The organism is Bosea sp. ANAM02 (genome assembly GCF_011764485.1).
GTDB lineage: Bacteria > Pseudomonadota > Alphaproteobacteria > Rhizobiales > Beijerinckiaceae > Allobosea.
Genome location: NZ_AP022849.1, coordinates 223,573 through 280,182, shown reverse-complemented (window position 1 = coordinate 280,182; position 56,610 = coordinate 223,573). Strand labels below are relative to the sequence as shown.

Sequence of the window (56,610 nt, the reverse complement as noted above, 5' to 3'; positions counted from 1 at the left end):
CATTGCTTCCGCCGCGGCCACATCGCGCTCGGCCTGGGCGCGAGATTGCTCACGAACGAAGTCGATAGCTGCCTCTTCTGTGGAAAAGCTGCGCTGGCCCGCGGAGACCAACCGATCAGAGCCGAGCAACTCGACGATCGGCTCGCGCCAATCACCGCTGTGCACATAGGTTGCGCCAAGCGCACGGATTGCCTGTGTCCGGGAGAGCGAGGCCTCAAGGGTCGGCACGAGTGCTGTTCCTTCATGATATCGGTCGCCACGCATACACGCGACGAGATCAGATGATCGGGAAGGATAGCTCGATAGAAGCGGCCGGCCCGAACGCTGAATGCCGATGAGGACCAGAAATCCGGGGATGAGGTCACATGCGAAGCGCGGGCGCTTCGTCATCCAAGAATGAGAGCGGGCGGATGTCGTTGTCGTCGGACTCGATCGAGCCGAGTGCCGGACGCACGAGCTCTTCGAAAGCGTCCTCGAAGCCCATGGGGACGATCAGCGGCGCAAACTTGGCCATGCGGGCGAGCGCGTTCCCGTGGGATGCGAGCCGAGCAACGTTCTCCGCGACTTCCTGCTGGAAATGGCGCTCAAGCGCGGCCTTGGTATGGGGGCCTGCCGTCTCCAGGTCGATAAAGGTGTCCTTGTCGCTCGCATTGAGGGCACCGGCCAGTATTGCCTCGTTGCCGCGCGGCGCATGGATCAGCGCCACGGAGGCAGCATGCTTCAGCAGATCGTCTGTGGTCAGGAGATCGGGTGAACTAGCCGCTGACACCGCGGCGCGGATCGCCGACCAGGTCTGGGGCGGGCAGGAGCCTTCTTTATTCCAGCGCGCAGCGCCGGCCTCCCGAAACGCGGCGAAGCGGAGAGCTGCAGCCGGGTCGCCGCCCGAGCGAAGAAATGCCGTCGTGGCGGCCGCGTCGGCGAAGCACTCCTCGAGGTGCCGTGCCACCTCCGAGTTTCGAGAGACCGTTCCGAGATAGCGAGCCGCGAAGCTCAGCGAGATCTCGCGGAACGAGGAGAGCCTGCGTGCATCATCAGAGGAGATAGCCGGGAAGGCGTACTCGGAATGCCAGGCGCCACCGATGCGCGCGCAAAACGTCGCACCCGTCAGGAACGGTGAGTAGGGGATGACGAAGTCCACGGACGGCGTCTTCGCTCCGCGGCCGAGCCCCAGGAGCGTCCGCCGGCATGCCGGCTGGAAGGCGTCTGCCATGAGGGCCTTGAGATCCGAGAGCGCACCGCGCTCGCCGGATGCATCGGCTGGCAGAACAGCGTCGACCAGGTCGCGGTCCGTCCAGGCTGCCGCAGCGAGAGCGAGCGGATCCACGACGTTGAGGGCAAGGCCGAGCCGAGCCGCTTCCGGCTCAAGGATGCTCAGAGCCCATCGGAGGTCGGGATCCTTGATGATCGGAGTGCGTTCGATGATCCCGCCGACACCAGGTCGGATGAGAGCAGGGCCCGTCCCGTCAAGGAGGTAGGCGAGCATCCGTGCTGTGACGTCTGGCCGACCGAACGGAATGATCTTGGTGCGCTTGCCCTTGAGCATGCGCTTGGCAACGTCGGGGACGAGCTCGATGCGATTTTCGCCTGAGCTATCGTCGAGGATGCCAATGACGTCAGCGCCGATGCGCGGCATCACTTCACCCTCGAACTGGACGCGCAGCACGCTTCCATCGGTCAAGGCCACCGTATGCCTTTGACCGCCGATGCGTCCGCGAACCGTTCCGAGAATGAGGCGCTGCGCCATGCTCAGAAGCCCGGACTCGGCGCGAAATCCCCGATGAAGCTGACCGGATACTCGCGCGAGGTGAGCGTCTCGAAGCTCATCTCCTTGAGAACTACAGCGTCGGGAGAAAGCTCAATGGCGAGTTCCAGCATGTCCGCGTCGACCGCAGTCAGTCTCCGGATACCATCAGTGCCTTCGAGGTAGGCGCCTTCCTTGTCACGACCGACCTCAAGGTACACGCCCTCAGAATCGCGGCCGATGCCCGTGTAGAGCGGAGGGCCGTCCTGTTGGACCTCGTCGACGCATACAACGAGCACGGAGCCCTGAAGGTCGGGGTCAAGAATGAGGGCTGCTGCGTCGCGGATGGAGGTGTCGAGTTCGGTCGTCATTGGCTCGCCAATCGATGTCATCACGACAGGTTGCTGCGCGAGCTTGAAAGTCACCAGATCGCCTTCAAGCGATCGCATCGAAGAATGAGAGCTGCGCCGGCGCCGGCGCTTTTCTCTTCCTTGGCTTGGTCACCTCCGGTTCAGTCCGCCACGGCTTCAGAGGAGCGAAGGTCATCCGGTGCTGAGGGCTGGGACCGAGGCGGGATAGCGCCTCAAGATGCGCGTCCGTTCCGTAGCCGTCATGGGTTGCGAACCCATAGCCAGGCAGGGCCTGATCAAGCCGCTTCATCAGCCGGGAGCGAGACTCCTTTGCCACGATACTGGCTGCGGCGATTGTGAGGCTTCGCCGGTCTCCGCCGACATACGCAGAGGCGAGACACGGCAGTTCCTGCGGAATGATGTTTCCATCGATGCAAGCGTATCCCGGCCGCATCGGCAGCTCGTGAATAGCCAATCGCATGGCCTTCATCGTCGCGATCAGGATGTTCGTGCTATCGATCTCTGACGCTTCAACGAAGGCGACGCCCACCCCGAGAGCCTTCTCCATGATGAGATCGTAGAGCTCGCTTCGGCGCGCCGCCGAGAGCTTCTTCGAGTCATCCACACCATCGGGCAGGTCATTCGGATTCAGGATCACGGACGCAGCCGTGACTGCTCCAGCGAGACAGCCGCGCCCAGCCTCGTCAACTCCGCAAATTAACCGGTGGCCGGCCACGATGAGGCCGCTCTCGATCGAAAAATCCGGCATGGGTTCCCGATCCTTGAGACCTCAGGGCGTTGGAGCTGGAGCCAGAAATTCAGACGCCCGCAGCCCGTAGAACGCCTTCTCCTCGCGAGCTTCGAAAGTGGTGAAGGAAATATGCACACCGAGCTCGATCAGGCGCGCAGAAAATGCCTCGTCGCATGCGGCGGGGTAGGCGCGCTTCGGGGGTGGAAGAAGTTTGGCGGGAAGCTCGACGCCCGAGACCAGGATTGAATCCGTGCTGGAAGACAGCTCCGACCTCGTGATCTCGCTCGCGTCGACGATGCGGATTTCGCCGGCGGGTTTCGGGCCACCGTAGACGAAGAGATTGAGCTGGCCGTCTTCGCTATAGACGTGCCAGGTCCTGTTCTGACCCCAGTCGATCGCCGCGCTCCAGCCATAAAGCAGAGTGCGATCCGGACCGTCGTCGACGGAAATGCGTGGCTCAGCGTCCACCGGAGTCAGGTTCTTGATACGGGCGAAGGCTTCTTCGTTCATGTCGATTCTCGCTCAGGCCTGATGCGTCATCCTCGCACCGTCTCCTGAAATCGACGAAGACGAAGGTGCAGGTGCGATTTCAAGCGCGCCGAACAGGTAGCAGTTCCAGTTCTCCGTCGCCCGTATCCAGTCTGCGCGCGCCTGATCCTCATCGTCGTAGACGAGATCTCCGACATCGGCGTCTTCGAAACGCAGCAGGAACTGCCGCTGGCGCTGATCGCTGGGTTGGCACCATTGGGCGCCAACGACGACGGATGGCGCGGGCAGCGGAAGGCGTGGCTCGGGAGTGATCGGTTGAGCGAGCGAAATCGGATCGCTGGCTTCCCAGAGCGCGCGTTTGATTTCCGCTTTCGCGAGGACCATGCCTGCGTCGCCGCTCTCGAAAGAGGGGACCGCGTCACAGTTGACAGGAAGCCCCTCGAACAGATCGCTCCCCAAAGTGCGTCCGACGGCGCGGCTGTCCTCCAGCGTCTGTCCTGTGAGCTGCCCGCGCCATGCGAAGCCCAGATCGAAAGCCGAGACGATCCGGTTCCGGAGATCGGCGATGAAGTCGTCACGGCGCTCGATCACCTGAACGAGGATCTCGTCGACAGGCAGGTCCACCTGGCCGCGCGCTCGCAACACTGCAAGCGCGGCGGTAATCACCTGGAGGGCTTCTATCTCGGTCGGATCGCGGCGCAATTCCGAGCTGGCCTCGGCAGGTCTGTAGGAGAGACCGTCGACCGGATCGACATAGAAGAAACCTGTCAGCGCAGCGGGATCGGAAACAGCAGGCACAGGCTGCATCACGCTGCTACGCATTCCGAACCGGGGCGGGCGAAAAGCCCTTCGAGTGCGATCTGAACCGACGATACCCAGGCAGTAAACCTCCGTAATTGGAAGCGCTCCGTCGTGGGATCGAGGTTGGCTTCACGCCGAATTTCACCGAGGACGCCATCCTTGTTCCTGAGAAAATCGACGACCGTGTAGCCTCTCGCACGGGCATAGGCGAAGAGCATGCAGTCGCAGTAGGGGATACGGATCACCTTCACCCCCCAGCCGCGGGCATCGTCGAGGAGCGCGGGGAGATCGCGGCCGTTCTCGTAGGGCAGGTAACCCTGCTCGCCGCCCGCAGTGTCGTTGAGAACCAGGAAGAGCTCTCCACCCAAAGCATCGCGAGCGTCTCTCAACGCCGCGTGAGCGGAGCGGATCGCGAGGTCATCGGGCGTCGCCACGGCGACAAAGCGGAAGGCTATGCCGTCCTCGCGGGCGAACTCGCGAACCGTGTTGTGACGTGCCCAATCCATCAGGCTCGTTGTCGTGTTGGCGCCCAAATCGGTGATGGAATCGCCCGACGCCCAGACGGAATAGGCGCTGTTGTAGCGCGACTCATTGAGCCACCTGTTGGCCGAGCTCTCCGCGATGGAGGCCGACGCCGGCAGGGATACCGACATCCGGTCTTCCCCCAAAAGGCCGCTCAGCCGACGCTGGTGGTCGACTTCGACAACGTTGACGCGCGGAACGTCTGGGGCGTCGGCGCGAGCAATGTCGTGCGCCTGAACCAGGAGGTTCGCCAGCAAAGATTTGCCCACGCCCCCCTTGTCGCTACCGATGATTGTGCATGCACGAAGGTTCATAATCGTCCCCAGGCGGGAGGCTTATAGCAGGTCTGGACCGAAACAATCCTTTCTGCGACGCTCTCGTCAAGGACGGAGCAATCAATCCATACGATTCACGGTGGATGGGGCTTTGCGAGGTTAGAATGGCCAGCTTCCACGATCACGGCACGGTCCGCATTTACGAAACTGCCGACGGCTTCGAGGTCTTTTCGCCGCGCTTCGACCTGGCGACCCGTGAGGTCCTGCGTAGCCTGAAGGCCTATTTCGACGGGGCCAGGCGCTCCTGGCGGGTGGTGCCGCGGTACACCCGCTCGAAGCCCGAGGACGTGCTGGAAAAGCTGCAGAAGGGCCTGGAAGGCGCGGCGCCAGACGGCTGGCTCGCGAAGGTTGCGGCCATGTCCAAGATGCGCACGACGACGCGCCGGTTCTCCATGAGCATCGGTCTCGGCGGAATCCGCGTCGAGGTTCCTCCGGGTCACAAGCACGAATGGACGCTCAAGAACCTCGACAAGCAGAAAATGGCCGAACGAGACGGCGTCTCGTACCTCGTGCCGGCCGCCTATTGCACGAACGCCACCGTCGTCGAGGTCCTGAAGACCATTGCAGAGGATGATCGCTCAGCACTGGCCACCGCCGTCGATTATTTGGAGGAATTCACCCTCCGCGGAGAGCTCTCTCTCGCTCCCGAAGAAGTCGAAATGTTCGGACTTGACCAGCCCGCGAACAGTATCGTGTTCGCGGAACCGTCGTTCGTCAGGGCTGCGGACGGGTCAATCCCCTCGGAGCCAATCGACGCTTACCCATTGCGGTTGCTGATGTTCAAGCCCGCAGAAGGCGGCGGAGAGGCGAAGTTCGCATTCATCACTGGTATCGAAGCCTGGAAAATCATCCGGCAGCGCAACGCCGGCGACATGCCTGGAAAAGCTCTGGCATCGCGCCAGTGCAAAGGGCACTGGGCTCGGCGCCGCGGTTGAAACGGGGGCGCTATTCACGGATTTCTTCTCACTCTGGAAGAATCTGTTTTGTGGCTTTCAGGAACGACCTCAACAATCCTTAACAAGGATTAATTGTGAGGAACTCCCATGCAGCCGGCTCGTAGCCAGGATCGCCGCAAGCCCAATTCCAAGCAGCCACGCTCTCCGAGCGCTCGGCAGGCGTCACCCGCGCGCACCCGGCCGATCCAGGATTTCGAGACCGAGATCCTGCCGAACCTCGAAGCTGCCCGAGCCGAATGGCTCGCAAAGGCTCGACTCGTCGCCCTTGAGCTCGTCAAGGAACGCGGCCAGATCACCTCCGACGACGTTCGCGAGAAGTGCCCGATCCCTGCCGGCGTCGATCCACGCTGCATCGGCCCGCTGTTCCGTGATCCGATGTGGGAGCTCGTCGGCTATGTTCGTTCGAAGCGGAAGATCTGCCATCATCACCCGATCGGCCTTTGGCAGCTGAAGAACGACCAGCGCGCGAAGGCTGCCTAGGCGAAAGCGTTCCTGGCTTGCATCGGGCCGATCTAGGCTTCGTCGAACATCACCGAACCCCGGAATGACGATGCCCAAGATCGGCAACTACCACTACTCCGACGGCAACATTGCCAGGCTGACATTCGGCATCGATCGAGCCATCACCATCGTTCAGTACGATGCATTCGAGGCGATGGGCCTGATTGGATCAGAGGTCAACGGCATCGCCGTCCTTGACGACGACAACGTCTCCGTCGTCATCGATCGTCACATGATCGCTGCGCGAAAATCCGCGCAGATCGAGGAGTTCGAGCGAATCAAGGCGATGCCCTGGTCGCAGCTTTCGCTGTTTCTGAGGACCCACCCCCGTCTTTTCCCGGGCACGGCAGACGATCTGCTGACTGGCCGCGAGCCGGCTCGGGGAGATCTGATCAATCAGGCGCGAACCCACCGCGATGTCACCTTCGCGCCTGCTGCCGATATCCGAACGCAGGCGATGCTGGATGAGAACGCAAAGCCTGATCGAGCCTATGCCTGGCCCGCTAGCGGCCGATCTGAGGTGATCTCTTTCCTTTGCAAGCACGGCTCGCACAGCACAAACGGCGCCTTCGGCTACGCCCTCGGATGGGACATCAAGGCCACGGATTTCGACGGGACCGGCACGACGCACGAATTCACGCCCGATCCGGCGTTTTCCACGCTCTGGAAGGCGCTGATCGAGAAGGACGAACATCTCTTCTGGGATATCTGTGCCGAGGCGGTGTCGCCTTACGTCGACGGCCAGGCGCAATCATGGCCTGGTGATGACGAAGGCGATTGGTCCTTCAGGACCGAGGGTCGCAGCGGCGGGTGGCTTGTGCTGTCCAAGTGGCGCGACCACCGGATGGAGTTCAGCTCAGCCCAGGGCCTCCGCTCCTTCCTCGACGATCTTCCTGACGCCGAGCTCGTCGACCTCTACAAGGGCATCGTCTGCTTCGACAGCGACCTCGCGAACCCTGCCGATACCGTCGCATGGGGCTATTCACAGCGCCGTGCCAATCGGGAAGAGGCCTGGAAGGAGGATCCTGCCAGTGCGCTGACGCTCGCCGTGCAGTATGGCCTCCCCAAGGACGAACTCGCCGGTATCGCGAAAGCGACGAACATGACCGCGGACCAGATCGTCAGCGTGCTCGATGACGTTCAGATCGACGAGGACGCCGTGCTTGATATCGTCGAGGTCTTTGGCGGCGAGACCGAGCGCGAGCGGGTCAGCGAGCTCATCGCAGAGCGCGGCTACCGCTACGCGCCGGCATTCTGATGCGTTCTCCGGTCGCTGCAGACACGATCCCGTCCCGTGGACGGGTCTTCGAGGGGCCGTGCACGGACGGGCGGTCGGAATTCGCTCGCGACCGGCAGCGAATTATCCACTCCGCCGCTTTCCGCCGTCTGAGCCTGAAGACCCAGGTCTTCTCGCTCCCGAGCGATCATGTGAGGACGCGGCTGACGCATACGCTGGAGGTCGCGCAGATCGCCAGAGGCATCGCAGCGAGCCTCAATCTCGATCCAGAACTGTCGGAGAATGTAGCTCTTGGGCATGACTTAGGCCATCCGCCCCTCGGACATCGCGGGGAGCACTACCTGGACGAGGTTCTCGCTGCCCGAGGCGGGTTCGATCACAACGCCCAGGCGGTAGCCATCGTAGAGCGGCTGGAGCGGCGATACGCTGCATTTGATGGCTTGGACCTGACCTTCGAGGCTCTCGAAGGCATCATCGCTCACAACGGTCCTCTGGTCGGGGCTGACGGGCTTCAGATCGGGAAGCACGCCGGTAAGCCAGTCCCTGAGGACATTCGAAGGGCAGCCCGCCTCCGAGGCATTGACCTCTCGAAGCATGCCTCCGCCGAGGCACAAATTGCTGCCCTGGCCGACGACTGTGCCTACCTCGCGGCAGATCTCGAAGACGGAGTGCGCAGCGGCGTCATCGACCTGCGCCGGGTTCGCGAAGTTGAGCTGGTCGACCACGTTTGGCGCGCGTCCGGTCTGGATGCCGTCAGCGACCAGGAGCGAAAAGCTCATGAGATCTCCCGCGGCCTGATCGGAAGGATGGCCGCGGACATCGCTCAAACCTCCGCACAGCTATTGGAAGGCCTGACTCACCCGGACCAGGTTCGTGACCGCCGAGAGGCGTCAATCAGCCTGTCAGAGCCAATGGCGGCCCTGCAGAGCGAGCTGAAGTCCTGGCTGTACGCGAACCTCTATTGGAGCGACGCCGTGAAGGATGAGGCCGACGAAGCCGCCCGGAACGTCGGAGAGCTCGCAACCTGGTTCCTGGAAGAGCCGTCGTTGATGCCAGGCGAATGGAGCGAGGGGCTCGATGGAGCAGACCCTCAGGTGATCGCAGATCGTGTTCGAGATTATGTCTCGGGAATGACCGATCGATATGCAATGGCGCAGCACCGGGCGATCGCATCGGGACGATTGCTCACCCCGAGGATCTGATCAGGGCGCCGGCGCGCGCACGCCCAGATCGTCCTGCAGAGCCAAGAGCAAGTCCCCCGCATCGGAGTCAAGGCGCGGTGGGGTGACCTCCAGCCCCAGCCGCCGGGCCCGCTCATATGCCACGATCTGCCGCAATGACGACAGGCATGCCTCAAGATCTTCGTTGACCAGGAGGTAGTCGTAATCCGCTGCGTGGGAGACGTCTTCCGCCGCGGCGGCGAGCCGGCGCGCAATGACATCGTCGGAATCCTCGGCACGTCGAACCAAACGCGATCGAAGCGCGTCTGCTGAGGGAGGCAGGATGAAAACACGAACACTGTTGAGCTGATAGGCGTCCGCGATCTGTCCCGCGCCTTGCCAGTCGATATCGAAGAGGACGTCCCGGCCGCTGCGGAGTGCTGCCTCCACCGGAGCCTTCGGCGTGCCATACAGGTTTCCGTAGACCTCGGCCCATTCAATCAAGCCGCCGGCGGCCACCTCGCGCCCGAACTGAGCACGATCGACGAAGTGATAGTCGATCCCGTGTCCTTCGCTCCGGCGCCGGCCGCGCGTCGTCATCGAGACCGAAGGAACGAAGCGAGGGTCAACCTTCAGGAGAGCACGGGCAAGCGTCGACTTCCCCGCCCCGCTTGGGGAGGAAAGGGAGAGCAGCAGTCCTTGGTTCGGAAGCGACACGCGGAGAAACCCGATTGCAGTTCATCATCTCTCGGGTCGCAGGAGGAAAGGCACAATCCTTGTGAATAGCGTGAATCAGAGGACTGAATGTTTGATACTCACGTCCTCATGGATTATTCCTTAAGGCTCAGAATTCAACGGCTGACCGAGGTCGTCTCATGCGCGCGTTCTATCTCCTGATCGTCCTGGCTGCAGCGTCTCCGGCCCTCGCCGACGAAGCTTCGATCGCATCGCACCGTGCGACTTATTCGATGACCGACGAGTCGGGATCGCCGACGGGTCGCATGGAGGTGGAGTTGCTCGGCGACGCCTGCCGTGGCTACGCGATGCTCCGGCGCCTGGAGATCGACAATGATTTCGGCAAGGTCGTTCGCACGTCCGCGACCTGGGAATCCGCCGACGGCAAATCCTATTCCTTCAACGACACGCTCGAACAGGACGGGACCGAGATCAAAAGCTTCCGAGGCCAGGCCGAACGGGAGAACGACGCAACGGTCGTCCGCATCGTGGCTCCCGAGGAGCAGAGGGCGGAGCTTCCAGCCAATGTGCTTTTCCCGATCAGCCGCACGAAGGCACTGCGTTCCGCGATCGACATCAGCGGGCCCGGCGCGATCATGAAGAGCATGCCTGCCTACCTGGGCGCCCCCGGTTTCGGAACGAAGGCGGCACAGGTGTCCACCATCGTTCAGCCGAGGCGGCCGGATCCCGGCGATCTCGGCGCGCTCCAGGGACTGAAATCCTGGCATACCCGCGAGGCCTTCTTCGTCGGCGAGGCGTTCCAGGACGCCGGCCCTTCGTTCGAGATGAAGGCGACTGAGTTCGAGAACGGCGTCGTTGCTGGCTTCGAGGTCATCGAGGGCGAGCGTATTAGCCGCGGCCGCATCGAGAAGCTCGAACTCATCCCTGCCCAGCCCTGCCGCTGACCAGTAGCCTGTGAACGACGGCCGGGATCCACTTCAATCGGACTCGGCACAGTCCTAGAATCTGACGGCCGCTTCGAGGAATTTTGATGCTCGACTATGTCTTTGGTCTCGCTGGGGCCCTCATCCCGTTCTTGATCGCATTCTCGATCCTCGTGTTCTCCCACGAGTATGGGCACTATTTCGCAGCGAAATCACTCGGAATCGAGCCAACGACTTTCTCGGTGGGACTTGGCAAAGTGCTGTGGTCACGCCGGGATAGAGACGGCTGCGAATGGCAGCTGCGGGCCATCCCGATCGGCGGTTTCGTTCGCTTCCTAGGAGACCGTGACGGCATTGGGATGGTCTCCACAAGCGACCTCGATGGCAACGGAAAGCCTGATCCGAAATCCCCCTATCTCCTCCGGCGTCCGCCTCTGCATCGCGCCATCGTTTTGGCGGCAGGACCGGGCGCGAACCTGCTTCTCGGCTTTCTCGTCATCGCATCGCTGTATGTCGGATTCGGCCGACCGGTCGTTCCACCGGTCGTGCGCGAGGTTGTCGTTGGCGGCGCCGCAGAACAGGCTGGCATCCGGCCAGGTGACCGCTTTCTGAGCGTGAACGGGGTTCGCACCCACAGCTTTGGCGATATTTTCTCCGAGATCTCGCTCCGACTGAACGAGCCCGCGGTTGCACGCATAGCTCGGGGGACCGAAGAGCTCACGATCAAGGTTCAGCCCCGGGTCGAGCGCATCACGGGCATTGGGGGAACCCAGTCGATCGGCCGGATTGGCATCGTGTCGGGTGATCCCGTCCACGAGACGGTTGGTCCGATGGACGCTCTCGTCTATGGCGCCGGCGACGTCTGGAAGCAGACGCGGGCCTTCGTGATTGCGGTGAAGCAGCTCTTCATCGGCACAAGGCCGATCTCGGAGGTCGGCGGGCCGATCAAGATGGCGGAGGTGACGTCCCAGGCGATCAGCGATGGCATTGCCAACTTCGTCTTCATCCTCGCCGCCTTCTCCATCAACTTGGCGGTCGTGAATCTTGTGCCGCTGCCGGTGCTCGACGGTGGGCAGCTTCTGATCTGCGCGATCGAGGGTATCGTCAGGCGTCCTCTGAATGCCAGGTTGCTGGTCGGCATTCAGGCTGTCGGGGTTGTCCTGCTGCTTGCGCTGATGACGACCCTGACGATCAATGACCTTTGGGCTTTGTTCAGCAAGGCTTAGTGCCCCAATCCTGGCCAAAAGGCGATATCTATGGACGACGCTCTCGCTACGCAGATCCTCGACCTCGCGCGACGTGGTAGGGAAGGCCTGCGCGTGAATCCGCGAGGCTGGGATGCATCCTGGAATGTGACGGTCTTTGTGGATCGGATCGAGGAAGATACGGAATTCGCGATTTGGGCGATCAATGCCGAAATCGACCCCTACAAGCATTACATCGTAGCGGAGCGATTAAGCTTGGCCGATTGCGTCGACCCATTTATGCGTCAAATGACCGGACTGGGGGGCGTCGGCGTGGGTTTCGATATCCCAGCTGCCGAATCCGAATTGTTGGAGTTCTTCGCGTCCGCCCATCAGACCGCTCTTTACGCGGAAGCGGTCGCCGTCACATGCAGACAGATCGAAGAGCATTTGGCGGCATAACGCCAGGAAACTCGCCCCTGGACCGAAACGTCCAGAGATAACCAATCAGCCAGGGAAGTTGAGCGAGACCTCCAGGGGAGTGTCTCGCTATAAATCAAGCAGGATTGAGCCTGCTCAGCGGCGCCAGGCAGCCCGCGAGCGATCGTAGCGAGCGTTGCCCTTGAGATCACGGCTGCTGCGATAGCGGCGGCCGCTCTCCACGGATGCCTCACCGGTGCGATAGTGCTTCACGTTGGCGAAGCTGTTCTCCACCGGCGGAATGTAAGCCCCGACCGGGATACGCTCCTTCGGCGGCGCGCTCAGCGGATAGCGACCATCGATCATCCGAGGAAAGCCGGCCTCGAACTGCTCGGTGGTGGTCGCGTAGCGACCGTATTCTCCGGCCTGTGCCATTGACGGAATGGCGCTCAGCGTCGCGAGGGCCAGGAGGGTGATGATGCGCTTCATGAATCGCTCCGCGGAAAACTTCAGAAAGTGTCCGCGAGAAACCGTGGACGGTCAAGAAACGCGGTAACGGTTCTTGGTTGACGGGGCCAAGAAGCTCTTCCTACCTTCGCTGTGAGGCGATCAAAGGAAGAATCCTTATCGCTCCGGAGTTTTGCCATGACTGAAGAAAGCGACATCTCCCTCGCGATCGAGCGCGATGAATTGATGAGAGCTCGCCAGATCCGCAACATCCAGGCCTCTCTTGCGGTTGAGCCCGGACTGGGCGAGCAGCGCGATTGCGCGATCTGCGGCGACGAGATCCCAGCCGCCCGTATCAAGGCCCTACCGAGCGCAACCCGTTGCGTGAATTGCCAGCAGCTGGCCGAACGTCGGTGACGGTCACGCTTCAGAGCAAAACCGCGAGCAACGCCCGCGGCCTGCGCGGCGCCGCGGAGCACCTGCATTTCGCCGAGCTCGTCGACCATGCACAGGCCTTCGTGCTCGATGACGCCACCGTCGTGGAGCTGCAGGCCTGCGTCGATTCCCAGACAGCTTCGATTGAGCGGAACATCGACCTCATCTCAATTCCGGAAAGCGGTTACTGGATCGAGTTTCGGGACGCGCCGCGTCGGGAGGACGGGAGCGAAGCGCTCTATGGCGCCGCCCACCCAGAGCGCGTCGGGGTTCTCGTTTGCCCCGACCCCTCGGAGGCCGACAAGCTCGTCATGATGACAGCCTGGGAGTTTGCTGACGGATCATGCCGCCACTCATATGCAGCCGTCGCCCTTAAACCGAGCCAGCTGCGAGTCCATGCTCTTTTGGCGCGGAAGGTCTACGGACGCGGCTGGACTGAATGCCTCGCGCGGATCACCAACCTGGCAACCGTCTACTTCCCCCCGCAGCTGCTTGACGAGCTAAAGGCAATGGCCGAGCTGGAAGACGCGAGTGAAGCGGACATCGCGGCGGCAATGCAGACAGCCCAGCGTGACGTGGTGATGGAGCTGCCGTTTACCCTTGCCGCCCTCTTGATGCTCACCGTTGCCGAAGCGCCAGCCGCTCACGACCGTGGGGGCGCCCCAGGCTGGCGAACGAGGTTGGCCTCCCTCTTTCGAGGGAAGGGCTTTATCCGATCTGGCGTGGAGCGTCCGCGGCTTGTCTATCGTCCTGCAGCTGTCAGACGCGCAGAGCCGGCGAATAGCTCGGAGCCAACGCCTGAACGATATCAGCCATCTCAGGCAGCTTCCTGAACTCCTCGAGGCTGAGTTTACGCAGTCGTTTACCCATCAAGGGCTCCCAGGCACGCAGAGCGCTTTCGACGATCTCCAGGTCCTTTCGGTCGTAGCCGCAACGGATCTCGATTTCGTCGGTGGGACGGGTGCGGTTGGACAGGTAGCTCATGATGCCGCCATGGTTGAGCGGAATGCGTCCGGCCTCGACCTCGCCCTTGAACCACGCGAATGCGGCGACGGCTTTCTTCGGCGGCGTGCCGTTGCCCTGACCCTGGTGCTGACGCACGGAAAGTTCGGTGACGCCCTCGTTGACGCGCCCGATCTCGACGGTTGAGAGCGAGACAGGGTCAAAGCCATCTCCTTGCTCACGCATAGACAGGATGTGGCAGTCGCCGGCCTTCGCGCGCGTGTCGTAACCGCCGACGCAGTGCCCCAGTCGGCTACCTTCCTGGCGAAGCTCACGCTTGTCCGTGAGAGGGACGATCTGGACCCCGTTCGGCGCGATCCAGACGTCGCAGAGCGGTGCCCAGCCATCAGCCGCGACGGCCTTGATCTCGCCACGCGCGATTTCCGGCTCTTCATCGGTTCCGATGGCCGCGAGAATCGTCGTTACCCGCGAATGCCAGTCCCGCTGCAGCTCGAACGCGGCCGGCAGCGCCTTTTTGGCGAGAAGAAGACGAATGGCTGCGTCAGTCGCGAGCCTGAGGCTCTCCGGGCCGAGATACGCTTCATCCTCCGTAGAGCGGGACATCGCGATCGGAAGGACAACCTGGTCACGGAAGGAGCGGACCATGTCGATGACGCCGTTCGCTGCGCGCTGAAGCCCTTCCTGGCTCTCGTCGGGCACCGGCTGCCAGGATGCCTTCTGGTCTTCCGTGAGGTCCAGGGGCGGCTGCGTCGGAGCAGCCGATTTCGCGGCGCGAGCGCGCAGATCAGCCCACTGCCCCTTGGCTCCTTCCAGCAGCGATGAGATGCCGTCGGGCATTTCGACGTAAAGTGGCCGAAGAGCGCCCTCGACGATATCGAGCAGGGCGTCGAATTCCTCGCGCTTAGTCGGGAACCAGTCGGGCGGCGCGGCCGAGAGCATCTCGACCAGGACCTTCGGCGCGGTGCCGCGATCATTCCAGTCGAGCTTGTCGAGTCGGCGCAGGAGACTACGCGAGAGCTTCGGCACGCCGATATCTGTCTCGCCATAGGCCCGCATCAGCGCGTCATTCAGCGACTTCTTCATGTCTATGGCGAGCTTCAGCGTCGGCTTGATCGCGAGATCCTGCGCCAGGAGTGGGTAGGCCTCTGCCGCCTGCAGGCGAACCTCCGCGCGCGCCGGGTTGGCGTAGAACGCGTAAGTCGGCTGGTGGAACACCGTCACAGCACGCAAGGCGTGGAGGACACGGGAATCGAGTTTGGTCGCGACGGTCTCGATATGCGCAGCATTGAGTTGGGCAGCTCCAACCGCAAGGATCGTGTCTTCCGGAATATTCGCCTCGGGGAAGCGCACCGTGAAGCTTGCGAGAAGCTGCTTGGCGTAGCCGGAGACGCCACCGCGAAGGCCAAACCAGTCAAGGGCCTCCGATAGTGGGATCTCCCGCTCGGGAGAGGCGGACGCACCCTCAAAGGAGGAAAAGGGGTCGGGGCTGAGAACGCGCACGGTGCGGCGAACTGCGAGCAGTTCACCGGCGCCGGTCACACGGAGATAGTTGACAGCTCCGGGAACGCCTGTCGCGTCCAACGATGCAGCCTCGACCCCACCGTCGGCGGTGGGGCGTGTCGCGATAGGCATCTGACCGAGCAGATTGATGAGTTCCTGGCGCATTGCCTTGCTCTGGCTCGTCATCTCGACCTCACCGCATCATCGCCGGAGCAGGAGCAGCCTTCTTGCTCTTGCTCATTCTCTGCATGCGCTCCTGCGCCCATTTGCGGTTCGTTCCGTTGGCGAAGAGCGACGCGCCAGCGCGATAGAGCGCGTCGACCACCTCAGCGACCTCATCGGCCTGGATCAGGACGTTGGCCGATCCGTTCTTTTCCAGGCTCGGATCGCGACGCGCGAAGTCGTTGATCGTGGGCACGTCATAGACGAAACCGTATTTCCGCGAGTTGCGCGGCGGCAGACGGAGCCTGACGCCCGTTCCCTCAGGCGTCAGCGCGATCAGCTTGTCCGAGAGGGACGGTGACCCGACGAGCTCGATGCCATCCGCGACAGCCTCCTGGGCCATCTTGCTGTCGGTCATGCCCACCGGGAAGTTCAGGTCGCGGTGGTTCTTGTTCGTCACCAGGATGCCGCGGTGAAACGAGCCAGAGGAGTCCTTGTACGTGACCAGTCGACCCAGGTTGTGCTCGGTGTTGTAGCGCATGCCGCGGTACAGGTTGTTGGTCAGGAGCGTCACAGGATGGAGGTTGAGCGCCTCGGCATCCTCGAACGCCTTCAGCAGCTTCTCATAATCGTTCGACTCCAGACCTGGCTTCACCGCGAACCTGGGATCGTTGAGAAGTGTGCCGAGACGCATCGAGCGCGGGCGCTGATCGCCCGGCACAACGAATTCGACGCCGTAGGTGCTCGCGACGTGCTCGTAGCCGCGCGGCGGATACTCGATCCGGGTGACGACGCCCGTGACGGCGATCTCGTCGACGCTGTAGGTGACCTGAACGCCGGGCTTGATCTTCTCCAGACCGGTAATCAGGCGATCGATGGCATCCTTGCGGCGCGAGACCTCCTTGTGGCCACGAGCCAGCGCATCGGCGACTGTCATGTTTGCCGGCAGGTAGGGACGCAAGATCTCTTCGAGGTCGTTCTGAAGGCGCTCGATGCAGGCGAAAGCCCGGCCAGATGCCATTTCGCCGATCTGGATGCGCTCCAGGAGGCCGTCGGTCTTGATCGGCGTACCGATCCGTTCCAGCGCGCCGGTCACCGCGTAGAGGGGCTCATGGAAGAGCGAGTCGACGTCCTCCGACTCGACGCCGTCGAAGCTCTTCGTCTCCTTGACGTGGACGATGCCAGGAAGCTCGTGGGTCTTCAGCGGCGTCTGCCCGCGAGCCTCAAGCTCCTCGATCGCAGCATGGAACTCTGCGGTCAGTTCGTTGCAGACGCGCTCCTGCAGCGAGACCGGGAGCATGATCAGGCGGGCCAGGATCTCGTTTGCCGTGCGCTTGTTGTCGGAGACCTCCGTCTCCTCGCCACGAACCGACTTCTCGACCTTGAGGCGAGTGCGCTGCTTGAGGCTGGAGCGAAGCTTGTCGGAAGACTGCGTCTCGATCGCCAGGTTGCCCTGCGCGCCGAGCTGGATCTCGTCGACCTTGAAGCCGAGGCGGCGCATGAGCTCCGGACGGGCTTCCGCATAGCGCGAGCAGACGATATCGCCGACCGGGTTGATGAGGTCAGGGATATCGCGAACGAGGATCGCGGCGTCACGATTAGAGGTGGTGTTCGCCGACAGGCGGCGGAGCTTGGCGTTCTCCATGGCGGCGAGCCGCATTTCGATCGGCAGGCCGGACAGGTACGAGGTTATCTCCGGATCCTCGACCTGGTCGTACCGATTGACGCGACCATGGCCCTGGATCTTCCGCAGGATGTCGGCCGGCGCCTGCAGTTCGAGCAGCACGCGCTGACGCTGGTCCTCGAAGCGAGAGCCTGCATGGAGGTCGATGCCGGTCGCGCCGGCGCTGTTGATGATCACCGCATCGAGATCACCCGAATTGAACGAGTTCTTGACCACCGTCGGATTGGACGCGGGGCGACGCATAACGCGCCCGCCGCGGATTTCCAGCGTGCGGCCGGTGATCTCGTCACAGGTGAAGCCGGTCTCGTTGATGCGGCGCTTGACCTCGTCGACGGCGCTGGCCGGGATATCCGGCAGCTGCTCGATCAGGCGACGAATGCGATCGCTGATAGCCTTGAGCTCGGGATAGTCGGCCGTGAGGTCGCGCACCGCGCCGTTCTGCGTGTTGAGCGTCCGCTGGCCCATCTTCCGCAGGATGCGGTGGAACAGAGCACGGAAGTCGGCGACGACGGCGCCATCGACCTCGATGTCCTGTTCGGCCAGCTCTTCGAGTAGGCTCTGGACCGTGTTCTCGACGACGATGACCGGCTTGCGGTTGTTCTGCAGCGCGTGGATCGCATCTTCCACGACGACGTCGATCTTCAGGGCTGCCACGAAGAGCCGCGAGATCGTGTAGAGCGGGCTGCCGTAACCAGAACGGAACGCTTGGTGAACCGGGCCGGCTTCGCCGTCCGGGGCATTCGCACGAGCATTGCGCTCGTCCTGAACCGTCTGGTCGCAGGAGGCGGCAAACTTGACGAATTCGGCCAGGATGGGCGCCACCGCGTCCATGTAAGCGCGGTTCCGATCGAAGCGCTGGGTGTCGACGACGGTGCGATACGTGACGCGCGAGAGGTCGAACTCCCGGCGGATCATGACGCCATCCTGAACCAGCATTGCCGACAGGATTTCCTGGAACGTCTCGCCACCGCGTTGCATCATCAGCGCCATCTCGCCATCGAGAAGCCCCTCCGGGAGGAGCTTCCAATAGAGGTCCATGTGCTCGGCCGTCTTCGCGAAGGTCGCGGATGAGAACACGACACCGCCGCACTTATCGACGGCAGCCTTGATGTTCTTGCCGACATTCGACGTCGAGGCAGCTGCGTTGTGGCACTCGTCGAGAACGAGCTTGGTGTCAGTGTCGATCACCCCGCGAAGCCAGGCGGACTTGCGCTTCGTGAGGTCGCCCTCGGTGGTGCTCTGACCCGCGACGACTTCGCGGTTGAACTGGCTGTAGGTTCCGAGGATCAAGTTGACGCCGGCCGGCCAGGCGCCGGAATCGAGCATCGCGTCGACATCCTCGCGCGCCGCGCCGCGCATGACGACCTTCTTGGTCGCCTCGTCGATGATCGAGACGGAGTCGTTCAGCACCATCGGCAGGAAGTGAGCGGCCGACTCGGTGTGAACGATATCGCGCCAGATGTCGGAGAGGTTCTGCTGGCGCTCGGTCAGGAACATCACCCGCTCGTTACGCATCGCCGCCCGACGCAGGATCGCAGCAAGGGTACGGCCCTTGCCGACGCCGGTCTGGTCAGCGATCAGGAACCCGCGCTCGCGTTCGTCCGCGTGGAGGTAAAGCGCCAGGGCGTCGATCTGCTCCGGCGAAAAGATCCGGGCCAGATCCTCCTTCGAGTAGCCGAACTCGCTGGCCACAAAGGAGTCGACGTCGCCGTGCTGGCGAACGACACGGGCGAGCGCCTCGCGGGTCGCCGCTTCCAGGTTGCGAGGAACCATCGTCGACGGATTTCCGACGCGCGACGCGCTCGCATACGGAACCTGGAACGAGTTGATCGACTTGGGATCCGCGTCACCCTTCAGCTCGACATTTGCCGAAGCCGCGAGGCGCGAGCGATCCGCTTCACGGGCGCGGTTCGAGACGATCTCGGCTGTCCAGGTCCAGAGCGAGGTCCAGTCATGGATCGGGCGCGGGGAGGGCGGCAGAGCGTCTTCTGACGGCTCAGAGCGGCGACCTGCAATGGCGAGCATGATCCGACCCGAAAGGTCGGGATGACCGCCCCAGAGGCCGCCGTCGATGGTGGATTCGGCTTCGAAGCGCCATTCGCGAGCGATCTGATCGCGGATGGCAGCGAGCTTTGCTTCTTCCTGATCGTTCTTCGGAGCGTCGAGGACGATCACGCCGACGCCGTCGGTCGCGATCTTGCCGAGCTGGGGGATGATCGCGGAGTGGTTGCTACCGACATCGGCAAAGAGGCCGCGCGCATCGGAGGACTGGAGCCCGCCTTTACGGAACTCGATATCCTTCAGGCCACGGACAGCGGCCACGGCCCGCAGCGCCGCGGCATGCTTTTCGGAGTCAGCTCGGATTTCGAACTTGGCGCCCTTCGGCATATGCGACAGCAGATAGCCCGGACCGGCGTCGTCGATTGCAATCGTCCGGTCGGTCAGCGCGGGGTCGAGACCCAGGATGCGCTGGGAAGCCACGGCCATCGGGCCCGCGACAAAGGCCCCGTTCGTGTCGTGGAGGCAGGGCAGGGCCTCATGCATCTTCGACGCGGCGATGAAGGCGTCTCCGAGCGTGCTGCCGCCCCGCTTGGCGAGGTGCCGGCCGAGCGCCGCGGTCACCGCGTCGGTAAATTCAGCCACCGGCCCCTGGTGCCCGATCGTGGAAATGAAGCGTTGCAGATCTGCGGCGTGCTGGACCCGCCCACGAGCAGCCTGCTCAACGAAAGCCTCCGCGCAGATGGCGAGGGACTCGGCATCCGGCGCGCGCAGAAAGAGACCCGGCGTCGTCCCGTCTCGCTCGGAGACGGCCATGCCGCGAGTGTCCTTGATATAGCGCTCACCATTGAGCTCGTAGACTTCCTGAACGAAGCGATTGAAGCCCAGCGGATGACCGCCGGACAGAACGCGCGCCGAAACGCCCTTCGTGGCCGCTGCATCTTGTGGGCGATCGACGGGCTTGTCTGCAGCATGGCTCGCTGCGAGGTCGACATAGTGCCGTTCGAGCTCGTAGGTATCCGCCTTCGCCTTCGGGAAGAAGGGACGGAACGCATCCACCGAAATCTTCTCGGTCAGGGCGCCATTGTCGTCGAACTTGGCTACCTTGAAGAGCAGCTTCTTGTTCGTCTGGTGGGGCTTGAAACCGAGCTTGTTCGCCGGAGTGTGCAGATCGCGAACGATATTGGATTCCCCGAGCAACACGAGGTTCGAGACGCCGCTGAACGAGCGGACCAGCTTGAGCTGGAGGCCGTACTCAGAGAGATCTACCCAGGGCTGATTGGTCATGGATTCAGGCTCGAAGATTCGTGTCGCACCAAGGAATTGACACCGTCATTCTCGGAATGATCCTCGAAACCCACAAACCCGAAAGCGTCATGACTCACGCAAATTTTGCTCCTGAGGCGAAAGTCCGCAAGCTCCACCCGGATGCAAAACTTCCCGCCTATAAAACCGAAGGCGCCATCGGGGCGGACATATACCTGTTCGATCCAGAGGGCTCGATCTCCGAGATCGGGCACACTGTGGTCCGTCTGCCTACCGGAATCGCTCTGACGCCACCTGCAGGGTTCTACGCCCATGTAGCCCCTCGCTCCGGCCTGGGCAACGAAGGGCTTCATCTCGTCGCCGAGATCGTCGATCCGGACTATACCGGAGAGGTGATGGTTGCTGCGATCGTTGCGCCAGGGCACCCGCCGATCAAGATCAAATCCGGCGACCGAATTGCGCAGTTGGTTTTCCTGCGCTCGAACCAGGTGGCCTTCGCCGAAGTCGCGAACCTGGATGAAACCGACCGCGGGGCCGGCGGATTTGGATCCACCGGCCGATCAGCCTGATTTCAGGGCGCAGGCGCAGCCGCCGGCTCGGCCGCTGCGAGGGCCCCCGGCCAGTCCAGTTTTAGGAGAGCCGCGACGGCAGCCACGTCCTCCACGCCCAAAGACTTCCGCATCTCGACAAGCTGCTCGCGCTCCGACTCGTCGGGCGCCTGGCCGATCGCGGCGAGCTGCTTGGACTTCACCGCAAGCTCTTCGATGCGCAGGTCCAGCACCTTCAGTGCACGGCTGTAGTCCTCGAAGGCCTGATCGGTGAGGGCTGACTCGGGATCGACCGCGTAGATCCGGTTGCGATGCTCGTCCTCGTAGCTCGCGTCGAAGCCCTCGATGCCGAAAAGCACGAAGGTTGCTTCCTCATCGCAGCGATCGTCGAACGTCCAGTCGGCGTTCGCCATGACACGGACCTCATGGCCCGTCTCACGGGCAATCGCAGCTGCGATGCGCTGGTAATCCGGGAACGCCCCGTAGTCGCCGATGCGGGTGAATGCGACGACGCCGGGCACAGTCGACTCCAGGATGTCGGCGCTGTGGCCATAGCGTTCGAGGATGGATGAAATGGTATCCTCGACGCCAAGGCGATCGAAATTCGCTTTGGCTTCGATGACGTCGAAGGTCTGGATATCGGTCATAGCGCGGCTCTCATGGTTGGTTAGAAGCGGGGACCCGGGACGCCGGGAGCGGAAGGCTCGGTTGGGTGCTGAGACGGCATCTTCTTGGTGAGCGCGGCCTCAAGCGCCTGAAGGACGACCTTCATTTCCGGCTGGCGCATCAGCCAGGCGTGCGCTGACGGCGCTCCTTCGCGATCGGCACGGTCACGGATACGAAGATAAAGGCCGTTTGCACGTCCCGTCGTGCGCGCAAGCGGCACGGCGCGCCAGTTGACGACAATCTCGTCGCCTTCACGTTCAACCCGGCCGGATGGACCAACGAGCAATCGTGTTGGATCCGAACGGGCGACGCGAGAGAGCTGCTCGAACCACTCACTGATCTCTCGATCGAGGGCCGCGTGCTCCTTCTCGAAGTGGCGTTCCCGCGAAGCCGCCGCGTCCTCGATGATTTTTGCCGAAGCATCCAGCCATTTGATGACGGTCTCCAGCAGCCGCGGGTTGCCATATCGTCCGACTTGAAGCTCGGAGTTCGATGATTGGAGTTCGGCCGGCGCGAGAGCCGTGAAATAGATCTCGGCTGGTTCATTGAGACGTCCAGACGCCCGGACGAGCGTTGCTGGGTCGAGCTCGATATGACGCTTGTCGATGCCGAGAGCGTAGAAAAACGGTGTCAGAATCCGGTTGTCGACTCGATTGAGCAACCGAATGCTTCGCGGTGAGAGCTCGCGGATGTCCACGGGCATCGTGATACCGTTCACCTTCAAAACGACGATGGGCGCGCTTCGCGACTGCATCGATTCCTCGCTTTCCGAGGGTATGAAGGGATCCTTTCAGGAAAGCCACAAGCCGCGGTGGATGAGCAAAAACTTCGCGATGCGAATGTCGTCGTCGGCGGGCATAATCTCGCCGATCAAGAATTGAGGATTCTCTCCTTTGCGAATTTGGGGCGCAGCCGCTCTGCTTGCGATTGCCATGCTATCTGCGCCGGACGTCCGGGCGGAAGGCTGGACCTTGCTTTGCACCGACAAGGGGCGCACCGTTCACCTGGAACGCTACCCTGGGGATGTTCCTGCAGGCGCATCTGAGACAGCTCTTCATCGCAATCCAGGCGCAACGTGCATCACCCTTGCTCCCACCGATGCGAATGCGCCGAACGCCCTGATCCCGCCCGATCCGGGCTTGGCCGTCAGCACAGGCGTCTCGACCGATCCGCAAATTGGGCTCGGCGCGGCGCTGCGCGTTCTTCGTGGGGAAGCGATCGGGACGGCCGAGAGCGTCACCGAAGCGCGTCCGACGTCCTCAGACCCGAAATCGATGCGACCGAAATCGGCGAATTGGGTTCGACTCGCAATCTACCGTTCGAAGGATCCGATGGATGCGTTGGCGGACTGGCAGCGCATCCTGATCGCCGAGCCGCATCTGGCCTATCTCGTCCCCTCGGTGACCCAAACCAACGACGGATGGCTGATGCTGAGTGCCGGCCCGATCACCGACACAATAGAACGGGATGGGCTATGCCTCGCGGCCGGGCACCTTGATCTCGACTGCATCCGCGGTGAAGACGAGGCGGTGAGTGTCCCGCATGAGGCGAAGGCGGCCGCGATCGCCCTGGCGAAGACCTGGCCTGCTCTGGTGAAGAGCTGGACCCCGCCGGCTGAGTGTCAGCTCGTCCCCGGGATCGAGCGCGAGGCGGAGATCTATCAGCCGGGGCGCAGGCAAGGGCTAAGCTGCTGGCGCACGCCATTCGACCCACCGGAGGCGGTGGTCGACATCGCTGCTCTCGGCCCCGCGACGCCGGCCGCTCCAGCGGTGAAGCCATCCGTCGCGAAGGCACAAATCGCAAAGTCGGCGACGCCTAAGCGCAGGCCCAAGGTCGTGACGTCACCTGCGCAACCCCTGCAGATCCAGCCGCCCAAATCCGCCGCGGCAGCGCCAGTTCGGGTAGCGAACTAGGCCGATCGCTTCTTGCGCTTCTTCTTTCTGGGTCCACCTAGGACCCAGCTCAGCGGGTCAACCTTCGCCTTCAACCGAGGCAGCTCTCGCTCCGCCCAGGCCTGAAGTCCTCCTGCTGATGCGACCTCGGCCTGCAGAATGGTTGGGATCTCCAGGGCGGGAAGCTCGGGCTCGGAGGCACGGCTGATGAGCACCTTTAGGAACGATCGCCGCTGACGGGAATAGGCCGAGGTCGCGGAAGGCCTGTTGGCGCCTGCAAACGTCGCTGGCTTGGTCGGCTTGGCCGTCGACCATCCGGTCAGCGGAGCCCCGTTGAGGTGACCGGACGCCTTCTTGAACATACCGTAGATTGCCTTGCGTCGCTGGCGGCGTCAAAAGCGAATGCCGTTCGATGGATGAGGGGTGTTCGACTCGACATCGAGCCTACCCAAGTCCAGCCTGGCCCGGAAACCGCTGGAGCCCATAATGCCTTTCAACATTGACCCAACCCCACGTAACCGGAAGGAAACGGGATTGGCGGTCCTCCAAATTCAGGTCGAGCACGCCGGCGGAATCCTGGAGTTCAATCCGACGAGCTCGCTGATGACGGGGATCCAAACTCCCGAGGCCATCCTCGATCTGAAGCCTATCCCCGGCCTCAAAAGTCTCATCACCGGCGCCCCAGCGATCATCTATCGGAGCGACGACCTGGAGATCCCGCTGACCCAGGAAGAAGCGCTTCGTCTGATGCTCACCGCGCTGCGTCAGAAGGAGTACGAGGCCGTAGCAACCCACTTTGGCGACGCCTACGAGTGGCACGACGACTTTTACGACCCTGCTACAGGAGAGGCGCTCCAGTCCCGAGAAATCTACATGCAGCAGACGAAACTCCAACGGGAGCTCGGCGACAGCGCAGACGTCCAGATCGTCGAGCGTGATGACTTCACTCACGAGCTCATTGTGATCAGAAAGTCCGATTCGGACGATCAGCGGGGCCCGAAGTTGTAATGCGGGACGTCGGAGAGCTCGCGATCCACGAGGTCGAGGTCGTGGGTTAGGGATAGCAGCTTGCTGATCGTCTCCGGCTTCATACGAACGAAGGTGCCGGTAGGCGTGTAGCCCTGGCCAATCTCTTCGAGCACCGCGGCGAACCCACCGATCACAGCCTTCAGTCGAGGGCTGTCCTCGGGATCTACCCGGGACAAGATTGCTCGCAACCGCTCCTGAATGACCCCGAGGCCGGCAGCCTTCATCAATTCCAGGTGTCGAGGCTTCGAACCAGGCTTCGGGCCTGGCCGCGGAGAAGAGGACGTGGAGCTCGGCCCATCTGGAACTTCCTCGTCGGGCGCCTCTCCCTTCAGCTTACGCTCCAGCTCCGGATCTACATACTTCCGGGCGAAATCGTTCGGGACGTTGTCGACCCCGTGGAAGTAGCCGTCAGGGCTAGAAGGGTCGGCATCAGGCGGCCCGAGCTCGCCGGGTTGAGGGACAAGGTTCAAAACTGCTTCGGCCCGGACACCTGGTCCGCCGGCTCGAAGCTCATCCACCAGGCGCGAGATGTCGATCTCGGAGCCTGGTGCTCGGATGAGCGCGAGGAGCGCCCCTGTCGGATCCTTGGACTGCCCCGTTAGGCGGTCAAATTCCGAAAGCGACTCGCCGATGGCCCTGAGGATCGCCTTGTGATGACGCGGTTCGGCGCCGAGCCGCCAGAGGCCGGCCTCGGAGAGGTAGAGCTTCAGACCGCGAGCGGCTTGAACAACTACGAGCGCGGGTGCGAGCAAGGCAGGTCTCCGAAAGCTTGCTTGGATTAAGAATCATAGGCGATAATCCTTCGATACTCACAAGGATTGAATCGTTTTGCTCCGGCTCGCCCTCCCAGCAATCATCGGTGCCTCGATGATCGGCGTCGCCGCCCTGGCACAGGACCAGGGCCCGGCCCGGACGGGATCGCAATGGAGTGCCGAGGAGTACGACAAGGCCTGTGCGCCGCTACTGAAGACCAGCGCGGGAGACACCCGGCTGAACCTGCTCCAGTTCAAAACCGTTTTCGGCAAGCCGGCCATTCGCTGGGCCGAGAAAGACTACCAGCAGGTGATCGACCTCGCGCGGGCCTGCCATGGCTACTCCAAACAGGGTGCTATGGTGGACGGCAACAACTGGCGCGCGATGATCGAAGGTGCCCGCGACAAGGTCCTCCCAGTGGCTGAGCGCTCGATCCAAGTTGACGAGTTCGCATCCGGCCTTGCGAAGGACGCGATCAAATTCCCGCAGTGCTCGCAGCTGCTGGAATTCGAAATTGACCCCGTCAGCATGAAGGACTCGTCCGCGGAGATGTTCGGTCAGAGCTTCATGCTTATGAGCGACAAGGACCTGAATGCGGCCATCCAGTACGTGAACGAATGTCTCCTTTTCGTCCCGGATTACGCGCAGGCCGTCAAAGGCTGGCGAGAGGCGCAGGGCAAGGAGCATCTCAACAAGATCATGGACAAGCCGCTGATCATCCTGAAGCGCCGGCTGGAGTGGCGCGATTGGGAGAAGCGGCCGTCAGATCTCATCGTTCAGGACGAGTCCGGCGCTGTGATCCCCCCGACGATGACGTCGCGTACGACTCGCGAGATGATCCTGCGCTTCAACAAGGCGGCAGCGCTCATCCGACGCTTCACTCCTGAGACCATTTCGATCCTCGTGAAGCTCGCGGACGATGTCACGATGGAATCGAAGAACGCTTACGACATTGCCTACGCGGAAGCTGTCAGGCGCCGTGTTCAGGACGAAATCTTCCGCCGTCCCTGAGAATCGTACGAGCAATCCTTGTGGGAGTCGCATGGTCCCACTACCGTTTTGGCGCTCGTCTTTCCGGAGTGCCCGATGAATCGCTTTCTCGTAGCCCTTTTTGCCTTTCTTCTTCCGGGACTGGCCTTCGCGCAGGACCTGACGGGCATGGCTCAGCGCGCTGTCGAATCTCTTGAGAAGATGTCCGGCCTGCCGATCGTCTTCCTGGAGCGCACCGGCGATGACCCGGGTCAGTTCTGGTACCGGGCGATGCAGAAGCTCTGCACAAAGACCGGGGACAACTGGTGTGACGACGACCTGACGTCGCTACGTGACACCACGAACCCGATCGGCTGGTCGCGGGTGCTGACCTATCGAACGCCACAGGGTGTCGAGAAGAAGGTCTGCGTGATCCTGCCTCCCAACACCGGCGTCTCGGCCGGCTACGTTGCCACGGGGCTCTCGGGTGGGAATATCTATTCCTGGCAGGAGCTCCCCACGAGCGCCGAGGCGGAGACATTCCTCACCCTGATGCATGGCGCCAACTGCCTCAACACCTCTGAGGATCAGCAGCAGGCAAAACGCGCAGACGCTTTCGCTGCCATGGCGCTTGCCCTGATCCAGGGCGACGGCGCCTTCGTTTCCGCGCGGGACGTCACACCGGCGCGAAAGTTCGCCCTCTACCGCTTCGGCGAGTCCACACGCTGGGCCGTCAACGTCGCCGAGCGCATTCTTCTCGACCAATGGAAAGGCGAGGCGGTCGCGGCCCTATCAGCCCGCAATCGATGCGACGCCCGGGCCGTCGCCTCTCAGAACCTCGCGATCGACTCGCTCCAGCGAGATATGACGCTGCCGCAAGGCGAAGACTGCGTCAGCACCATGGGTGGCGCCGCAAAGGGGACGGTGACGGACGGAAATCTGTGGCTCTGGACCAATGGACAGCCTGGCTCTAATGCCCCGGTCCTCGGGATGCCGCCAGAGCCCTATTCAGCCTTCAAGGGCTTCCAGAGCTTCGATGCCGGTATAAACTACGCCTTCAAAACCGCGGAAACGATCGCGTCGCAGCGGTGAGCATTCACTGGCGCGCTCGCGAGAACTCGCCGGTGAATGAGTCAAAGGCTCGGACGCGCCTCAGCCAGCGATAGGTTGCTGTCGACGTCATCCAGGAGCGCTTTGGCTTGGTCACGGACTGTCGTCGTCGCAGCCAGGACACGCTCGGCATTTTCGATCTCGCCATCGCGAATAGCAACGAGCTCGACCAGCATCGCCTTGCGAATGCGGAGCGCGAACGTCGGATCTTCGGAGAACGCGCTTTCGATCGTGTCCTTGACGAACTCGCGGACCCGCCGGTCGAGCTTCTCGTCGTGCAATCGAGTGCTCTTGAAGTCCGTACCGGTCGCGAAGTCGTAGAGGGTCACCGACTTCGGGGATGCGGTCTCAGAGCTGGATGCATCCGGGATAACGGCGTGAACGAGCCAGCCGACAGATCGCCCGTCCGGGAGCTCCAAAGCGGGTCGATCGTCGCCGATCGGGGTGAGCTTTCCGACGGCGAAAACGCAACGGAGCCCGGAAGGGATCGCGCTCTTTTCCGAAACGTCGAGATGGAAGCTGAGGTGGACCTCGCCCAGCTCGGTCTTCAGAGGAACATCCTCCGTCCGGAACGAGTAGGGATCCTGCATGATCCACGGACTCTGTCCGAGCTGCAGAGACCCGAACGGCGTGTCGATCGACGGAAGCGGGTTGGATTCGGTCATGCTTGGCTCCTGGATTGCAGAAGCGTCGGATCCTTTGACGAAAGGATCAACCGGCGCTTAGCGATAAGCAGTCCGGACCCGCTTCAGGGTGGCCCGTTCCGGCCAGTCCGTGATCAGCTGATGGAAGACGGCCTCGTCGTAGTTGCTGTACGCGTAGAGGAAGGCCGTTGTGATTGCCCGGAAATCCTCGAACTGGGTCTTCTCGGCCAGGCTGCCGCCGGCGCTTGGCCCAATCGGGAGATTTCGCCGAGCCTGCGGGAACCAGGCAAGATGCTTGTTGCCTGGCGCCGATCGATTGAAGGCATCGAGGCGCTGCTCGGCTGTCTGGCCGGTGAAATCGGCATCGAGGCCCGCTTGGGCGACCATGAACGGCTTGGAGACGCCGCCCCAGCTGTCTTCGGTCAAACCCATCACGCCGACGCCCTGCGGCGAAAACATCATGCCCGCGTACCAGCGCGGATCAATGAACTTGAGGGGCTTGCCCATATCGGCAACCACCTTCGCGCCGAGGAGAAGTTGAACGACATAGGCACCGAACTCGTGGCCGATAATGATCGGCCGCTCGGTGTTGACCGAGTAGCCGATGACCTTCTGGATCCGGTCAACGTGCTCCAGTGGCAGCCGACAGGCTTCGCAGCGCCCGTCCCAGGCCAAGGCGTCGTTCAGAACGCGGTCGACATCCCAGGACGATCCGCCCTTGGCTTCCGCGCGCCTCGCGAGCAGACCACGCATAAAGATGCTGTCGTCATGCACCGGCGCCGCGACAACGAAACCGTGCGAGGCCCAATGCTGCAGAAGAGGCCGGTAGACAAGCGGATCGGTCAGCGCGCCATGAGAGAAAACCACCAGGCGCCCTGTCTTCACCCCACGAGGGGCGTGGACGACCACGCGAGCGGCTTCATATGGAACGATGAACGGCTCGCTATGAGGGTTCCATGGACCATTCTGACCGAAGGCATACCAATGAGGGTCCTCCCCGGGGATCGGGGAGCGGCGCATGACGAGGTTCTCCTCAGCACGCAAGCCGCCCGGGAGCACCGAGGCAGCAAGCGCTGCAAGGACAGTCCTTCGATCGGTACCGTTGGTCATGAATCGCCGAGCCAATTGTTGTGCAGAGAAAGGTCGGCCGGATATCGAGGGCCGTCAACCGAACTTGAAGCGGGACATGCTCCTGCGGGTCCAGACATTTTGTGGGATGGGGTTCACCCGAAAGCGATATCTCACTTGTATAACAGGCCCTTCCGGAACAGGATGGTCGCTGTTTCGCGAGGTCGGAATGCTCGTTGGTCGTGAAGATCTCTATCAGCTGCTCGGGTTGAATTCGCTTGTCGATATCGCGGCAGGCGAGCCAGGCGGCTTCGAGCTCATTCTGGAAGACGGGCACCGCCGCGCGACGCTCACTCTCAACGGCGCAAACATCCAGGCTGATTTGGTCGAGCTGAGCGACGATGACGCCTCCACGATCGTCATCACGCTGTCCGGCGAGTACGACGAGAATGCCGACAGCTTCGCGCTGTCCGGTGAAGACGCGTCAGGACAAAGCAGCGATCCGACGGATCCAAGGGGTGTCGCCTCGGCGTGGCGCCGGATGACCTACGGAATGCAGTCGCCCGCGCGCTCGAACTGAAGCTGGGCCTTAACTGGCACACCTACTCGGACTGCAGAGTAGAGGAACAACATATGAGCGAAGAAAGAATAGGTGCTTCCGTGCAGATCCTTATAAGGATCCTGGGGCATGGGGATACCGTTCGGGCTGTCGATGGGAACAACAAGCCGATAACAATCATGGGCGGTGTTCCTAGCAAACAAATCAGCCAGTACCGCCTCACGTTAAGGGATAAACCAGTAGGAAAGAGCCTTATCAATGCAGCGATAGCTAAGGGCGTTCTAGAATTGAATAAGTATGGGGAGATTGCCCTAAGCGAGCGAGGGCGAGACATTCACAGCAGACGGGACAAAGGGTTCGTCAGGTGGGTCGTAGCTGTGTCGGATAATTTCGACGAGATCCGCGACGCGTATCCCGATGGAGAGCGCCTGCATCACTTGGAATGGGCAGCCAATGCGGTTGCGATGGGGCGAATGGGCCCCGTTCCGCTCGCGTCCCTGAATGTCGGCCGTGCCCACTTCGGGCAATCGATCTCACTGGGACGGCTTATCGACAAGGTCGTGAAGGTCCTAACGAGGGCTGGTTTCACCGAAAGACAGATTGAGTTCAAACCGCTCGACGCGGAGATGCAGAGCCGCCACCGTCAACAGCAAGAGCGCTTTGCAATGCTGGCGAGACAGCGAGCCGCAGCGTGGATCGAAGTTGAAGAGGCAATAAGGGAGCAATGGATCAAAGGGAGGGGCCGCGAACTGTGCTTACCTGTCTCGAACTTGGAATTATCTGAGCGATCAATGCGGACGCTAGCTGGCTCTGGCATCGAAGTTATCGGCGATCTGGTGAAGTCATCAGAGAAAGAGATTCTCCAACTAAAGGGCGTCGGGATAGGCGCTCTAAGGGAGATAAAAATGGCGCTGGCCGACAAGCGGCTGCATCTAGGGATGGCTCTAGAAGAATGGCAGGTTCGTGAAATCGATCTGTCGAAGCGCGCCATTTCAACCCCGGCGCTGCACCTCTGAAGCGAAGCGCATAAGGTCTTCCGTTTGTTTGTTGCTGTTCCCAGTGTGAGTTAGGCGCCACGCGTGTGGAGATCGCCATGAAAGCCTGCCTTGTTGACTTTACGGCCAAGAAAAATCTGGTCGTTCCCTGGATGCTCTTCGATTCAATCGAGGAAGCGGTGACACAGCGCGTGAACGCCCATCCCTCCTGGCCACAAAACATCTGCGAGATCGACGAAACCAATCCGGTTGCCCACGTTCTGTCACGCCGAGCAGCGGCCAGCAGCCGCAACAGCCCCTATCGCAGTGAGACTGTGTCCGCGTTCAAGGCGCAGGGACCTATCCGTCCCTTTTACGAGATTGCTGAAGAACTGGCGGCCGCGGTGCCCAAGCCGTGACCGGGCCATTGAAACCAGGCGTCGCCGTCATGCTGAGCGAGTTCGACGCCGTGATCGAGCTCAACGATGAGCTCCGCGACGGGGGAGGGGTGATCCTGGCGCCCGCACAGCGGCACTTCGGCGTGATGGCCGAGAATTCGGGTGATATCGACCTCGACAGTATGGAGGCAGACAACCCGGGCGACGGTTGGGGATCCAAGGTGCTGCAGCTCGCGTGCGACCTGGCCGACAAGCACCAGCTATCGATCTATGTGCGCGCGCACGCGTCCTCGGAAGACGATCACGACCTTCCCGACATGCAGGGTCGCCTCGAGGGCTTCTACGCGAAGCATGGGTTCACGATGACCGGCAGCTGGGGTGCGTCGGACATGCTTCGCAAACCGAAACCCTTCGATCATGAGGCCGAGGCAAGGCTTACCGCCTGGACGGCGCCCGCGGGTCCTTCGCCTATCTGACGCCGAAAGCCGCGACCTCCGCGACAGGCTCGGCATCGAGCTCACGCTTCAGCATCGCCGGAACAGCCTGACACCGAGCCGTGACATCGGCGACGACAATGTCGAGCCGCGGCGAATCCGCTGCTGTTCCCCTCATCGTCTCACGCAAGGCTGCCGCCTTCGCGGGCATTAGCGCCGCCATCGAAGACAGGAGCTTGCGAACCGCCGCCGGCTGGAAGCCGCACTCCGCGGCGAACCGATCCCAGTGCTCGCCTGTGAGCTTGGTGGGGTCATGCTCGCCGCCGACGCTCATCGTGAGATAGGGCGACAGCCGCTTGTAATCGGCCACGAAGGCGCGCTGGCAGGACACGTCGTAGAGCGGAGCGAGGCTCGTCTTCCCGGCTCTATGGAGCAGAGACAGGTTCTTGGCGTGCCCATCGCTGTTCGCGACCAGGTAGGTGTAGAAGGCCCGGCTCAAGAGCTCCAGCCGCGCGCCGGCACGATCATCGACATGGTCGAGCAGCTGGAAAGCATCCTTCCATCCAGGTCCGCCGCGGGCTTCGAATTTGGCGGCCGGCATGAGTGAAAGTGCCTGGCAGAAGTCCTCCTGATGGATCCGACGCAGCCGCTTTCGATCGCCGGTCTGGGTGACCACGCGATCGTAGCGTGAGACGAGCATGAACGGGATCCCCTCGGCCGTCATGATCCTTGAGCGCGGAACCTTCATCCCGAGCTCCCCGGCAAGGCGGACCGCGAAGTGCTCGACCTTGATGGAGTCCTTGAGGATCGAGATATCCGTCTTCAAGATGTGACTCGACGGGTAGCCGTTTTTGGGGAGGCCGATGACGCCGTCGACGACGATCACCGCAGCCTTGTCATTCACACCGGCCAGCGAGATCAGGTGGTTGTCGCCGTCCTCATCAATGAAGAGCGGGCGAACGGGAAGATCCCGGATCAGCTCAGCCAGGCGCTCTTCGTCGAGTGGGTCGAACTCCTCCGGGACGTCTTCCTCACGAATGACAGGGGCATCGATCGGAACCACGGAGACGGCTCCGGCGCAGTCTCGCCCGATGGCAGAAATCAAAGCGAAGTCGTCCGAGCCCGACAGATGGAGGATTTCGCCCAGCCTCTGCCTATGGCTCGTGGATTCCGGAAGGAGCCCAGCGAAGAAGGGGTGCGCCACGTCGTCGCCGAATGGCTCGGCTTGAACAGGCAAGGCGACGGACAAAGCCTGGCGAGCGATGCCGGTCTGCGCAACCCAATCCGGAAGATACTGAAGCTCCAACTGACCATCGCGGCGGCTTCGCAGCTCAGCACACGGTTGCCCGTTGATACGGACCGAGAGACGACCGATCACTTCGTCACGGGCTTTCATCGCATACCCCTCGGAGCGTAGGCATCGCCATCATCATCGAAGCCGTACCCGTCATCGACATCGAGCTCGATTTCCTTTGCCGCCGGCGGCGGATCATCAGGAAGCTGGGCAAGAGCGCCGCGCCGCTTGGCTGCAATACGGCGGGCCAGGGCGAGTTCGGACGCGTCCGGCGCGAGATCGACATCAGTTGGAACGAGATCGAACCCAAGATCCCCGGCGTCGCGAGCAAGATCGGCGAGCGAACGCCCAGAGCCGGTGCGCGGCTCAAGGCGCAAGCCGAGCGCGTCCGCCTCGGCCATCAGATTTTTGACGTTCGGCTGGTCCGCTCGCGCGGGCTGCAGAACGAGCTCAAGGCCGAGCTGGTGCATGATGCGCATGAGGTTGGAGAGGCCAGGGTCGCGATCGCTCACGCCACCCTCCACCGTCATCAGCGTCTTTCGGTTGATCCCAGCCGCTAAAGCGAGATCATCCTGGCGAAGCCCCCGCTCGACACGGGCCGCCTTTATAGCGGCTGCCAGGCTCGAAATGTCATTCACCCGCACAGGTCGCATTTATGTCCCTCATTGAGGACATTCGGATTGGAAGCGCCGAAATGTCAGCTCATGTCCCGAGTAAGGGACATAACATCCCCAAACCCCAACTTCAATGCGGAATGTCCTCGATAAGGGACATTTCCGCGTCTTTGCCGTCGGAAGCATCAAATGTCCACGATCAGGGACATTACATCCGAGGAGCTGGCGGGGCGAACCGCGGAGGGTTGTCGCCGACCGATGTCAGGAGCTCGTTGTAGACGTCCTCACCGAAAGCGGTCTGGAAGCTCGCGAGCGATCTCTGGATCGTCGCGAAAATGTCCTCGCCCTTCCGGACGTCCTTGATCGAACCGTCGTAACCCATCTCCGAGAGGAACGAGTCACGATCCATGCCGTCGACGCTGGAGAACTCGCTCTGAAGAGACTCCAGGATGTCGGCGATGACCGGCTTCTGATTGCGACCCATGAAAAACGGGGTGACGAAAGACCCACCGGCGTTCCGGAAGGTGCAGTCGAAGTGATAGTGCCAATGTGCGCCCTCTTTCGCGCTACCCCGTGAAACGACCTCCAATTCGATACCATGGGTCGCACAGAAGCCGTCGAACGTCTTCGGATCCACGCTCGGGTCCGGGCGCGATTCCACCCGATAGGAAGGCTTGGCCAAAGCGGCGAGAGCCGCTTCAGCTCGCGCCGCCCAGACCGGCGCGCACTTTTCGAGGGCGTACTGACGCACCGCGTCGTCGAAGACCTTGTACGTCATGACCTTGGTGAGGCGATCCTTCACATAGTTCCTCAGTTGGTGAGGCTCCGCCTTCAGAAGCGCGGCATTGGTCTTCTCGAACGCAGCGATCGCCTTTTTCTGCTCGTGCAGCGAAGTCTGCTGCGCGGGTGCGGGATCGTTGCCTGCGAGCAAATCTTCCAGGCGCTTGATCGCCCTGAATAGACGGCCTGGCGCTTCGAAGATGCGCTCACGAAGGCGCTCATCCCGTTGGTACTCCGTCTTGGCCTGCTGAACGACCTGAAGCTGCGCGATCACCTGCTTGGTGCGGCTCTCGATCACGCTGGACGGACCCATCAAGGTCATGATCGAAGCCGCATGAAGCTCGTAGATCTCGCGAATGTCGCTGCCGACATTGAGCAAGTCAGCAGCCTCCCGGAATCGATGCTCGCGAAGATGGTAGGCCGCGTTCGCGATAGCCTGCATCGGCGTGCCGTTGCGATCGGCGAGATGAACGGCCGCGAGCGCCTCAAGGTCCTCGCGCACCTCGTCGGTCGCAGACGCCAGGATGCGTTCGTGGTCGCGGCCACTGTTGCAGGTCAGGCTGAAATAGCCGTTCGCACCAGGACCCAGCGTGGCAACCACGTCGACGTTGCGGCCTTCGCCGTCGACCAGCAGGAACTCTCGCTTCATGACACCCAATCCAAGAAATGATCCATGGAGTGAGCGTCGCTGACGTGAAAGCCACAACCGATCCTTCGTGCTTTCGTCACCGCGTGGCATGTTCTTAGAAACGGAGAATCTATCCATGTCCGAATCGATCACTGGCGTCGCCGTTCTCGGCAGCGATGGCGAGACAATCGTCTTCATTCCTCCGAGCTCGCGAACTCCCACGAAAATCAACCGGGTGGGCGACCGTCTCGTGGTCGCGGACAAGGACGGCGCAATCTCCGACGAGACCTACGGCCCCTTGGCACTGGAAAAATGCCAGGACGGAGCAACTGTGTTTGTCGTCGAGATGAACAAGGCCGGAGAACACGGCCGCGGCTTCCAGCTTGTTGTGGGGGCCTGATCATGGATATGCCTCCCGTCGACGTCGTCGCCCTTCTCAACAAGGTCGCGGCTGCTCCCTATATCATCGAAGCGCCCGACGCCCCGACGGATGTTCGGGAAGGTGTCATTCGTTCGCTCGCCGCACGCGCGCCCGGTCGCACCGCGGAGATGACTGCCAAGAACTCGGCCGAGATCGAGGCCTATCGCGGCACGATCGGGGCGATCAAGGATCGGCTGAAGGCCGAGTTGCCCGAAAATCCGAACTACACAATCGAGTTCGTCGACCTGGCCGGCAATGCCAAGGCCGAGGCCGATCGTTTGGCCAAGCTGACCTCTCAGGACAAAATGGCTCGCCGCTATGTCAAGGACGGTTTCGAACAGGGCGGCATCGCGCTGGGACTGGACCGCAAGAAGGGAGGCCGCATCTGCATGGTCAGCCCCTTCGCGCCCCGTGTGAACATCGATGATGTCCTCAACAAGCTGACGGGGGTCGATCCGAACCGAGAAAACGTCTCCGATCAGGATTTTCACCGGCAAGTAGCCTGGCATGAGATTGGCCACTGCCTGGTCGGCGGGAGCGAAATGAAGGCCGACATCTTCGCGGCCCTGATGACCATTCGGGATACCCCGAAGCCCGGCATGCTGCTGCGGTGGGCTATGTGGCGCGAGAGCGCTGAGCTTCAAGCGCGAGAGATCGACGACAATCACGACGTCTCTAAGGGCATCTGGCAGATCGTCAGGATGGAGGACAAACTCCGCGCCGATCCGGAGTTCATGTCGATGAGCGTCGATGGAATCGCCGCTCTCGCCAACCAGGTCGCCCAGAAGGCAGACTTCACTGTCGACGAGAAGCTGGCGATCCGGGATATCCGGGTGATGATCGCTGTCGCTATCTCGAAGAAGGCACACTTCATCGCGGAACCTGGTGGTGGCTTAAAGCCCACCGACTTGGCTGGCTGGCTGCACGCCAGTGGCCTTGCGCCGGTCGAGCGGCTGACAAAGCTGACACGCGCGATCATGGATGGCTCTGATCCGGGCGACCCGCCAAAGCTGGATCGCAAGGCCCTCCGGGAAGCGATCGCTACCTTGGCAAAAAGAGGCGACCCGACCGCGATCGCCATAGGCCGGGCGATAGATATCGAAGCCCCCGTGAGCGCGCGATCGCTCAAGCGTGAATATGTCGCGCAGATGAAGGACGACGCGAAGATCCCGCTGCAGTTCTCCGCGAGCAGGGTCGTCTCCGATCGGGTGCTTCGGTGGGCGATGGATACTCAGCAGATCAGCTTCTCCGCTGACCAGTCCAGCTTCTTGATCAAGGACCAGCAGACCGGGCGCGTTGTCCAGGCCGGTAAGGTCGAGCTGTCAGGTGGTCAGGCTGACGTCTCCCTGGAGGGGCGCTGGAAGCGAGACCAGGCGCCTGGGGCGCCTCGCGTCAGCGCAGAACTTGAGCATCGCTGACAGCTCATCCACCGAATCCTGACTTCACCCCCAAGGATTCGAGCATGGAAAGATGTAAGGCTCCTTGGAAACAAGGAGCCTTCTTCATGCGCGCATTCCTCGCCGCAGCGGTTCTCGTCACCGCGACCAGCTATACAGCGATTGCTGAAACCGATCCGTTGATCGCCGTGGTCGACGGACGCGCCATCACCCAGAGCTCGGTTGAAAGCGTTCTGATCGAGAACGGAATGATGGAAGACGACGAGCGTGACGAAGCTCGACAGGACGGCCGGCTTCGTCAGACCGGGATTGTCCAGGCTGTCGAGCGTGCCGCGCTTGCCGCCGCCGCTGAGCGCGACGGACTCGACAAGAACCCGGTTACGATGGAGCAGATCAAGGAGGCTCCCACCTCGCGGGACGGACTACTGCGCGAGGTATGGATGACCAAGGTGGAATCCGATCTGCGTTCGCAGACAGACACGGCTCGCGTGAAGGCATTCTACGAAAAAGCGAGCACCGGTCCGCGCTACGCGCTTCGCTTCCTCACCTATACCACCCGGCAGGCAGCGACTGAGGCGCTGAAAACCGTGACGGACCGCGCCAGCTTCGATGCGGAGGCTGCCCGGATGTTCGGCTCCAAGCAGGAGACAGCGACGTCGCAGATCCAGGACGTTATGGAGGCGACGAGTGCCTGGGCTTGGCGGCTGCAGGGTCTCTCGATCGACACCCCTACTGCGGGTGCCGTTGGTGGACCGTTTTGTGAGTGGCCGCTGTGCTCGATTTGGATCGTCGAAAAAGTCGAGACGGCGCCGACGCCAGCCTTCGATCAGCTCGACGAAAAGCAGATAGCCTCCCTGCGGGGGATGAGCGTCTTCCTCAAGATGCGCTCGGCCTATTCGACGGCCCTGGCCGCGGCGAAGATCGAGTGGAAGGAGCCCGCTCCGGAGAGCTGGACCGATCTCGCTCGGCGCATTTCAATTCCCACGAACGAGTTCTGAGGGCCCACCATGAAGCGTATCCTCTTCGCTGCGCTCGCTCTGACCGCGTCCCTCTCTTGTGCCGCCGCCGAAGATCTCGCCGTGGTTGATGGGGTGGTGATAGAACGCAAGCATGTCGATGAGTTCGTATCTCGCCAGCTGGAAGCACTGTCGCGCGAGCGCGGCAGCAGCGTGTCGATCCCCGATCGCCTGAAGCAGGACGTGGCAACGGCCTCGCTGGGAGATCTCGTGTCGAGCGTGGCGTTCGCTCGTGCCGCGCGCCGGGCTGGCTATGCTGACGATCCGAGGCTCAAGCAGAGCCTGGAGGAGGCAAGGAAGGGAAAGCTCGGCGAGATCGACGAGGACTTGTTGCTCGCCTTCCTCTGGAACGAGAAGCTCGGTCAGGACGCCATCCTGCGATCGACCGAGGCCGATCTCAGGGAGTTCTGGGGGCGTTTGACCGAAGGCGCCGACTACAAGGTCAAGGTTCTGTCGTTCGCGACCGAAGACGAGGCAAAGGCGGCCAAAGCCGAGGCAAAGGACGCCTTTGGGTTTGCCGTCATCGAGAACAGACCGGAGGGCGAGGGCGCGCCCTTCGCGCTCGAAGCGCGGGTCGATTCCGGCTTCCTCTGGAAGTGGCGACAGGGCATCGATCTCGGATCACCAAGAATGGGCGATATCGGCGGTCCGGTCCGGGCAAAGAGCGGGACTTGGTCGATCTGGATCGTCGAAGGCGTCATCAATCGGCCGCGGCGAAAATTCGAAAGCCTCGCAGAGCCTGCGATTGAGGTTCTCAAGGCTGAGTACGCAGCCTGGAAGCAGGAGAGTGTGCTGACCGAGGTGCTTCGCACCGCCAAGATCGAGTGGAAGGTCGACCGCCCCTCGCTGTTCGCCGGCGCGATCCGCTAGGTAGCGCGGTTACGGCGCGGGCCCCGCCGGACCGGCGCCGTCGATCGCTGAAAGATGCGGCGCCACGAAGTCCTCTGCGTCCCCTCGTAGGTAGGCCAGGAAATCTTCAGGCACCGCGCGCTCGGGAATGCGTGGATATTCGTCCGCGGTGAAGATGCGCCCAGTGACATCCGCCGTGAAAAAATGTCCCCAGTCTCGCTGGAGTGCTGCGGCAACGTCGTCGAAGCGTGTCTCAACGACCCATTTGTACGGCTCGCCAGGGACTGATGAGCGCCCGGCGATCGAACCGACGGCCGGGTTCGCTCCAAGCCAACCACTGGGATCGTCGCGCCAGGAGGTGTTGGTGAGATCCGCCTCATAGACGCGGCCCCCGTCGGTCTCCCGAACGATCATCTTATCGCCCCAGCGCGCGACAAACTCGGCCTCGAGGCCCGGGTGATCGAAGGCAACGCGCATTCCGCGCCGGCCGATATCCTCCGCTGGCAGCCACCGAAAGCCGGCGTGCTGCGTTCCCCACTTCGAGAACGACTCCAGCGCCGTCAGGGGCGGAAGCACGCCACGGTTCACAGCGAGGCATCCGATATCCCATGAGCTGGGTTCGGTGAATCCGAAGGTCTCCCCAAACGCAGCGAGGAAGCGATCCTGGTCGGGCTTACGCTCAATGTAGACAGCCAGGTCGAGCGAATGTCCATGATTGGCCCAATGCTCGCTCCAGAGCCAGGGTCCGGTCATATTCTCGGACAGCCACTTGTGAACTTCATCCGGAAGGTCGGCGCGGGAGCGCAGATCGATCGAGCGTCCGTAGGTCGAGAATTGGGGCGTGAAGCCCGTCACCGGGCTGTTGAATGCCTCGCTCAGAGCGATAAGCTCTTCGGAGCGTATCTCCCGCTCTCCGTAGACCGGCTCAGGTAGCCGGTTCTCGGACCACTCGGTCTGGTTCCCGTGACTGAAATCGATGACGCGAGGCATGGCGGGCTCCAGAGCGGGGGCTTGTCCGAGCGAAGGCTATGGTCCCCGCCTGAAACCCTCAAGCGCCGTCAGAGGAACGAGTCAGCCCAGCGGGCCTGGGCACCGCGGGAATCCATATGGACGAAGTTCATGTCCTCGTAATAGCCGACGCCGCCGAGCTTGAGAGCCCAGGTGGCGCGAGCGACATTGCGCATGCTCACGCCGGGAAGGGTGAAATCGACGGCCTTGGCTCGTAGATGCAAGCTGTTCACCGCCGGACCATAGCCTGCCTCGCGCAGCGCCTCCTGGGTCTTCTGAGTGCGGAAACCGGAGTTGATGGTGATCCGGCCGTTCTCCGAGAAGTAGCGCTGCAGGACGTACAGGGCGGCATAGAGCCGCCGATCGCATTCGACAGCGGTCTGCTGGCGCCAGTCGCGCATCAGCCAATGGCACCATTGCAGGGCAACCGGATTCCACTGGTCGCCGATGAACAGCTCCAGATCGTAGGCCTCGCGCGTGTTCGGGTTGAGCAGGCGAAGAGGAATCGACTTCTGAGCCGCCTCAACAGCCGGCTGGGCAAGGCACTTGGGCAGCCCCGCGAAAATCGCGGATGCGCCGAGGCCTAGTCCCATCAGGAATTGTCGCCGGGAGGTCGAAACGGACATGCAAAAGGAACCCAGAATCGATTCAACACAAAGGACCGATAGCGCAATCCTTCCAGATTCCCGAAAGTCGGTCTACCATTTCGTCGCCGACCGAAGGACGGCGTGGGGGATTGTGGCTTTCACCGCCTCCTCTGAAGTTCATCCCAGGGCGTAATCCATGATCGATATCGCGTTCAACCAGGCAGGGATCACGATCGTCCATGACGATCCGGCCCTCGATTCGGCTACGGGCTTCTTTGTGAAGCGCACCGGCGGACAGTGCCTGTTTGCGCTCGCGCGCGGAGCCATCAGGGAGATCGAAGAGATCATCCCGGAGGATCTACGGGCGGAGGTCATCGATCAGTCGGAAGCCATGATCGTTCGTATGGACGGTCTGCGCCCTGTGAAGACGGGCACGATCGTCGTGCACCTGATGAACTGAGGGCGCGTCATGAGCGACAGCGATATCATCGGCACGATTGCGCAGGTTCGATCCAATCGGAGCTTCTTCGTCGCGGAGCGCGACAGGGCCTACGAGGACTGGACCGCAAGCCTCCATCGCGAACTCATCCAGAACGCCGTCGATGGCGGTGCCAGGAACATCGACATCTCGATTACGAGCGAATTCGGACGCGGCGTTCTGGGGCGCGAAGCGGAGTGCCCGATCGTAACGAGGGTGGCCTACCAGGACGACGGCGTCGGCATGACGCCGGAAGTCCTGGAAGACGTCTATTTCTCGCTGCATGGATCCACGAAGAGCTCGGGAGAGTCGGTCGGTGGCTTCGGCCGCGCTCGCCTGATGACGACGTTCTCCCAGCCCCGCTACTCGATCCGGACTGGTGATCGCTGGGCGCAAGGTGTGGGGTCGGAATACGTGCTGCGGTCCCGTGACCAGGCTCTCCGGGAGATCGACCACTGGGTTGGGCTTGCTCGCGAACGGAATGCGGCCGCGGTGTCTGCCGGGGACACGGATGCAGTGCGCCTGCATCAGCGCGAGATCTATCAGCTGGAGCAGGAGTACGAGACGCTCGCCAAGGGGCCTCGCAAGGCCAAGGGGTGCCGCGTCGAGCTCGACCTCAATCCGGAGGATGCGAAGTCGCCAGAGCGCCGCCCGACGGTCGAGCGCTTGAAGGAAACGCTGGTCGCCTATCTCAACCGAAGCGCGATCAAGGCGAAGGTCACCCTGAACGGCGAATTGATCGAGACGAAGAAGGTCGCGGTGAAGCCTGCTGCCAAGATCCTGGCGCGGGTCGACAATGATCGCATTCCCGAGACCTGGCGCGAGAACACCAAGATCGAGATCCTGCCGGCCGGCGACGGTGCATCCGACATTGCGTTCGGCGAGATGAAGCTGGTCGACCCCAAGTCGGACCATGGGTTGCCGGCAGGAAAAATCCTCGTGCGCTCATCCGGCGCTCTCATGTTCGAAACGAGCTCAGGCAACACCGAGCACACGCTCATCCTGGAACTCAGTCCCTCACTGGCTCGCGAGGTCATGACCTCCAACCGGGATGCACTGCGGGACGAGTATAAGACCGCGCTGGAGGAATTCTCCCAGCGCATGGCTACCGACACCGATGCGGCCCTGCGCGGCAAGCCGAAGACCGAATTCACCGTCCTTCAGGGCGGCAAGGGCCTGCTCAGCTCTCGTCCTGAAAAGGTAGAGGTCGATTTCGCCGCGCCGACGGCCGTCACCGGTTTCAGGACCAGCCGCAGCAAGCGCCTCGCCGAGCGGGTCGAAGCGAGCCAGCATATCTGGTACAGCGATTGGCAGTATGACAGCTTCACCAAGGACGGGCTCGAAAACGTGCCCGCGGCGGAGTTCAACAAGCTCTTCGAGGGCCTCAAAGGCCGTGGAACGGTCGACGGCACAATCCTTGAACGCTTCCCCGGCCGGCAGCAGAGCGAGGCGTTTCTCACTGCGCTCGATCGCTATGGACCGCGGAAGGCAATGGAGGTCGCTTCCGGCTCCCTGCTCGGACACCTCGTCAACTCGATCAAGCTCCACCAGGCGCTGGCGGACGAGGCGGAATCTGCGGCCAACAGGGATAAGCTTTCGGATCTGCACGATGTCCCGATTTATAAGGAGAACCTGCAGCCTGACGAGAGGCTCGACCCCGTCGCTGCAAAGAAGCTGACGCGCGCGTTCCATGCTCAGGGCAGGCGCCACGATCCTCGCAATTGGAATCTGCCGCAGGGCGAGGGGCTCCAGGCGAGAAAGCTTCTTGCGGTGTGGCAGGTCGCGGTCCAGCAGTGCCTTGCCATCTGCTCCGAAAGGCTGCCGAAGACGCCATCATTCCCGTATTCGGTGGGCTGGGTCCTCGCTATGCCGCGGCACCAGTGGCTGTCCCTCTCTGGCGACTACGGTTACAGCATTCCTGAGGCAGTCTTCCATCGCCCGGACGCCCGAGAAGAGCTGCGCTATTTCCTGCTCAACCCGCTCGATCAGGAGTGCCAGCTCCGGTACAGCGCCAGCAACGCTGACGACCGGCATTCGATCATCGCGCTCGCGGCCCACGAATGTGCCCATGTGTACGCTCCTCAGGACCACAACTCCGCTTTCGCATCGGCGCTTACCGAGATCCAAATGGGCCTCACGCCGAAAAGGCTGCGCGAGATCAACCGTGAGATCGATGCCTCGATTCAGCTGATCGACCGTCTCTACGGCCGAGGCCGCACCAGGATCGTGGCGCTCGACAAGGGAAACGGTTCTCGCCCAGCCGAGCGTCTGCTCGACTCGCTCAGTGATGACGCTCGAAGCGAGGCGGTCGAGCTACGTGCCGACGGCGTGCGCGAGGTGAACGGCGAGCGCATCGACGAGCTGGAAAGAACCTTCGGCGCTTGGTTGGACCAAGAGGGGGTGCGGCCTGCAATGGGCTGATGCGCTTCAAAAGGCCGTTCGCGGCTGGTAGCAGATCGGCCCGCGCGCTCAATCCAGCAAGCGTGCAGCCTTGTTACGAAGGCCGCGACCCGCCTGATGGTAGCGAGCAGCCACACGAACATCGCGATGGGTCGACAGCTCCATCGCCTCCATCAAGCTGATGCCCTGCAGGCCAGTCTCGGTCATGAAGCCTGACCGCAGGGAGTGCGCGCCGAATGCCGACGGATCGAAGCCAGCCGCCTTCGCGCGCGCCTTCACGATCCGGTTGATCTGGCGATCGCTGATCGCGCGATCGAGGATCACACCATTCTGACCAACGCCGCGGAAGATTGGCCCCTTGCTGATACCGGATGCATCGAGCCAGGCTCGAAGAGCAATCGCGGCGCGGCCAGCAACGGGGACGGAACCAGCATCGCCGTCCTGATGAGTTTTGGTGACGCCGAGCAGGTAGACGTATTCCTCTCCGTGACCGGTAAGGCGCTCGCACACCGCCGAGGCGACTTCTGAGCGCCGGCGTCCCCCGCTTCCAAAAGCGAACAGCAGGATTGCGCGATCCCGCAAGCCGCGGATATCTCCCTGGCACGTGGCCAGCAGGGGCTCCAATTGCTCCAGCACCAGCGCCGTCTTCCGATTGGTCGCGTAGCCAGTCCGCTTGAGAGCGACGCGCCCGGCCTTGCTCATCAGCATTCGAAACCGTGGATCCTCGAAAGGGTTCGCATAGCCGCGCGCGCGATGGACTGCGGACATCGCAGCAATCTTCCGGCGGAGAGACGACAGCGCGGGTAGGCCCGAGCCCTTCTTCACCCCGAGCGCGACCAGGCCGGCATCGATATGTGACGGCATCTCGTCGACATGGTGCACGATGAACATCATGGCGTGCTCGACCGAGCACGGGAGCACGGAGATCGCGTTGAGATCTGCCCACCCCAGCCAGTAGCGGAGGTCGGACGCGTAGGCGCGCCGAGTGCTGGCAGCACTTCCTTCTTCGAGAATGCGCCGAACGGCATCGCCCAGGTCCGCGGGAAGCCCGGCGGCCGGGACGGGGGCCAGTGCGCTCCCAGGGATATCCAAAGCAGCAATTCTCCAAGGATTAACCGAAAGGATCGGGGAAATCCTTGCACGGAGCAAGAAGGATCTTGCCTGAAGCGCCCTGGAGAGGCCTCGGCGGGCACGAGAACTCCTTATCAAGGCATATGCGAACGATCCGGCGCCAAATTGGTTCAAATTTGACGATTGCAAGCTAACTCGCCTTAGCTTGCTCTTGCTATCAACGAAAACAGCGGTCTCGGAGGCCGAAAATGGACCTTGCAGAGGCCATTGTGAGGGGCTACGGATTGGAGACCGAGAAGAGGGGATTATCGGACATAGCAAGGATATCAGCTCGCTCAATCCATGGCGGATTCACCGAGTTTTGAGGATTGTTTTGTTACGAGGAAGAGCAAGTTAATGAGGATTAACTTGCGTTGAGGATTGCCGGCAGGAATTTCCGCACCATTTCTAGGTGTGAGCCGGTTCGAGGAGCCTAAAATGCCGCGTGAGAATAACGCCGAGGGGCCAGCAGGCCGGGACCCAAGCTTCTGGACGGGGAGCCAATCAGAGCAGGATCGATTGCCTGCTGTCACAGTCGACCACGAACTGAACCGCGCTGAAGCCGCCGTCGGCGACGGTCACGACATCGCCGCTCACGCCTCAGAGGTGGCCAAGCAGTATCGGGAGGCCGCAGAGCGATTGCTCGCGGGGACCTCGCACTCTCTCCGCTTCTATTACGATCCGCAGGTCGGGGCCGAGGAAGGCCGCTCGCCACGGCAGCTGACGATCTCCGGCTTCGAGCCCGAATTGGCGCAGGCGCTTGCCGATCAGATCGGCTGGGAACTCAGTCCCATGGACCTGATCGTCGGCCTGGGCCCATCCATGGTGGCATGGGATGGCTCGCCTGCGGAGTTCGACGAGGTCGTCGCCTCAGACCTTGCCTACTATGTCGCGAGCCTGTTCCCGATCCAATGCACCGGCAACCTCGCGGATATGATGCCGTGGTTGATGCAGCTCGCTGCGTCGATCGCAATTCACCGAACGGGCGACCACGAATTTGTCGAGCGCTGTGCTGCCCGCAGCTTCGCTGGCCTGGCCTCGATCCATGCTGGCAGCTGGAACGCGACCGGGCAGACCGCGACGCAGTACCCGGCATGGTTCCCGCTTGCCGACCTCGTCTCGAAGGAAACTCAGACGAGAGCGAAACTGGCGCCTGAAACGCTAGATCTCGTCGAGTTGGCGAACCTCGTCCGTGACGCGATCGCTCACACACTGGTCAACATCGGAATTCCGGTGGAGACTCGTTCCCAGGAAGCGACGGACTCGATTCCGCCGACGCTGAACTAGGAGCAATCCTTGACCGAGGCCCATGCATTGGCCGCGGCCTTCGCGGCCATGGCCCGGCTTGACGAATACACTAGGCACTTCCGCAATCCTGAGATCGCGCGAGCGTGGTTTGCGCGGTCAGAAACCCTTGCGGTAATGCAGGCCTCCGAAGGCGAGCTCCTGCAGGAAGCCACGCTGTGTCATCTACTGATCGATGACCTCTACGAGCTCTCGACGCTGAAGCAGCGGCTGGCTCCATGCATTCACAGCGCTATTCTCCGCTCGATCGCCGGCCCTGCCAGCGACGAAGATCCTCTGGATTGGATCGCTGCTATCTGGGGAGAGTCCGAGAGGTCGAACCGACACCGCGACGTCGGCGCCGCGCAGTGGCGGCATGAAGCATCCATCAACGAGATCCTCGCGCCGATCCGAAGCGCCTTGACCACTCCAACGCCAGAAGTGGTCGCCGAATGTGTTCGGCAGATCTGGGTTGGTCGCGCATTCGACGGCCGGGGCAAACGAATGGCCCTGCTCCTCGCGCCATTCTTGATCCAGCGAGCTTTCAAGGCGCCGTTGGTCCAATGCGGCCTTGCCCGCGCGTTGGCACGCGACGCAGATCGAACCAACGAGGCAGTCGTGGACGCGGAGTCCTGGCTCCTTCACTTCTACGCCGCGGTTGAGGAAAGCGCATCGCGTTCATATGAAGCGCTCAACACGCTCGCTCGGGTCAAGGCCGACCTGGCAGCGCTTCTCCCGCGTGAACGCGAAACGTCGCGCAGCGGCCCAACAATCGAGCTCTTCCTGCAGCGGCCAATTCAGACAGCCCAGGATATCGCCGGCGCGATTGGGTCAAGCGATTTTGGCGCGCGCCTCATCATCGACAAGCTGATCAAGGCTGGCGTCATCACTCCGCTCGATGGGTCTCGACAGAACCGTAGCTACATCTGCCGAAAGGCTATGGCCGCCTAACCGCTCAACCGGCGGGCCTCCTCTTGGGCCCGACGCATAGCCGCTGCGATTGCCGTTTCTGGCGATTCCATCATTGCCATGGGTCTCGACAATCGGGGTTCGAACTCTCCCTGGTTCGCCTGTCGAACGCCCCGTATCTCGCATTCCGGAAATGCGAGCGCGGCCCGCTTGCGGACATCCTCGATATCGGAACCTCGTACTCGGGCGGTTCCGGCAAATTTGCCGCCACGAGCCAGACGAACGACCCAGTCTGATTGCCCGACCATTCGGTACGCCTCCATAGCTTGAGGCTAAAGACCTTCCAAGGGGTGCGCAACCAATCCGAAGGACGAAAGCCAAACCTTGGTGAGAGGTGAAGTTGTCGCTCGATCTACCATCGCGGACAATGGGATGACGAAACCGCTCATCGAATCGAAATGACCGACATCAACATCGAAAGCCCCGCCTCGAAGGCACTGCGCCCTGCGATGCTCGCGGTCCCACTCGAAAGGCTAGCGCTTCCAACCCGACCGTCGAATCGGCTTGAGGACGCCGGGATCTCGGTGGTGGGCGAGATCCCTTGGGGCCCGAACGGAATCCTTCCCTTCGAAAAGATTGAGCAAGATGTCCTCGATGAAATTCAATCAGCGGTCATTGCCTTCGAGCGCCGAAACCTCCCGTTTCTGCTTGGATTCGACCCGTTCGAGGTGAAGTGGTCCGATCAACTAGGTCCCGTTCCAACGCTGTTGGGGTTGGTTGAATCCACTTTTGCGATCATGGACGAACGCGAACAGAGATGGGTACGGGATCGGATGAGCCCCGACGGCTCTGATTCGATTGCGGCCATCGCAGCGCGCGCCGGCGTGAGCGTCGAGCGGGTCAGGCAGATTCTGAGGGGTGCTGGCGCGAGGACGCGTTCAGCATGCCTGTGGCCGGCCCTGTTCTCCGAGCACCTAAACCACGCCGCGGCCGAAGGATTGGTCTCGGCGAACGATCTCCTTCAGCGCGAATGGGCAGCAGGTTTGACGCCCTATTCGCTGGACGGGATCATCGACGTCTTTGCTGAAGCGCCCATCTGCCTACGCCGCCAGGGCGGCGTTCATTATCTCAGGACTGCTGGTTCGGCGGATCCGCGAATTCCCAAAAACCTGCGCCGTCGGTTCATCAGCTGCGACCCGCAGCTATCGAAGGATGAGGCGTTCGCTCATGTCCTCGGCTACGAGCGACATCCATCTGCGCGCGCGCTTGCTCAAGATCTGGTTTCGGATTGGGACGACACGGACAGGATGTCCCTGAAGAAACTCAAAATGGGATCGGCGCGCGACTGGCTCGACGCTGTGACGACGAGAGCGAAAGGACCCATCGACCGCGCCGAGGTATACAATCGCTTCCGAGCCACTGGTGTCGGCGATGTGCACGACTTGAGAAAATTCTTCGGCACGACAACCGTGGTCATGCCTGGTCAGATGGTCTTAGGTCGGCGCCTCCTGCCGAATTCAGAGGACACCTCGGTGGCTGACGCCTGTCACGCTGCTCTCATTCCGAGGCCAGTGACGTCGGCAAAATGGTTGGCGACCCACCTGGAATCTCAGGGATTCCCGAAAATGGAACCCGCCGTCCTCAGCCATATCTTGGATGGTGACAGCCGTTTCCGGAGGTGTGGCCGAATGGATTGGGCCCTCAAGGGGGATGCGGTCTCGCGCTTGTCGCTCCAGACAATGATTATCGAACGCTACCTTGAGGATATAGGGCGACCAGCTACGGCAGCTGAGATCACGATTCATCTAAAGGCCACGCTTCCGGATCTGGAACGAGGACAAATCTTGGTCCGGGGTCGGGTCATCAAGACAGACGGCAAAAAATGGGGACTCCTTGGCCGGGATACTGCGGTGAAAGCGTTTAGAGCCCCTGATCCGACCTGGAGACCACTGTCCGTCAAGGCGGGCGCGCACGTCTTCCAGCTCCTCTCAGAGCGTGGTGCGGCGGGAGTAACGGCGAGAGAAGTTCAGAAGCTGTTGAATGATCTTGGCGCTCCAACCACCCGTTCAGGCGCGAAGAAGCTGATGGACAGGATCGCAGTGCGGTCACAAAGCATGCCGAACATCCGATGGATTGCGCGTGAAGGGGGTTAGGTCGCCGGTGTCTGCTTGAGGGTTGAAAAATGTGGCTTAGCCTCGTCCCTCAGGAGTTTCCCGCCAGATACTTCTCGCCCACCTGGTGGATAGCTCCCATTGCGATCGCCTTTGAAATGGCAGCGTCCCCCATATGGGGGAATTCGATATCGAGCGCGTCGCGAGTCCGCGGAATCCAGCAAAAGTCGCGAACTGCGCCGACGAGGATCGGCCGGCGAAGGGCTCTGTCGACCTGGATGAGGAGCCCGAGGCCTGTCAGCCGGCCAACCGCGAATGGCAGAAGCTGAGCGCGATCGCCGAACTGGGCGCTCAGTTCGGCTTGAAGAACCGCGCCGGCGGCCGTGCTTTCATAGACTGCGTCGGCAAGCGAGAGCACCTCGGGCGAGGCGAGCTTCTGTTTGACCTGTGGCCCTGCGCTGAACTTCTCGTCCCGTCCGCCAGGGGTCCCGGTCGCGAGGATCGTGCGGCCGATCGCACTGTCGAGGACTTTGCGCACTTCACGGGGAGGCATCCGCACCTCGACTGAGAGCGCGATCAAGTCCCGCGGGAACCAAAGCGCGGCCTCGATCCTCTTCAGCGCCTTCCCAGGAGGTGCTGAGTTATCGTCATCTATGGCGCGATCCGCCATAAGGGCATCAACCGTGGTCAGTGCCTCGGGGTCATCGCTCGGGACGCTTGGCCCAAGCAAATAACGATGGGGCATCCCCTGGCTCGCAAGGCTGAGCTCCCCGTTGGCGGCGAGCGCCTCGAGGGAGGACATCACTTCGGAGCGGCGCTTCCCTGACCTTATAACGAGCTCTTCGATCGTGAGAGGCTCCTTCAGGAGAACGGGAAGAGCGACATCTGTCGGAAGCCGTGGCTTCAGCGCAGGGCCCGACGATCCATCGACGACTTCTGTGCGCGACGCGTCGGACCTAGCCGCCTTGGATACAGATCGTCGCTCTTGGGGCGACGAAGTGATGGTGGCCTGCGACGGCCGGGAGTCTCCCGGCTGAAGCAAGTTCGTTAGCTCCCGCAAAAACGGCGATATTGGCGCGTTTGATCGGCGCTCAATCACACGATCTCTGTCTGCTGGCGATAATGGGGCCGGCCACCCCGACCGGACTTGAGGGACCGGGTTGTCGACCACACGAGGCGTGGGCGCCTTCGGCTCGTCGGATGTCTTCGAAGGTGGCCGGAAGTCGCCTGGACGGATAATCGTCTCCGACCCCACCTCGCTCGCCCAAAGGGGCCTGAAATCGTCCGCAAAGCAGGTCGCCAGAGCAGGAACCGACTGGTACGCGAGAATACGGGCGGCGCTTACGACCTTGTCATCGCTGCAGCGCCGAACGCGGGCGATATCGCTGACCCTGAACCCGACGTCGCCAATCAGGCTTCCACGAAGGTCTGCCGCAATAAGGAACGGAATGTGTCGGCTCTTGCTGAGGCTGACCACGTCAGTCGGTCGCGGTGGGGAGCTCGCGCCCAGCAGGATGCGCTCGCCCCTGACCGCGAAACACAGAAACTCGTGCGCAGTCTCGATCGATGCACCAAGCTTCTCGGGCAGATCACGGATGGCCACTGTTTCGTCCCTGAGAGTCCTGATGAACTCCAGGAAGGCGAATGTGACCTCTCCAGACCGCTCGGAGGGAGCAGAGACGAAGACGGTCGGCTCAAGGCCCGACACACCTATCCGGGCGTCCCGACTAGGCGTTGTCGGCCGCCCGAGCAGGTCGATGCACTGGAAGGAACCGCTCGCGATCCCCCGCTGCATTCGCTCAACGACCTCAGCACCTGACAGGCCATAGTAGCGACCAACATCAGCCAGAGAATGCCACTCATCGAGCGACAATGGCTTCCTGCTCGATGAGGCGCTCGCCGAACCAGGCATGGAACCGGCGCTCGCCCGCGGCTCAGACATGCGTTCGGGCGAAGGGATAGAAGGGCGCCCGAGAACCGGCTCGGGATCCGCGCTTTCGCCTCTAAGGATCGCCTGCGTTTGGACAGACTGGTACTCGGGCGGAGCCATGTTCACATCGATGTCGTGTCCGAGGGCCGCGCCGGCTTTCAAGGCAGCGGTGAAGGTTTGCGGCTCGGAGGTGATGTACAGGAACGGGCTTCCACCGCTCGGGAAGGCCCGGCCATTATAGGTCACGATTGCAACCACGCCTCTGGACTTAAGGCGATTGAGTATTGTCCTGAATTTGGTTCTGTCGGCTACGCTTGTCAGACCGTTACGACGGCAAATCTCGGCGAACGACTCGGGCTTTCTACGAATTTCATCAAGCAAGAGGTGCTCAGAAATCATAGATTTTCCCGGCGCATGCTCACCACAAGAAGCGCGGGAAACCGCCCGCGATTCCTACCTATGACAGGTAGAAATCGGAGTCGAGGAAGCTGGCGGTGAAGCGGAGCTTATATCCACATACATACAGACTAGAGCAAAGAGCACATTGTGCGCTTTTACTGCCCAATATCGAGCAAAACCGAGCACTCAGCGCGCGCTGGCCGTGACCGAAGAGGTCCCCGTGCTGAGGTATGCCACGTAGTTCGCGACCACCTTCTTCACGTAGCCGCGGGTTTCTCTGAACGGGATCAGCTCAATCCAGTCGACGATGTCGACGGTGTTCGTCCGGGGGTCTCCGAACCGCGTGATCCAGTCGTCAGAAGCGCCAGAGCCGGCATTGTAAGCCGCTGCGGCGAGAGTGACGTTGCCCGCATATTTCGCCAGGAGATCCGCGAAGTGGTGGGAGCCGACGGCGACGTTGTAGTTTCGGTTGCTCGCGACCATCCTCGGATCGAGCGGAACGCCGGTCTTCCGGGAGATCGCTTTGACGGTGCCAGGCATCAGCTGCATGTCACCGAGAGCGCCGGCCGAGCTGACCGCCGTCGTTCGGAAGTTGCTCTCCGTCTTGATGATGGCCAGCACCAGTTCGGTGTTCATCCGGGGGTCGTGCCAGAAAAGCTGCGGCCGTGGATAGGCGGGGGCGGCTGGCGCGATCGCGGCTCGGGTGTCGGACAGTCCAGCCTGCGAAGCTGCGAGCAAACCGTAGAAGGTGTTCCGATACATGGCCGCCGTCGTATACAGCGTCTTCGCTTCGTCGGCCTGGCCCATGACCTGAAGCGTGCGGCCAAGCCAGTAGCCGGCCATAGCACGATGCCCAGCGGGATCCTCGCTGGGGCGCAACCTGGCCGTCATGACCGCCATGTTCTTGAAGTGGGCGAGTGCGAGGTCCTGCCGCCCGAGCACGCGCAGCGCCAGGAAACCCGAGATGAAGCTACGATCGACCTCGTGGGCGACCGTCCCAACGCCCGCCTGGGCAACGAGCGCATAGGCTTCCTGAGACCGGCCCCGTTCGCGCAGCGTCATAGCTGCGTCCCGGACCTTCAGCCAGTTGGCGAGGGCGGGGGAGACGTCGGCGGCCGCAATCGTGAGAACCGCGACGCAGGCCAAAATCCAACGGGAGGCGAATCGATTCATCAACACCAATCCAAGTCGTCAGAAAGACCTTCGGTTCAATCCATCATGCGATCAAGGATTGATGGGATCAGAAGCGCTTGATCTTCGGGACGTAGGGCTCTGGAGCAGCGGGGGCTGGCGCAGCCGTGGGAGCTGGTTCCGCAACAGAGGCAGCTTTCGCTCGTGGTGCCTCGGGCCGGGAGCGGGCATTGGGGCCCGTGATGTCTATCATCTGGGGCGCGAGCGGTGCCGGGATCATCGAGGTCGTCAGGCCTGCAGGCAGCGCCGGCGCGATAGCGGCCGTCGGCACGCCTCCGGGAACGGGCACAGGCAAAACGCCGGTACCCGAGGCGAGAAGCGGCGCCCCGACAACTGGCAGCGCAGGGTGGGCCTGCACCGGAGCTCCCTGAGTGACCTCGATCTGAGGCAGTGGAGCATCGACACGACCACGCTTGCGAGCGCCCTTGCCTCTGGCACCATGTCCTGCAGAGGCAATGGCGGCTGCGATCGGCGTGGCTGCTGGCGTCACGCCAGCCTGCGCCGGCGTGACGTTCAGCGGCTGACCGGGGGCAGTCAGCGGGTTCGCCTGGGGAGGCTGCTGAGCCGCGTATGCCGCCGCGGCCGCACTTCCAGGGGGCGGTGCCACCGGAACCAGGCCGGGCGCAATCCCAGCCGTCTTCGCAACGGGAGCTGCGCCAGCAACGGCCGCCGGCGCGCTGGGGTCGAGTCCACCGCCAGCCAGAATGCGCTTGATGTCGGGATCGACAGTAGCGGCCGCAGTCTGCGCCGAGCCCGTTTCAGGCGGCTTGGCCGTGGTCTGGCACCCGGCCAGCGCCAAGGTCATCAGGACAAGCCCGGCCGGCAGGGAATGGGATCGACGCAGCACGCGGACGCTCCTGGATTACGAGTGGGCGAGGAAGGGCGGGACGAACTCGTCCCGCGGCACCTGAGCGACCGGGGCGACTGGCGCCGGAACGGCGACGACCGGTTCCGCCGACATGAGGAAGGCTGGCATCTCGGGATCGCTTACCGGAGCAGCCGGCGCATCGGCCGCAATCGCATCCGGAACGGTGATCGGCTCCAGCTCCCGTGCCGCCAACACGGCGACCGCATCATCGTTGGCGGGCTCGGCCTCCGGGAAGCTCACAACTTCCTCGCCGTCGACGATCGCGTCCGAGCCTTCGGCAGCAGGGGCCTCAGAAGCAGCCTCCTCTGCAGCCGGCGCCCGCTCGCCGTTGAAGGCATCCGGATTCAGCGAGATCTTCTCCGGGGCGATGGCCCCGTGATGCGTAGCCGCATCGGCGACCTTTTCCTCCGCGCGCGCCTGCGAGTTGGCCGTCGGCGCCGTCGTCTCGGCCGCGGACGCGTCCGCCTTCGCCGTTTCCGGCACCTGCGGGCTCGGGTCGGCTGTCACCACAGGGTTCGGGCGAGTCCGGCGCTGGCGGGCCGGATGCTGCTTATCCTCCTCCTGCGCCTGAGAACCCGCTTCCGGGGCCGCGGGGGCAGGGGAGGCGGCCGCCGTGGGCGAAGGAGCCGGCGCCGAAGCTGTGGGAACGACGACGATGCCTGCGCCCGCCAGGAGCTGCATGCGGGTCTCCACGAGCTGCTCCAGGGTGTCACGGTCGACACCGTGGTTTTCGATCTTGCGACCGACGGCTTCGAACTCCTCGTCCAGCGAGTGCCGGCCCTTGAGCTTGGTCGAGATCTCGGCCTCGACGGTCGCGAGCTGCGCCTTCAGCGCGTCGGCCTGAATCCGAAGCGGGGCCACCAGAGGCTCGAACTCCAAACGAGCAAGGGCGATGCGGTCGGCTTCGGCCAACAGTTCGTGGAGAGTGGTCACTGTTCGGTTCCCTGATTGGAGGTCGTGATCGGCCCGGCCTCATCCTCACCCGTGTCATCAGAGATCCGGGCGACGCCCGTAACCTTGTGACCTTCGGGGAGCGAGAAGACGCGCATGCCGCGGGTATCGCGTCCGTAGACGGAGACGTCGTTGACATTGGTCCGGATTGCCTGGCCACCGTCGGTGACGAGCACGAGGCCATCAGCCTCGTCGACAGGGAAGCAGGCAACGAGGTCGCCGGTCGTATCGTTGAAGACGCCCGCGGAGATGCCGCTGCCGCCTCGCCCGGTGACTCGGTACTCGTGGCTGGAGACGCGCTTACCGAAGCCGTTGGCGGTGACCGTCAGCAGGAAGCGCTCCTCGTTGGCGAGCTCCACCATTCGGTCGACATTGAGGCTGACCTTCACACGATCGGGGCGCTCAGGATCGTTGACCGGCGTGACCGTCACCGAGGCCGGCGCTGTCGACTGACCGGCCTCGTCCTTGAGCTCGCCTTCCTTCATGAAGATCGAGCCCTTGGCGAGGTAGGCGTTGCGCTCGATGACCGAGGCCTCGCTGTGCGGCAGCACAGTCGCGCTGACCACGCGGTCGGCGCCTGCCTTGTCCTTGAAAGCGATGCCTCGGACGCCGGTCGAGGAATTGCTCTGCATGACCCTCATGTCGGAGACCGGGAAGCGGATCGCCTGCCCCAGGGCCGTCGCCAGGAGGACGTCGTCCTTCTCGCCGGCCGGGAGGACAGCAACGAGGCGACCATTGGTCGACCCGTCCTCGTTCTCCAGCTTCATGGCGCCCTTGCCCCGACGGTTGAGGTCGGAGAAGTCGGTCGCCTTGTTGCGTCGGATGTCACCGAAATCGGTGACGAAGAGCAGGCTCATGTCTTCGAGTGAAGCGCGATCTTCGGGCAGGGCGACGAGCGACTGGACCGTGTCGCCGTCCTTCAGCTCGATGACGTTGACGATCGGGCGCCCCTTGGCGTTCGCATTCGCTTCCGGCAGGCGGTGAGCCTTGATCTTGTAGGCATGCCCGCGAGCGGTGAAGGCAAGCAGCGGCGTGCGCGTGGTGCAAACGATCGTGGACGTGACGAAATCATCGTCCTTCGTGTCCATGCCGGTCTTCCCCTTGCCGCCTCGGCGCTGGGCCCGGTAGGCCGAGAGCTCGGTGCGCTTGACGTAGCCGGAGTTGGTCAGCGTCACGACGATGTCGCGGCGCTCGATCAGGGACTCGTCATCGATCTCGTCCGCTTCGACGCTCTCGATACGGGTCACGCGCTTGTTGCCGAACTTCTCGCGGATCTCGATGAACTCGTTCCTCACGACGTTGTCGCGAACGACGCGGTCGTTGATAATCGGCAGCAGCTCACGGATCTTGCCGGCGAGAACCCGGAGCTCATCCGAGATCTTGTCTCGACCCATGCGGCTCAGCTGTTTCAGGCTGACATCGAGGATCGCCTTCGCCTGGGCGAGCGTCAGCCGCATCTTCCCGGTGAGAGTGGCATCGGGATCAGCCTCCAGCAGCAGCTGAGACAGCTCATCGTCGATGCTGAATTCGAGCGCCATCAGCTTGGCGGCCGCATCCTCGTCGTTGTTGGAAGCGCGGATCAGGGCAATGACCTGATCGACGCGGTCCAGAGCCAGATAGAGCGCGATCTGCCGCATCTGACGGCCGCGAGCGACGTCGAGCTCGTGGATCGAGCGCTTGAGAACGCAGTCACGCCGGAACGCGAGGAACTCCGTCAGGATCGTCATCAGCCCCATCTCGGCGGGCTTGCCGCGAGAATTCAGGCAGGTCGCGTTGTAGGGGAACGTCGTCTGGAAGTCGGTGAAGCGCTTGAGGGCATTCAGAACGACTGCCGGCTCGGCATCCGCCTTGAGATCGATGACGACGCGAACGGATTCCTGGTTCGACTCGTCGCGAATATCGGAGATGCCACCGAACACGGCGTACTGAGCGACCTTCTGGTCGCCCGGCTTGGCCTTCGAGACCGTGGTCACATAGTCCGCGATCTTCTCGATGAGCTGGGCCTTGTTCACATCATACGGAAGCTCCGTGATGATGATGTGGTTCTTGCCGCGCTTGCCGGTCTCGATCTCGGCAACGCCCGACATCATGATCGAGCCGCGCCCGGTGACGTAGGCCTTGCGAATGCCGCTGCGACCGAGGATCACCCCCTGCGTCGGGAAATCGGGGCCCGGCAGGACCTCCATGATGTCGTCCAGCGAAGCGTCCGGACGATCGAGCAGGATGAGGCACGCATCGATCACCTCGGTGAGGTTGTGCGGCGGCATGTTCGTCGCCATGCCCACAGCGATGCCGGCGCTGCCGTTGACGAGGATGTTCGGAAACCGGGACGGGAGCACGACGGGCTCGCGTTCCTTGCCGTCGTAATTGGGCTTGAAGTCGACGGTCGACTTGTCGATGTCCTCGATCAGGAAATGCGCAAGCTTCGTCATCCTGGCTTCGGTGTAACGGTCAGCGGCTGGCGCATCCCCGTCCGGCGAGCCGAAGTTGCCCTGACCATCGATCAGGGGGTGACGCATCTTGAAGTCCTGGGCGAGACGGACCAGCGCGTCGTAAATGGCCAGGTTGCCGTGCGGGTGATATTTACCCATCACGTCGCCGATGATGCGCGCGGACTTCATGTACGGCTTGTCGGAATGATAGCCGCCGTTATCCATGCCGTAGATGATGCGGCGGTGGACGGGCTTTAGGCCGTCACGAACGTCCGGAAGCGCGCGAGAGACGATCACGCTCATCGCGTAGTTCAGGAAGTCCTGCTTGAAGACCTCCGACAGGTCGGAAACCTCGATGCCTTCACCGTCACTCGGAGGCGGGCTCTGA

Annotated in this window: 53 protein-coding genes (2 of these 53 cut by a window edge); 27 read left to right on the top strand and 26 right to left on the bottom strand. The window is 62.4% G+C overall.

Annotated features, from left to right (window positions below; translation table 11 throughout):
* The 7 genes from OCUBac02_RS25075 to OCUBac02_RS25045 all read right to left on the bottom strand — a co-directional run.
* Nucleotides 1-228, bottom strand: partial view of a hypothetical protein gene (locus OCUBac02_RS25075; RefSeq protein WP_173050340.1) — the beginning only. The gene continues 609 nt to the left of window position 1, outside the view; 228 of the gene's 837 nt are visible here — the first part of the coding sequence; the start codon lies at nt 226-228; the stop codon falls past the left edge of the window.
* A gap of 133 nt (nt 229-361) precedes the next feature.
* A complete protein-coding gene (locus OCUBac02_RS25070) occupies nt 362-1,744 on the bottom strand; it encodes a hypothetical protein (RefSeq protein ID WP_173050338.1) in 1,383 nt (460 codons plus the stop codon).
* A gap of 2 nt (nt 1,745-1,746) precedes the next feature.
* Nucleotides 1,747-2,112 carry a hypothetical protein gene (locus tag OCUBac02_RS25065; RefSeq protein WP_173050336.1) on the bottom strand — a complete coding sequence of 122 codons (366 nt, stop codon included), beginning with the start codon at nt 2,110-2,112 and terminating at the stop codon, nt 1,747-1,749.
* 64 nt (nt 2,113-2,176) lie between these two features.
* A complete protein-coding gene (locus tag OCUBac02_RS25060; RefSeq protein ID WP_173050334.1) occupies nt 2,177-2,860 on the bottom strand; it encodes a ribonuclease HII in 684 nt (227 codons plus the stop codon).
* Nucleotides 2,861-2,881: 21 nt separating this feature from the next.
* Nucleotides 2,882-3,352 carry a hypothetical protein gene (locus OCUBac02_RS25055; protein WP_173050332.1) on the bottom strand — a complete coding sequence of 157 codons (471 nt, stop codon included), beginning with the start codon at nt 3,350-3,352 and terminating at the stop codon, nt 2,882-2,884.
* Nucleotides 3,353-3,364: 12 nt separating this feature from the next.
* A complete protein-coding gene (locus tag OCUBac02_RS25050; RefSeq protein WP_173050330.1) occupies nt 3,365-4,141 on the bottom strand; it encodes a hypothetical protein in 777 nt (258 codons plus the stop codon).
* Nucleotides 4,138-4,968, bottom strand: coding sequence for a hypothetical protein (locus tag OCUBac02_RS25045; RefSeq protein ID WP_173050328.1), 831 nt, complete (start codon nt 4,966-4,968; stop codon nt 4,138-4,140). Before OCUBac02_RS25045 ends, OCUBac02_RS25050 begins: the two co-directional genes overlap by 4 nt.
* Nucleotides 4,969-5,093: 125 nt before the next feature.
* On the opposite strand from OCUBac02_RS25045, the gene OCUBac02_RS25040 reads away from it, so the two are divergent.
* The 4 genes from OCUBac02_RS25040 (at nt 5,094) to OCUBac02_RS25025 (ending at nt 8,885) form a co-directional block, all read left to right on the top strand.
* Nucleotides 5,094-5,924: a hypothetical protein gene (locus OCUBac02_RS25040; RefSeq protein ID WP_173050326.1), complete on the top strand. Its 831-nt coding sequence runs from the start codon at nt 5,094-5,096 to the stop codon at nt 5,922-5,924.
* A gap of 108 nt (nt 5,925-6,032) precedes the next feature.
* A complete protein-coding gene (locus OCUBac02_RS25035) occupies nt 6,033-6,425 on the top strand; it encodes a hypothetical protein (protein WP_173050324.1) in 393 nt (130 codons plus the stop codon).
* A gap of 70 nt (nt 6,426-6,495) precedes the next feature.
* Nucleotides 6,496-7,704 (top strand): hypothetical protein, encoded by a 1,209-nt coding sequence (locus OCUBac02_RS25030; protein ID WP_173050322.1) that lies wholly within the window; start codon nt 6,496-6,498, stop codon nt 7,702-7,704.
* Nucleotides 7,704-8,885 carry a deoxyguanosinetriphosphate triphosphohydrolase family protein gene (locus OCUBac02_RS25025; protein ID WP_173050320.1) on the top strand — a complete coding sequence of 394 codons (1,182 nt, stop codon included), beginning with the start codon at nt 7,704-7,706 and terminating at the stop codon, nt 8,883-8,885. Before OCUBac02_RS25030 ends, OCUBac02_RS25025 begins: the two co-directional genes overlap by 1 nt.
* Here OCUBac02_RS25025 and gmk read toward each other — a convergent pair whose 3' ends face one another.
* Complete coding sequence (gmk, locus tag OCUBac02_RS25020; protein WP_244639330.1) at nt 8,886-9,560, bottom strand: guanylate kinase; 675 nt, start codon at nt 9,558-9,560, stop codon at nt 8,886-8,888. It lies immediately after the preceding gene.
* Nucleotides 9,561-9,718: 158 nt separating this feature from the next.
* Here gmk and OCUBac02_RS25015 point away from each other — a divergent pair, with 158 nt between their 5' ends.
* The 3 genes from OCUBac02_RS25015 to OCUBac02_RS25005 all read left to right on the top strand — a co-directional run bounded on the left by OCUBac02_RS25015 (nt 9,719) and on the right by OCUBac02_RS25005 (nt 12,108).
* Nucleotides 9,719-10,483: an EipB family protein gene (locus OCUBac02_RS25015; RefSeq protein WP_173050318.1), complete on the top strand. Its 765-nt coding sequence runs from the start codon at nt 9,719-9,721 to the stop codon at nt 10,481-10,483.
* Between the two features lie 86 nt (nt 10,484-10,569).
* Nucleotides 10,570-11,688 carry a M50 family metallopeptidase gene (locus tag OCUBac02_RS25010; RefSeq protein ID WP_173050316.1) on the top strand — a complete coding sequence of 373 codons (1,119 nt, stop codon included), beginning with the start codon at nt 10,570-10,572 and terminating at the stop codon, nt 11,686-11,688.
* A gap of 30 nt (nt 11,689-11,718) precedes the next feature.
* A complete protein-coding gene (locus OCUBac02_RS25005) occupies nt 11,719-12,108 on the top strand; it encodes a hypothetical protein (protein WP_173050314.1) in 390 nt (129 codons plus the stop codon).
* Nucleotides 12,109-12,222: 114 nt separating this feature from the next.
* On the opposite strand, the gene OCUBac02_RS25000 is transcribed toward OCUBac02_RS25005, so the two are convergent.
* Nucleotides 12,223-12,555 (bottom strand): hypothetical protein, encoded by a 333-nt coding sequence (locus OCUBac02_RS25000; protein ID WP_173050312.1) that lies wholly within the window; start codon nt 12,553-12,555, stop codon nt 12,223-12,225.
* 156 nt (nt 12,556-12,711) lie between these two features.
* Here OCUBac02_RS25000 and OCUBac02_RS24995 point away from each other — a divergent pair, with 156 nt between their 5' ends.
* On the top strand, nt 12,712-12,930 hold the full coding sequence (locus tag OCUBac02_RS24995) for a TraR/DksA C4-type zinc finger protein (protein WP_244639328.1): 219 nt from the start codon (nt 12,712-12,714) through the stop codon (nt 12,928-12,930).
* The gene (locus OCUBac02_RS24990) at nt 12,927-13,781 is read left to right on the top strand and encodes a hypothetical protein (RefSeq protein ID WP_173050310.1); all 855 of its coding nucleotides are present in this window, start codon (nt 12,927-12,929) and stop codon (nt 13,779-13,781) included. Before OCUBac02_RS24995 ends, OCUBac02_RS24990 begins: the two co-directional genes overlap by 4 nt.
* Here the strand turns inward: OCUBac02_RS24990 and OCUBac02_RS24985 are convergent.
* Both OCUBac02_RS24985 and OCUBac02_RS24980 read right to left on the bottom strand, forming a co-directional pair.
* Nucleotides 13,708-15,597, bottom strand: a complete 1,890-nt coding sequence (locus OCUBac02_RS24985; protein WP_173050309.1) for a PcfJ domain-containing protein — start codon at nt 15,595-15,597, stop codon at nt 13,708-13,710. The two genes, OCUBac02_RS24990 and OCUBac02_RS24985, sit on opposite strands and share 74 nt — an antisense overlap.
* A gap of 7 nt (nt 15,598-15,604) precedes the next feature.
* Nucleotides 15,605-20,542, bottom strand: a complete 4,938-nt coding sequence (locus OCUBac02_RS24980) for a strawberry notch C-terminal domain-containing protein (protein WP_173050307.1) — start codon at nt 20,540-20,542, stop codon at nt 15,605-15,607.
* A 56-nt stretch (nt 20,543-20,598) separates the two neighbouring features.
* Between OCUBac02_RS24980 and dut the strand changes: the two genes are divergently transcribed.
* Complete coding sequence (dut, locus tag OCUBac02_RS24975) at nt 20,599-21,090, top strand: dUTP diphosphatase (protein WP_173050305.1); 492 nt, start codon at nt 20,599-20,601, stop codon at nt 21,088-21,090.
* A 2-nt stretch (nt 21,091-21,092) separates the two neighbouring features.
* Here the strand turns inward: dut and OCUBac02_RS24970 are convergent, their stop codons facing one another.
* Nucleotides 21,093-21,716, bottom strand: a complete 624-nt coding sequence (locus OCUBac02_RS24970) for a hypothetical protein (protein WP_173050302.1) — start codon at nt 21,714-21,716, stop codon at nt 21,093-21,095.
* Between the two features lie 20 nt (nt 21,717-21,736).
* Nucleotides 21,737-22,489, bottom strand: coding sequence for a hypothetical protein (locus OCUBac02_RS24965; RefSeq protein ID WP_173050300.1), 753 nt, complete (start codon nt 22,487-22,489; stop codon nt 21,737-21,739).
* A 217-nt stretch (nt 22,490-22,706) separates the two neighbouring features.
* Between OCUBac02_RS24965 and OCUBac02_RS24960 the strand changes: the two genes are divergently transcribed.
* Entirely contained in the window at nt 22,707-23,648 is a 942-nt protein-coding gene (locus OCUBac02_RS24960; protein WP_173050298.1) for a hypothetical protein, read from the top strand.
* Between the two features lie 465 nt (nt 23,649-24,113).
* Nucleotides 24,114-24,635, top strand: a complete 522-nt coding sequence (locus OCUBac02_RS24955) for a hypothetical protein (protein WP_173050296.1) — start codon at nt 24,114-24,116, stop codon at nt 24,633-24,635.
* Here the strand turns inward: OCUBac02_RS24955 and OCUBac02_RS24950 are convergent.
* Complete coding sequence (locus OCUBac02_RS24950; protein ID WP_173050294.1) at nt 24,614-25,408, bottom strand: hypothetical protein; 795 nt, start codon at nt 25,406-25,408, stop codon at nt 24,614-24,616. The two genes, OCUBac02_RS24955 and OCUBac02_RS24950, sit on opposite strands and share 22 nt — an antisense overlap.
* A 115-nt stretch (nt 25,409-25,523) precedes the next feature.
* On the opposite strand from OCUBac02_RS24950, the gene OCUBac02_RS24945 reads away from it, so the two are divergent.
* Together OCUBac02_RS24945 and OCUBac02_RS24940 are read left to right on the top strand one after the other, a co-directional pair.
* A complete protein-coding gene (locus OCUBac02_RS24945) occupies nt 25,524-26,420 on the top strand; it encodes a hypothetical protein (RefSeq protein WP_173050292.1) in 897 nt (298 codons plus the stop codon).
* A 75-nt stretch (nt 26,421-26,495) separates the two neighbouring features.
* Nucleotides 26,496-27,470 (top strand): hypothetical protein, encoded by a 975-nt coding sequence (locus tag OCUBac02_RS24940; RefSeq protein WP_173050290.1) that lies wholly within the window; start codon nt 26,496-26,498, stop codon nt 27,468-27,470.
* A 41-nt stretch (nt 27,471-27,511) separates the two neighbouring features.
* On the opposite strand, the gene OCUBac02_RS24935 is transcribed toward OCUBac02_RS24940, so the two are convergent.
* Together OCUBac02_RS24935 and OCUBac02_RS24930 are read right to left on the bottom strand one after the other, a co-directional pair.
* The gene (locus OCUBac02_RS24935) at nt 27,512-28,153 is read right to left on the bottom strand and encodes a hypothetical protein (protein WP_173050288.1); all 642 of its coding nucleotides are present in this window, start codon (nt 28,151-28,153) and stop codon (nt 27,512-27,514) included.
* A 57-nt stretch (nt 28,154-28,210) separates the two neighbouring features.
* Nucleotides 28,211-29,242: an alpha/beta hydrolase family protein gene (locus OCUBac02_RS24930; RefSeq protein WP_173050286.1), complete on the bottom strand. Its 1,032-nt coding sequence runs from the start codon at nt 29,240-29,242 to the stop codon at nt 28,211-28,213.
* A gap of 187 nt (nt 29,243-29,429) precedes the next feature.
* Between OCUBac02_RS24930 and OCUBac02_RS24925 the strand changes: the two genes are divergently transcribed.
* From OCUBac02_RS24925 to OCUBac02_RS24910, 4 genes are all read left to right on the top strand, one after another.
* The gene (locus OCUBac02_RS24925) at nt 29,430-29,780 is read left to right on the top strand and encodes a hypothetical protein (RefSeq protein ID WP_173050284.1); all 351 of its coding nucleotides are present in this window, start codon (nt 29,430-29,432) and stop codon (nt 29,778-29,780) included.
* 53 nt (nt 29,781-29,833) lie between these two features.
* A complete protein-coding gene (locus OCUBac02_RS24920; protein ID WP_173050282.1) occupies nt 29,834-30,775 on the top strand; it encodes a DNA-directed RNA polymerase subunit alpha C-terminal domain-containing protein in 942 nt (313 codons plus the stop codon).
* 77 nt (nt 30,776-30,852) lie between these two features.
* Complete coding sequence (locus OCUBac02_RS24915) at nt 30,853-31,152, top strand: hypothetical protein (protein ID WP_173050280.1); 300 nt, start codon at nt 30,853-30,855, stop codon at nt 31,150-31,152.
* A 29-nt stretch (nt 31,153-31,181) separates the two neighbouring features.
* Nucleotides 31,182-31,607 (top strand): GNAT family N-acetyltransferase, encoded by a 426-nt coding sequence (locus OCUBac02_RS24910; RefSeq protein ID WP_173050278.1) that lies wholly within the window; start codon nt 31,182-31,184, stop codon nt 31,605-31,607.
* Here OCUBac02_RS24910 and OCUBac02_RS24905 read toward each other — a convergent pair.
* The 3 genes from OCUBac02_RS24905 to OCUBac02_RS24895 form a co-directional block, all read right to left on the bottom strand.
* The gene (locus OCUBac02_RS24905) at nt 31,600-32,961 is read right to left on the bottom strand and encodes a type II toxin-antitoxin system HipA family toxin (protein ID WP_173050276.1); all 1,362 of its coding nucleotides are present in this window, start codon (nt 32,959-32,961) and stop codon (nt 31,600-31,602) included. The two genes, OCUBac02_RS24910 and OCUBac02_RS24905, sit on opposite strands and share 8 nt — an antisense overlap.
* Nucleotides 32,958-33,497 (bottom strand): helix-turn-helix transcriptional regulator, encoded by a 540-nt coding sequence (locus OCUBac02_RS24900; RefSeq protein ID WP_173050274.1) that lies wholly within the window; start codon nt 33,495-33,497, stop codon nt 32,958-32,960. The genes OCUBac02_RS24905 and OCUBac02_RS24900 overlap by 4 nt, the downstream gene beginning before the upstream one ends.
* Nucleotides 33,498-33,681: 184 nt before the next feature.
* Nucleotides 33,682-34,902, bottom strand: a complete 1,221-nt coding sequence (locus OCUBac02_RS24895; RefSeq protein ID WP_173050272.1) for a hypothetical protein — start codon at nt 34,900-34,902, stop codon at nt 33,682-33,684.
* 115 nt (nt 34,903-35,017) lie between these two features.
* Between OCUBac02_RS24895 and OCUBac02_RS24890 the strand changes: the two genes are divergently transcribed.
* The 4 genes from OCUBac02_RS24890 (at nt 35,018) to OCUBac02_RS24875 (ending at nt 38,585) form a co-directional block, all read left to right on the top strand.
* Nucleotides 35,018-35,281 carry a hypothetical protein gene (locus OCUBac02_RS24890; protein ID WP_173050270.1) on the top strand — a complete coding sequence of 88 codons (264 nt, stop codon included), beginning with the start codon at nt 35,018-35,020 and terminating at the stop codon, nt 35,279-35,281.
* A 2-nt stretch (nt 35,282-35,283) separates the two neighbouring features.
* The gene (locus OCUBac02_RS24885) at nt 35,284-36,720 is read left to right on the top strand and encodes a hypothetical protein (protein ID WP_173050268.1); all 1,437 of its coding nucleotides are present in this window, start codon (nt 35,284-35,286) and stop codon (nt 36,718-36,720) included.
* A gap of 86 nt (nt 36,721-36,806) precedes the next feature.
* Complete coding sequence (locus tag OCUBac02_RS24880; protein WP_173050266.1) at nt 36,807-37,697, top strand: hypothetical protein; 891 nt, start codon at nt 36,807-36,809, stop codon at nt 37,695-37,697.
* Between the two features lie 9 nt (nt 37,698-37,706).
* The gene (locus tag OCUBac02_RS24875; protein WP_173050264.1) at nt 37,707-38,585 is read left to right on the top strand and encodes a hypothetical protein; all 879 of its coding nucleotides are present in this window, start codon (nt 37,707-37,709) and stop codon (nt 38,583-38,585) included.
* A gap of 9 nt (nt 38,586-38,594) precedes the next feature.
* Here OCUBac02_RS24875 and OCUBac02_RS24870 read toward each other — a convergent pair whose 3' ends face one another.
* A complete protein-coding gene (locus OCUBac02_RS24870; RefSeq protein ID WP_173050263.1) occupies nt 38,595-39,554 on the bottom strand; it encodes a hypothetical protein in 960 nt (319 codons plus the stop codon).
* A gap of 68 nt (nt 39,555-39,622) precedes the next feature.
* Complete coding sequence (locus OCUBac02_RS24865) at nt 39,623-40,198, bottom strand: YcbK family protein (RefSeq protein WP_173050261.1); 576 nt, start codon at nt 40,196-40,198, stop codon at nt 39,623-39,625.
* A 157-nt stretch (nt 40,199-40,355) separates the two neighbouring features.
* Between OCUBac02_RS24865 and OCUBac02_RS24860 the strand changes: the two genes are divergently transcribed.
* Complete coding sequence (locus OCUBac02_RS24860) at nt 40,356-40,619, top strand: hypothetical protein (protein ID WP_173050259.1); 264 nt, start codon at nt 40,356-40,358, stop codon at nt 40,617-40,619.
* Nucleotides 40,620-40,628: 9 nt separating this feature from the next.
* On the top strand, nt 40,629-43,058 hold the full coding sequence (locus tag OCUBac02_RS24855) for an ATP-binding protein (RefSeq protein ID WP_173050257.1): 2,430 nt from the start codon (nt 40,629-40,631) through the stop codon (nt 43,056-43,058).
* 48 nt (nt 43,059-43,106) lie between these two features.
* Here the strand turns inward: OCUBac02_RS24855 and OCUBac02_RS24850 are convergent, their stop codons facing one another.
* Nucleotides 43,107-43,931 (bottom strand): site-specific integrase, encoded by an 825-nt coding sequence (locus OCUBac02_RS24850; protein ID WP_173050255.1) that lies wholly within the window; start codon nt 43,929-43,931, stop codon nt 43,107-43,109.
* A gap of 654 nt (nt 43,932-44,585) precedes the next feature.
* Here OCUBac02_RS24850 and OCUBac02_RS24845 point away from each other — a divergent pair.
* From OCUBac02_RS24845 to OCUBac02_RS24835, 3 genes are all read left to right on the top strand, one after another.
* On the top strand, nt 44,586-45,434 hold the full coding sequence (locus OCUBac02_RS24845; RefSeq protein WP_173050253.1) for a hypothetical protein: 849 nt from the start codon (nt 44,586-44,588) through the stop codon (nt 45,432-45,434).
* Between the two features lie 9 nt (nt 45,435-45,443).
* Entirely contained in the window at nt 45,444-46,382 is a 939-nt protein-coding gene (locus OCUBac02_RS24840; RefSeq protein ID WP_173050251.1) for a hypothetical protein, read from the top strand.
* A gap of 416 nt (nt 46,383-46,798) precedes the next feature.
* A complete protein-coding gene (locus OCUBac02_RS24835) occupies nt 46,799-48,493 on the top strand; it encodes a hypothetical protein (RefSeq protein WP_173050249.1) in 1,695 nt (564 codons plus the stop codon).
* 49 nt (nt 48,494-48,542) lie between these two features.
* Here the strand turns inward: OCUBac02_RS24835 and OCUBac02_RS24830 are convergent, their stop codons facing one another.
* The 4 genes from OCUBac02_RS24830 to gyrA form a co-directional block, all read right to left on the bottom strand.
* Nucleotides 48,543-50,780, bottom strand: coding sequence for a hypothetical protein (locus OCUBac02_RS24830; RefSeq protein WP_173050247.1), 2,238 nt, complete (start codon nt 50,778-50,780; stop codon nt 48,543-48,545).
* Nucleotides 50,781-50,966: 186 nt separating this feature from the next.
* A complete protein-coding gene (locus OCUBac02_RS24825) occupies nt 50,967-51,953 on the bottom strand; it encodes a lytic transglycosylase domain-containing protein (protein WP_173050245.1) in 987 nt (328 codons plus the stop codon).
* A gap of 880 nt (nt 51,954-52,833) precedes the next feature.
* Nucleotides 52,834-53,772 (bottom strand): hypothetical protein, encoded by a 939-nt coding sequence (locus OCUBac02_RS24820; RefSeq protein WP_173050243.1) that lies wholly within the window; start codon nt 53,770-53,772, stop codon nt 52,834-52,836.
* Nucleotides 53,769-56,610, bottom strand: the 3' portion of a protein-coding gene (gene gyrA / locus OCUBac02_RS24815; protein ID WP_173050241.1) for a DNA gyrase subunit A. It continues 8 nt past the right edge of the window; 2,842 of the gene's 2,850 nt are visible here — the last part of the coding sequence; its start codon lies off the right edge, out of view; the stop codon is at nt 53,769-53,771. Before gyrA ends, OCUBac02_RS24820 begins: the two co-directional genes overlap by 4 nt.

Bases quoted from the DNA above. Each gene is read 5' to 3' on its own strand.
- OCUBac02_RS25070 (WP_173050338.1), bottom strand. From the start codon at position 1,744: ATGGCGCAGCGCCTCATTCTCGGAACGGTTCGCGGACGCATCGGCGGT.
- OCUBac02_RS25065 (WP_173050336.1), bottom strand. From the start codon at position 2,112: ATGACGACCGAACTCGACACCTCCATCCGCGACGCAGCAGCCCTCATT.
- OCUBac02_RS25060 (WP_173050334.1), bottom strand. From the start codon at position 2,860: ATGCCGGATTTTTCGATCGAGAGCGGCCTCATCGTGGCCGGCCACCGG.
- OCUBac02_RS25055 (WP_173050332.1), bottom strand. From the start codon at position 3,352: ATGAACGAAGAAGCCTTCGCCCGTATCAAGAACCTGACTCCGGTGGAC.
- OCUBac02_RS25045 (WP_173050328.1), bottom strand. From the start codon at position 4,968: ATGAACCTTCGTGCATGCACAATCATCGGTAGCGACAAGGGGGGCGTG.
- OCUBac02_RS25040 (WP_173050326.1), top strand. From the start codon at position 5,094: ATGGCCAGCTTCCACGATCACGGCACGGTCCGCATTTACGAAACTGCC.
- OCUBac02_RS25035 (WP_173050324.1), top strand. From the start codon at position 6,033: ATGCAGCCGGCTCGTAGCCAGGATCGCCGCAAGCCCAATTCCAAGCAG.
- OCUBac02_RS25030 (WP_173050322.1), top strand. From the start codon at position 6,496: ATGCCCAAGATCGGCAACTACCACTACTCCGACGGCAACATTGCCAGG.
- OCUBac02_RS25025 (WP_173050320.1), top strand. From the start codon at position 7,704: ATGCGTTCTCCGGTCGCTGCAGACACGATCCCGTCCCGTGGACGGGTC.
- OCUBac02_RS25015 (WP_173050318.1), top strand. From the start codon at position 9,719: ATGCGCGCGTTCTATCTCCTGATCGTCCTGGCTGCAGCGTCTCCGGCC.
- OCUBac02_RS25010 (WP_173050316.1), top strand. From the start codon at position 10,570: ATGCTCGACTATGTCTTTGGTCTCGCTGGGGCCCTCATCCCGTTCTTG.
- OCUBac02_RS25005 (WP_173050314.1), top strand. From the start codon at position 11,719: ATGGACGACGCTCTCGCTACGCAGATCCTCGACCTCGCGCGACGTGGT.
- OCUBac02_RS25000 (WP_173050312.1), bottom strand. From the start codon at position 12,555: ATGAAGCGCATCATCACCCTCCTGGCCCTCGCGACGCTGAGCGCCATT.
- OCUBac02_RS24995 (WP_244639328.1), top strand. From the start codon at position 12,712: ATGACTGAAGAAAGCGACATCTCCCTCGCGATCGAGCGCGATGAATTG.
- OCUBac02_RS24985 (WP_173050309.1), bottom strand. From the start codon at position 15,597: ATGACGAGCCAGAGCAAGGCAATGCGCCAGGAACTCATCAATCTGCTC.
- OCUBac02_RS24980 (WP_173050307.1), bottom strand. From the start codon at position 20,542: ATGACCAATCAGCCCTGGGTAGATCTCTCTGAGTACGGCCTCCAGCTC.
- dut (WP_173050305.1), top strand. From the start codon at position 20,599: ATGATCCTCGAAACCCACAAACCCGAAAGCGTCATGACTCACGCAAAT.
- OCUBac02_RS24970 (WP_173050302.1), bottom strand. From the start codon at position 21,716: ATGACCGATATCCAGACCTTCGACGTCATCGAAGCCAAAGCGAATTTC.
- OCUBac02_RS24965 (WP_173050300.1), bottom strand. From the start codon at position 22,489: ATGCAGTCGCGAAGCGCGCCCATCGTCGTTTTGAAGGTGAACGGTATC.
- OCUBac02_RS24955 (WP_173050296.1), top strand. From the start codon at position 24,114: ATGCCTTTCAACATTGACCCAACCCCACGTAACCGGAAGGAAACGGGA.
- OCUBac02_RS24945 (WP_173050292.1), top strand. From the start codon at position 25,524: ATGATCGGCGTCGCCGCCCTGGCACAGGACCAGGGCCCGGCCCGGACG.
- OCUBac02_RS24940 (WP_173050290.1), top strand. From the start codon at position 26,496: ATGAATCGCTTTCTCGTAGCCCTTTTTGCCTTTCTTCTTCCGGGACTG.
- OCUBac02_RS24935 (WP_173050288.1), bottom strand. From the start codon at position 28,153: ATGACCGAATCCAACCCGCTTCCGTCGATCGACACGCCGTTCGGGTCT.
- OCUBac02_RS24930 (WP_173050286.1), bottom strand. From the start codon at position 29,242: ATGACCAACGGTACCGATCGAAGGACTGTCCTTGCAGCGCTTGCTGCC.
- OCUBac02_RS24925 (WP_173050284.1), top strand. From the start codon at position 29,430: ATGCTCGTTGGTCGTGAAGATCTCTATCAGCTGCTCGGGTTGAATTCG.
- OCUBac02_RS24920 (WP_173050282.1), top strand. From the start codon at position 29,834: ATGAGCGAAGAAAGAATAGGTGCTTCCGTGCAGATCCTTATAAGGATC.
- OCUBac02_RS24915 (WP_173050280.1), top strand. From the start codon at position 30,853: ATGAAAGCCTGCCTTGTTGACTTTACGGCCAAGAAAAATCTGGTCGTT.
- OCUBac02_RS24910 (WP_173050278.1), top strand. From the start codon at position 31,182: ATGCTGAGCGAGTTCGACGCCGTGATCGAGCTCAACGATGAGCTCCGC.
- OCUBac02_RS24905 (WP_173050276.1), bottom strand. From the start codon at position 32,961: ATGAAAGCCCGTGACGAAGTGATCGGTCGTCTCTCGGTCCGTATCAAC.
- OCUBac02_RS24895 (WP_173050272.1), bottom strand. From the start codon at position 34,902: ATGAAGCGAGAGTTCCTGCTGGTCGACGGCGAAGGCCGCAACGTCGAC.
- OCUBac02_RS24890 (WP_173050270.1), top strand. From the start codon at position 35,018: ATGTCCGAATCGATCACTGGCGTCGCCGTTCTCGGCAGCGATGGCGAG.
- OCUBac02_RS24885 (WP_173050268.1), top strand. From the start codon at position 35,284: ATGGATATGCCTCCCGTCGACGTCGTCGCCCTTCTCAACAAGGTCGCG.
- OCUBac02_RS24880 (WP_173050266.1), top strand. From the start codon at position 36,807: ATGCGCGCATTCCTCGCCGCAGCGGTTCTCGTCACCGCGACCAGCTAT.
- OCUBac02_RS24875 (WP_173050264.1), top strand. From the start codon at position 37,707: ATGAAGCGTATCCTCTTCGCTGCGCTCGCTCTGACCGCGTCCCTCTCT.
- OCUBac02_RS24870 (WP_173050263.1), bottom strand. From the start codon at position 39,554: ATGCCTCGCGTCATCGATTTCAGTCACGGGAACCAGACCGAGTGGTCC.
- OCUBac02_RS24865 (WP_173050261.1), bottom strand. From the start codon at position 40,198: ATGTCCGTTTCGACCTCCCGGCGACAATTCCTGATGGGACTAGGCCTC.
- OCUBac02_RS24860 (WP_173050259.1), top strand. From the start codon at position 40,356: ATGATCGATATCGCGTTCAACCAGGCAGGGATCACGATCGTCCATGAC.
- OCUBac02_RS24855 (WP_173050257.1), top strand. From the start codon at position 40,629: ATGAGCGACAGCGATATCATCGGCACGATTGCGCAGGTTCGATCCAAT.
- OCUBac02_RS24850 (WP_173050255.1), bottom strand. From the start codon at position 43,931: ATGATGTTCATCGTGCACCATGTCGACGAGATGCCGTCACATATCGAT.
- OCUBac02_RS24845 (WP_173050253.1), top strand. From the start codon at position 44,586: ATGCCGCGTGAGAATAACGCCGAGGGGCCAGCAGGCCGGGACCCAAGC.
- OCUBac02_RS24835 (WP_173050249.1), top strand. From the start codon at position 46,799: ATGACCGACATCAACATCGAAAGCCCCGCCTCGAAGGCACTGCGCCCT.
- OCUBac02_RS24830 (WP_173050247.1), bottom strand. From the start codon at position 50,780: ATGATTTCTGAGCACCTCTTGCTTGATGAAATTCGTAGAAAGCCCGAG.
- OCUBac02_RS24825 (WP_173050245.1), bottom strand. From the start codon at position 51,953: ATGAATCGATTCGCCTCCCGTTGGATTTTGGCCTGCGTCGCGGTTCTC.